Source organism: Novosphingobium bradum (assembly GCF_042646485.1).
Taxonomy (GTDB): domain Bacteria; phylum Pseudomonadota; class Alphaproteobacteria; order Sphingomonadales; family Sphingomonadaceae; genus Novosphingobium; species Novosphingobium bradum.
The window spans coordinates 225,600-279,978 of sequence record NZ_JBHRTQ010000004.1 but is presented as its reverse complement, the minus strand read 5'-3'; the positions used below and the strand labels follow the sequence as shown (position 1 = coordinate 279,978).

Below are 54,379 nucleotides of genomic sequence, written 5' to 3'. Positions count from 1 at the left end.
GCGGGTCGCCTGCACACCGCGCGCAGCCGCAACGACCAGGTGGCGACCGATTTTCGCCTGTGGGTGCGGGAGGCCTGCGAACAGGCCGATGCGGGCCTCAAGGCCTTGCAGGAGGCGCTGGTGATCCGCGCGGGCGAGCACGCCCGCTCGATCATGCCCGGCTTCACCCACCTGCAGACCGCGCAACCGGTTACCCTGGGCCATCACCTGCTGGCCTATTACGAGATGGCCGCGCGCGACCGGTCGCGCTTTGCCGATGCGCGCGAGCGGATGAACCGCTGCCCGCTGGGCTCGGCGGCGCTGGCCGGCACCGGCTTTCCGATCGATCGCACGGCCACGGCCGCCGCGCTCGGCTTCGACGGGCCGACCGCCAACAGCCTCGATGCCGTGTCGGACCGCGATTTCGCGCTCGACTACTTGATGAGCGCGGCGCAAACCGCGCTGCACCTCTCGCGGCTGGCCGAGGAATTCATCATCTGGGCGAGCCAGCCCTTCGGCTTCGTGCGCCTGCCCGACAGCCTGTCGACCGGCAGCTCGATCATGCCGCAGAAGAAGAACCCCGATGCCGCCGAACTGGTGCGCGGCCATTCCGGACGGATCGTCGGCAGCCTGACCGCGCTGATGATCACGATGAAGGGCCTGCCGCTGGCCTATTCCAAGGATATGCAGGACGACAAGCCGCCGGTGTTCGAGGCCGCCTCGCTGCTCACCCTGTGCCTGGCCGCGATGACCGGGATGGTCGCGGCCACCGAGTTCCGCACCGACCGGATGCGGGCGGCGGCGGAACTGGGCTATGCCACGGCGACTGATCTGGCCGACTGGCTGGTGCGCCAGGCGAACATTCCCTTCCGCGAGGCCCATCACATCACTGGCGCCGCGGTGAAGCTGGCGGAAAGCCGGGGCGTGGCGCTGGATCAGCTCCCGCTGGCCGACCTGCAAGCCATCGACGCGCGGATCGACGAGCGGGTCTATGCCGCGCTCTCGGTCGAGGCTTCTGTGGCGGCGCGTTGCAGCCATGGCGGAACCGCGCCCGAACAGGTAGAACAGCGCGTGGCCGAGGCGCGCGCGGCGCTGGGCCTTGGCTGAACGTTTCGCAAAGAGGCCCGACCCGATGCGCCTGCTCGCCCCGCTTGCTCTCCTGCCCGCCCTTTTGGCGCTGGTGTCCTGCGGGCAGACCGCGGAGCTGAAACCGCGCGCGGGCCGCGACCTGCCGGTGGCGCCGCTGGGCCGGGGCGATCGGCCCAAGCCCAGCGAGCTGATGGTGCCCACCCCCCAGGCCTCGCCCGAACGCAGTGTGGAATTGCGTAGCCGTTCCGAACCGCGCGAGGATGACCCTTTCGATCTGCCTCCGCAGGGTTGATCATTCCCGGTCGCGCAGGCCGGCTTACAGGACCGACGATGGATCATTTCGCATACAAGGCCGGCGTGCTTCATGCCGAGGACGTTCCGCTTCCGGCGATTGCCGCCGAGGTCGGCACCCCGGTCTACGTCTATTCGCGCGCCACGCTGACCCGCCATGCGCGGGTGTTCCTCGATGGGCTTGCGGCCCTGCCGAGCAAGCACGTGGCCTTCGCGGTCAAGTCGAACCCCAATGTCGCCGTGCTGCGCGTGCTGGCGCGCGAAGGGCTGGGGGCCGACGTGGTCTCGGCCGGCGAGATGGACCGGGCGCTGGCCGCCGGAATGCCGGCCCGGGGCATCGTCTTTTCGGGCGTGGGCAAGACCCTGGCCGAAATGCGCCGGGCGCTGGAGGCCGGGATCGGCCAGTTCAACCTCGAGAGCGAGGAAGAGGGCGTGGAGCTGGCCCGGCTCGCCGCGTCGATGGGGCTGGTCGCCAGCGCTGCCCTGCGCGTCAATCCCGATGTCGATGCCGGCACCCACGGCAAGATTTCCACCGGCAAGGCCGAGAACAAGTTCGGCGTGCCCTATGATCGCGCGGCCGGGATCTATGGCCGGCTCGCCGTCCTGCCGGGCCTGGAGATGCGCGGACTGGCGGTCCACATCGGCAGCCAGCTCGCCAGCCTCGCCCCGCTTGAAGCCGCCTTCGTCAAGATGGGCGAGCTGATGCGCGCCATCCGGGCGGGCGGCGATGCGATCACCCACATGGACCTGGGTGGCGGGGTCGGCGTGCCCTACAAGGCCGGCGAGGTCTTCCCGACGCCGGCCGAATACGGCGCTATGGTCGCGAGGGTCACGGCCGATTGGGGGGTAACCTTGATGTTCGAGCCGGGCCGGGTGATCTCGGGCAATTCCGGCGTGCTGGTGACCGAGGTCGTCCGGGTGAAGGAGGGGGTTTCCGCCCCCTTCGTGGTGGTGGACGCGGCGATGAACGATCTGGCCCGTCCTGCGCTCTACGATGCCTGGCACGATTTCCTGGCCGTGGTGCCCAATGGGGCCAGGATGGTGGCCAACATTGTCGGCCCCATCTGCGAAACCTCCGACACTTTCGCCATGGGCCGCGAGATCGATGCGGTGGGGCCGGGCGATCTTGCCGTGTTCCGCACCGCCGGAGCCTATGGCGCCACCATGGCCAACACCTACAATTCCCGCTCGCTGGTGCCCGAGGTGATGGTCGATGGCGATCGCTGGGCGGTGGTTGCCGAGCGGATCGATCCGGCCACGATCCTCGCCGCCGAACACGTTCCCGACTGGCTCGGCTGAGCGGCCGGGCGGGGGGCTTCGACAAGCCCGGCCCGAGCGGGTAAGGGGATTATTCACAAACCCCGCTCACCCCGAGCCTGTCGAAGGGTGTCGCGCAACGCCGGTTCACCCCATGACCCTTGCCACCCTGCCGCTCTACCACCGCATCGCCGGCCAGCCGGTGATCGTGCTGGGCGAGGGGGAGGCGGCCGAGGCCAAGCGCCGGCTGGTCGAGCGCGCGGGCGGCGACGTGATCACCCACCTGCAGGAAGGCATCGATCGCGGCGCGCTGCTGGCCTTCGTGGCCCATGCCGATGCCGGCGCCGCCGAGGCCGATGCGATCCGCCTGCGCGGCGCGGGCTTGCTGGTCAACGTGGTCGATCGTCCGGCGCTGTGCGACTTCACCGTGCCGAGCCTGCTCGAACGCGGGCCGGTGCTGGTCGCGGTCGGCACGGGCGGGGTTTCCGCCGGGCTGGCCAAGGCGCTGCGGCTGCGGCTGGAGGCCTTGCTGCCGCCGGGGCTGGGCACACTGGCCGAGGGGCTGGGCCGGGCGCGCGCGGCCCTGCGCGCGCGCTTTCCCGATGCCGGCGCGCGCCGCCGCGCGCTCGATGCGGCGCTGGCGGCAGGTGGCCCGCTCGATCCGCTCGATCCGGCCAGCGCCGACCGGGTATCCGGCTGGCTGGACGGCGCGGAAGCCGGCGGGGAAACCGGGATCGGCGCGGTGGCCGAGATCGTCCTGCGGAGCCTCGATCCCGATGACCTGACCCTGCGCGAGGCGCGGCTGCTCGGGTCGGCCGACCTTGTGGCGCACGAACCCGGCGTGCCCGAGGCGGTGCTGCTGCGCGCCAGGGCCGATGCGGCGCGGCGGATGATCCCTCCGGATGGCGCGGTGCCCGCGTGGGACGGCTTAATTATCCGAGTAAAATCACCTAGATAAAATCGATTACAGGCTTTTAATTTCTGTCCCCCCGCCGCTGCCGCCACCCTTGGCCGGCGCGGGGCGAGGTGTCCTGCGCGCAACCAGGGGACCCCTCATGAACCTTCCCAAGATCGACGTTTCGAGCCTGCCCGACCTTTCCGCCGCCACCGGCGTGTTCGGCAGCCTCGTCCACAAGGGCCTGATGTTCGCCGATGATTCGTGGATCATCGTGATGACCTTCCTCTACGACGCGACTCACCGCTGAGGCCTTGGCCGCGGAGGCTTGTTCCATGCACATCGCACCTGAAATCCGGGCCTTGATCACCGATCCGGCCCTGCTCGAACGCGCGCAGGCGCGGCATGGCGCCGCTCTCGCCGCCTGGCAGGCCAGGCCTGGGGGCGCGGCGGTGCTGGACGCCTTCGCGGCTTTCGCCGGCGGGGCCGATCTGGCCCGCTGCCCGCCGCTGGCCGCCCTGCTGGGTGGCCAAGGCGGCGCGGCTAAGGCCTTCGTCGATCGGCTGGTCGCGGCCCTGCTGCCGGCCATCGCCGCCGAACCCTTCGGTCACGTTCCGCTGCGCCACCAGTCCACGCCCGCCTCGGCCACGCTGCTGCTGGCCCAGGAGCGCGGCGCCACGCTGACCCTGGTCGTCGTCGCCGGACCGGCCCTGGCGAAGATGCCCCCGGCCCGCTCGGTCGCCTTTGCCCCCAGCGAGGAATGGGACGTGGTCCTGGCCGGCAGCGGCGAGGGCCGGCTGGTCGAGCGCCGCGCCGATGACAGCCTCGTCCAGCACCGCCTCGCCCTGGCGCCCGGCGTGGCGCTGGGCCGCGATGTGGAGCGCGAGGCGCTGCTGGTCGATCGGGTGCCCGGCAGCCTGGTCCTGCTGCGCCTGGCCCGGCGCCGGGCGGGTGCGGTTCCGGTGCGCGAATACGAATTGGCCGGCGGCGCGCTGATCCACCAGGCCGCCTCCGATCCGCGCGAGAGCCGGATGGAGCTGGCGATTACCCTGCTGGGCCGGATGGGCCGGGCCGATGCCGCGCCCGAACTGGCGGCGATCGCGCTGGAGGCCGGGCGCGGCGACAGCCTGCGCTGGCAGGCTTTGCGCGAATGCCTGGGGCTTGATACCGCCGTCGGCTTCCGCGCGCTCACCGTGCTTGCCCGCAGCGCCGAGGACGCGCTGGCCGTGCCCGCCGGCGCCCTGCGCGCGCAATTGCTCGAAAACTATCCCGTCCTCGCGGAGCTTGAACCATGCCCTGCCTGATCGACGTGGCCGACGAGGCCGCCTGCTCGCTTGGCGATTGCGCCGCCGCGCTGGATGCCGTGCCGTTTGATCCGGTCGATCCGGAAAGCCTGTCCCATGCCGCGCTGTGGCTGCGGCGGCTGGGCAACAACCGCGATTTCCTGGGCGATGTGCTGGTCGAATCGCTGAGCGCCCGCCACCGCGACGAACCGGCCCAGGCCTATGGCCCGCAGGTGATCATGCTCACCGCGCCGGGTTCCTCCTCGTTCCTGCGCTGCGCGATCTGGCCGGGCGCGGGCGAGGGCGTGCTGGGGGCGAGCGGCCAGGAAAGCTTCGTCTACGGCCTGCCCCACGATCACAACTTCTCCTTCCTCACCCACGGCTATTTCGGCCCGGGCTACTGGAGCGAGTTCTACGAATACGACTACGACGGCGTGACCGGCTGGGCCGGCGAGGCGGCGCATCTGCGCCCCATGGGCCGGCACCGCCTGGAGTCTGACCGGATCATGCTCTACCGTGCCCATCGGGATGTGCACCTGCAATTGCCGGCCGATGCGCTGTCGGTCTCGGTCAACGTGATGCACGCGGTCCCGGCGATCCGCTGGCTCGATCAGTACACCTTCGACGTGGAGCGCGGGACCATCGCCGCCAATGTCGATTGCGGCCCGTCCGAGAGCTTCCTGCGCCTGGCCGTCGCGCTGGGCGGGGACGAGGCGCTGGACCTGGCCGAACACTTCGCCCGCCGCCACCCGAGCGATCGCCTGCGCGTCACCGCCTGGGACTCGCTCGCCGCGCGCGAGACCGACCTTGCGCGACGCGACGCGATCTGGGCCGTGGCCGAAGGCTCGGGCAGCCGGATGGTGGAAATGGAAGCCCGCGCGCGCCGTGGGGTCATCGCGGTTCCGGCGTGATCGGGCCTAGGGGCTGACGGGCCGCATGGCCCGCAGCAGGTCCACCGCCGCGCGCGCGATCGGGTCCAGCCCTTCCGTCCCACCGCCCAGGAGCGCGGCCTTCATTCGCGGGTCCCAGTAGTCGGCGAGGTGGCGGGCGGTGGCCTCTGCCGCCGCGTCCGGGCCTTGCGCGGCCAGGTTGCGGGCGATCTGGTTGGCCATGTAGTGGAGCCGGGCCTTGTCCATGGTCACTGATCCGCCGTGGTGATGCGCCGGCTCTTTTCCGACCAGCTGGCATAGCTTTCCTGCCACTCGGTCGGGCCGTTGCTGGCGGTCACCTGCACCGCGGTCACCTTGTATTCCGGGCAATTGGTGGCCCAGTCGGAATATTCGGTGGTGACCACGTTGGCTTGCGTGGCGGGGTGGTGGAAGGTGGTATAGACCACGCCCGGCGCCACCCGGTCGGTTACCGCGAGGCGCAGCGTGGTCTCGCCGGTGCGGCTGGCGAGGCGCACCCAAGCGCCGTCCTTCAACCCCCGGTTCCCGGCGTCAAGCGGGTGCATCTCCAGCAGGTCTTCCGGGTGCCACACGGTATTGGCCGTGCGCCGGGTCTGCGCGCCGACATTGTATTGCGAGAGGATGCGGCCCGTGGTCAGCAGCAGCGGATAGCGCGGCCCGGTCTTCTCGTCGGTGGGGACATAGTCGGTCACCATGAACCGGCCCTTGCCCCGCACGAAGGCATCGACGTGCATGATCGGGCTGCCATCGGGGTGCGCGGCGTCGACCGGCCATTGCAGCGAACCTTCCGCCTCGAGCCGGGCATGGCTGACCCCGGCAAAGGTGGGGGTCAGCCGGGCGACCTCGTCCATGATCTCGCTCGGGTGGGCGTAATTCCAGTCCAGCCCCATGGCCCTGGCCAGTTCCTGGGTCACCTCCCAGTCTTCCAGGCCATTGGCCGGCTCCATCACCTTGCGGACCAGCTGGATGCGGCGTTCGGCATTGGTGAAGGTGCCGTTCTTTTCGAGGAAGGTGGAGCCGGGCAGGAACACGTGGGCGTAGTTCGCGGTCTCGTTGAGGAACAGGTCGTGGACGATGACCAGGTCCATCGCGGCCAGGCCCGCGGCAACGTGGTGGGTGTTGGGATCGCTTTGCAGGATATCCTCGCCCTGCACGTAAAGCGCCCGGAACGAGCCATCGAGCGCGGCATCCAGCATATTGGGAATCCGCAGGCCCGGCTCGGGATCAAGGCGCACGCCCCAGTCCGCCTCGAAGCTGGCGCGCACTTCGGCGCCCGCGATGTGGCGGTAGCCGGGCAGTTCGTGGGGGAAGGAGCCCATGTCGCAGCTGCCCTGCACGTTGTTCTGGCCCCTCAGCGGGTTCACCCCCACGCCGGGGCGGCCCACGTTGCCGGTGGCCATGGCCAGGTTGGCGATGGCCATGACCGTGGACGAGCCCTGGCTGTGCTCGGTCACGCCCAGGCCATAGTAGATCGCGGCGTTCGGCCTGCTTCGCTCGGCTGAAGCCCAACCTGGCCCGCCCGTGGCATAGAGCCGGGCCGCCGCGCGCAGGTCGGCGGCGGGCACGCGGGTGACCGGTTCGAGCGCTTCGGGCGAATGGCGCTCCTGCCCCACGAAGGCGGCCCAGTGCTGGTATTCGTCCCAGTCGCAGCGCTCGCGCACGAACGCTTCGTCAGCCAGACCTTCGGTCACGATCACATGGGCCATGGCGGTCAGCACGGCGACATTGGTGCCCGGCTGCAAGGCCAGGTGATGGGCGGCCTCGATGTGGGGGCTGCGAACCAGGTCGATCCGGCGCGGGTCGATCACGATCAGCTTCGCGCCTTTTCGCAGCCGCCGCTTCAGGCGCGACGCGAAAACCGGGTGCCCGTCGGTCGGATTGGCGCCGATCACCATGACCACGTCGGCCGCTTCCACGCTGTCGAAGTCCTGCGTGCCCGCGCTGGTCCCGAAGGTTTTCGACAGGCCGTAGCCGGTGGGCGAATGGCACACCCGCGCGCAGGTATCGACATTGTTGCTGCCAAAGCCGGCGCGCACCAGCTTCTGGACCAACCAGACCTCCTCGTTGGTGCAGCGGCTGGAGGTGATCCCGCCCAGCGCGCGGGCGCCGTGTTGCGCCTTGATCGCGTTCAGCTTGGCGGCGGTGAAGGCCATGGCCTCGTCCCAGCCCACCTCGCGCCAGGGTTCCTCGATCGAATCGCGGATCAGCGGCTTGAGCACCCGGTCGCGGTGATTGGCATAGCCCCAGGCGAAGCGGCCTTTCACGCAGGCGTGGCCGCGATTGGCCTTGCCGTCCTTCCACGGCACCATGCGGACCAGCTGCTCGCCCTTCATTTCGGCGCGGAAGGTGCAGCCCACCCCGCAATAGGCGCAGGTGGTGACCACCGCGCGCTCGGGCTTGCCGATCGCGGTCACGGCCTTTTCCTGCAAGCTGGCGGTCGGGCAGGCCTGGACGCAGGCGCCGCAGCTCACGCATTCGCTGGAGAGGAAATCGTCGGCCGCCTGGCCCGCCGAAACCGCCGAGGCAAAGCCGCGCCCGTCGATGGTCAGCGCGAAAGTGCCCTGCACCTCGTCGCAGGCGCGCACGCAGCGCGAACAGACGATGCACTTGGCGGGATCGAAGTCGAAATAGGGGTTGGAGCCATCCACGCCCGCGCCAAGGTGATTGGCCCCGGCATAGCCGTGGCGCACGTCGCGCAGGCCCACCTGGGCCGCCGTGTCCTGCAACTCGCAATCATTGTTGGCGCTGCAGGTCAGGCAGTCGAGCGGGTGGTCGGAGATGGTGAGTTCCATGATCGAGCGGCGCAGCCGGGCCAGCCGCTCGGTCTGGGTGTGGACCACCATGCCGGGTTCCGCCGGGGTGGTGCAACTGGCCGGGGCGCCGCGCCGGCCCTCGATCTCCACCAGGCACATCCGGCACGAACCGAAGGCCGCCATGGAATCGGTGGCGCACAGGCTGGGAATGGACCCGCCGCACAGCGCGGCGGCGCGCATCACGCTGGTTCCGGCCGGCACGCTCACCGCGCGCCCGTCGATGGTCAGCCGCACCGAAGGCTCGCCGGCGACCGGCGGCGTGCCCAGGTCGGCCTGCGGTTCATAGGACATCCGATCTCTCCACCAGCGCCGTTTGGCCGCGCTGTCCGGTCTGGCGCGCAACATAGCCGATCGCGGGCCGCGCCGCAGCGACAATTCCACTCTAGCCGATCCGCGCGCGCCAACCTATGCCATGCGCGGTCGCGCCCCAGACTGGAGTTTTGCCGATGAAGACCCGCGCCGCCGTTGCCTTTGCCGCCAGGCAGCCGCTCGAAATCGTCGAGCTGGATCTCGATGGCCCCAGGGCGGGTGAAGTGCTGGTCGAGATCATGGCCACCGGCGTGTGCCACACCGATGCCTATACGCTCGACGGGTTCGATTCGGAGGGCATCTTCCCCTCGATCCTTGGCCATGAAGGCGCCGGGATCGTGCGCGAGGTCGGCCCCGGGGTGACCAGCGTGAAGCCGGGCGATCACGTGATCCCGCTCTACACCCCCGAATGCCGCCAGTGTAAAAGCTGCCTGTCGGGCAAGACCAACCTGTGCACCGCGATCCGCGCCACGCAGGGGCAGGGCTTGATGCCCGATGGCACCAGCCGGTTCAGCTACAAGGGCCAGACCGTTTTCCACTACATGGGCTGCTCCACCTTCTCCAACTTCACCGTCCTGCCCGAGATCGCCGTGGCGAAGATCCGCGAGGACGCGCCGTTCAAGACCTCGTGCTACATCGGCTGCGGGGTGACCACGGGGGTGGGCGCGGTGATCAACACCGCCAAGGTCCAGGTGGGCGACAACGTGGTGGTCTTTGGCCTCGGCGGGATCGGTCTAAACGTGATCCAGGGCGCGCGGCTGGCGGGCGCCGGCAAGATCATCGGCGTCGACATCAACGAGACCCGCGAGGAATGGGGCCGCAAGTTCGGGATGACCGAATTCCTCAACTCGAAGGGCATGAGCCGCGAGGATGTGGTCGCCCGGATCGTGGCCATGACCGATGGCGGCGCGGACTATACCTTCGATGCCACCGGCAACACCGAGGTCATGCGGACCGCGCTGGAAGCCTGCCATCGCGGCTGGGGCACCTCGATCATCATCGGCGTGGCCGAGGCCGGCAAGGAAATCTCCACCCGCCCGTTCCAGCTCGTCACCGGGCGCAACTGGCGCGGCACGGCCTTCGGCGGAGCCAAGGGGCGGACCGACGTGCCCGGGATCGTCGATATGTACATGGCCGGCAAGATCGCAATCGACCCGATGATCACCCACGTCATGGGGCTGGAGGAGATCAACACCGCCTTTGACCTGATGCACGCCGGCCAGTCGATCCGCTCGGTCGTCGTCTACTGAGAAGGGGTTAATCCACCGCCAGCGCGCGGGCGCCGGCATCGCCCAGCCAGCGCGCGCCGATGCCCCAGATCCGGCTGACCAGCGCGGGGTCGAGCGCAAGGTGCGGCGGGCCATCGGCGGCGACCTGGCCGCGGTCGAGCACGATCACCCGGTCGGCCCGGTTCATCGCCGTGGCGAGATCGTGCAGCACCAGCACCACCCCGCGCCCGGCCTCGGCCTGGGCGCGCAGGAGGCGGACCAGCGCGGCGGCGTGGGACAGGTCGAGATTGGCCAGCGGCTCGTCGGCGAGCAGCCAGGCCGGTTCGCCCGCCAGCACCCGCGCGGCCAGCGCCCGCGCGCGTTCCCCGCCCGAAAGGCGCGAGACGGGGCGGGCGGCCAGCGGGTCCAGGTCCATCGCCGCCAGCGCCCGGGCGATCGCGGCCTCGTCCTCGGCCGCGCTCGCATGGGCGCGGTGGAGGGGGGAGCCTTGCCAGGGGAGGCGCCCAAGCGAGACCAGCGTGCGAACGGAAACGTCCCAGGCCACTTCCGGGCTTTGCGGCAGGTAGCCGATGCGCCGCGCCCGTTCGCGCGGGGGCAGGTGGTCCAGCGGCGTGCCGTCGCCGGTCACCATGCCACTGGCGGGGGCGAGCAGGCCCGACAGGCAGGACAGCAGGCTTGATTTGCCCGCGCCGTTGGGGCCGACGATCGCGGTCACCTCGCCCGGACGCAGGGCCAGGCTCACGCCGGCGAGGCGGCCGGGCAGGACGAGGCTTGCGGCGCGCAGGTCCATCAGCCCAGCCCCCCGTCGCGGGCCGGGGCGCGGCGCAGGCGCAGCAGCAGGGCCAGGAAGAACGGCGCGCCGACCAGGCTGAGCGCGATGCCGAGGCGCAGTTCGGTCACCGTGGGCAGGACCCGGCACAGGCAATCGGCCACCAGCAGCAGCAAGGCTCCGGCCAGTGCCGAGGGCACGATCAGGTGCGACGGCCGGCGGTCGGTGAAGGGGCGGACGAGGTGGGGGACCACCAGGCCGACAAAGCCGATGATCCCGGCCACGGCCACGCCCGCGCCGATGGTGAGGCCGATCCCGCCGATCAGCAGCGCCTGCAAGCGGCGGGGGTCGAGCCCGAGCGAACGCGCCGCCATGTCGCCCAGCACCAGCGCGTCCAGCCCCGGTCCGGCGAGGCGCAGCAGGGCTAGGCCCACCAGGGTAAGCGGGGCGGTAAGCCAGACTTCGGGCCAGCCCCGGTCAGTCAGCGCGCCCATCAGCCAGGTGACGATTTCCGAGAGCGCGAAGGGCGTGGGGGCAAGGCTTATGGCCAGGCTCATCAGCGCGCCGGCCAGGCTGGCGATCATCATGCCGGCCAGCGTGAACAGGGCGACGCCTCCGCCGTGGCCATCGGCGTGCCCGGCGATCAGGCTGAGCAGGGCCATGGCCCCGCCCGCGCCGATCAGCGCGAACAGCGGCAGGGCGAAGGGGCTGGCGGCCAGGCCGGTCCACAGGGCCAGCACGGCGCCGAGCGCGGCGGCGGGCGCGATGCCGAACAGGCCGGGATCGGCCAGCGGATTGCGAAGATAGCCCTGCATCGCCGCCCCCGCGCCGCCCAGGCCCGCGCCGAGGATCACGGCCAGCAGGGCGCGGGGCAGGCGCAGGTCGAGCAGGATCAGGCCGGCATTGGCGAAGGGCGGGTGGAGCGGATCGATCCAGACCTTGCCCGCCAGCAGCGAGAGCGGGAGGGCCAGGGCGAGCGCGGCCAGCAGGGCAAGGTTGAGCCGGTTCATGCCGCGTTTCCAGCCACTTGGCGGATTTCGCGCAGGCGCGCGGCGGCGCGGATGATGGTCGGGCCGCCGCACCACAGCAGCGAGGAATCGAGGTGGGCGCGGGTCGTGCCGGTGATCCGTTTCAGCACCGGATGGGTGAGCAGGCGATCCTCGCCCGAGTGGTCGCCGGCGGCGAGGATGACTGCCGGCGGCTGGGCGACGACCCGTTCGAGCGGGAGAAAATCGGCCTGGCGCAAGCCCTTGGCGGCGGCGGCATGGGCAAAGCCGGTGCGCGCCAGGAGATCGGCGATGAGGGTCTGCTGGCCCGGGACGATCCCGCCCGATTGCCAGACCAGCGCCGGAATCCGGCGGCTGTCGGCCGGGCGGGCGGCTGCCAGCGCGGCTTCGATCCGGACGACCAAGGCTTCGCCGCGGGCGGGCTGGCCGGCGAGCGCGGCGATTTGGCGCACCTGGGCTTCGCTCTGGACGACCGACTGCGCGATCGGCACTTCCACCAGCGGAATTCCGAGGCGCGCCAAGGCGTTGCGGGTGGCAGGCGGGGTGAAGGTGCCGGCGATGACCAGCGCCGGGCGCAGGGCGGCGATCTCCTCGACCGTGCCGGACACCGCCGGAAAGCGCCGCGCGGTGGCCAGGTCCATCGAGCTGGAACCGGGATCGCTGCTATAGGCGGAAAGCGCCCTGATCTGCGCTGGATCGGCCACATCGGCCAGGATCGCGTCGGTGCAGGGGTTGAGGCTGACCACACCCGAAGGCGCGCGCTGCAAGGGCGATGCAACCGGGCTGCAAGCGCCCAGCAGCAGCACGCCAAGCAGCGCGCGGCCCATCAGAACCGCGCCTTCACGCCGGCATAGGCCGAACGGCCGGGCGTGCCATAGGTGCGGACGACCTCGTAGGTCGAATCGAGCGCGTTCTCGACCCGGCCGAACAGCTCCACCCTGGCGGTCAGCGGGTAGGAGGCGCGCAGGGCGAGGGTCATGTAGTCGGGCACCAGCTGGGTGTTGGCGGTGTTGTCATACCGCTCGCCGGCATGATTGAGATCGATGCCGGTGACGAGGCCGAAGGCCCAGTGGTAATCGAGGCTGGCGGCGAAGGTGTGGTCGGGCCGGCGGGCGAGCTGCTTGCCGGTGATCTGGTTGCGGGCCTCGCTCCAGGTGTAGGACAGGTTCACGTCGAAGCCCTGCCAGTCGGTGACCTGCATCGCCAGTTCCACCCCCTTCGCGCGCACCTTGCCGACATTGTAGTAGGTGAAGGTGGCGAAGTCATAGTCGATCAGGTTCTGGGTGCGCCGATCGAACCAGCCCAGCGAAATCCGGCCATGGCCGGCGGCGAAGGGTTGTTCCACGCTGGCATCCCAGCCATGCGCGGTTTCGGGACGCAGGGCGGTGAAGCCGGTGTTGGTGTAGAGCTGGTAGAGCGACGGCGCCTTGAAGCCTTCACCGTAGCTGGCGCGCAGGACCGGGCCGGTTTCGCCCGCCACTTCCCAGGCACCGTTGGCCGAGACGGTGTCGCGGTTGCCGAAATCGCGGTGGTGATCGTGGCGCACCCCGCCGTTAAGGGTGAGGCCTGGAAGGGGGCGCAGGGTGGCGCTGGCGAAGGCGCTGCCGATCCGGGTGCTGGCGGCCGAGCCGAAGTTGTCCTTGAAGCGGCTGTATTCGGTTTCCCCACCCAGCAGCACGGTCAGCGCCTTGACCGGGGTGAAGGCCACCTGGCCCTCGACCCGCTCGTTGCGGCCATCGGTGATGTAGGGGCCATAGACGGCATCGTCGGAGACGCGGTGGCTATCGGTCAGGCCATAGCCGAGGCGGGCGGTGAGCCGGTCATCGAGGGCGGTCCAGCGCAGGTTCGCAAAGCCGGTGACATCGCGCTTGGCACCGAAGTTGAGCGCGTCCTTCGCAAAGCCATCGTAGCCGTAGGTCGCGCGGCTGTAGAAGGTGCCGGCATCGGCGGAGAGGCCGCCGCCCAGATCGACCACGGCCTTGAGATTGCCCGAGACGCTCTCGAACCCGTCGCGCTCGGTGGCGCCGCGCGCCTCGCTGAAGGCGGAGAAGCCATCACCCTTGAGCCAGGTGCCGCCGGCGGTGAGGCCGACCGGGCCGACCATGCCCGAGACCGAGGCGCCCAGCTGCTTGCGGTTGCGCCAGCCATATTCGGCCTGGGCGCGGCCCTGCCAGTCGGCGGTGGGCTGGCGGGTGATGAGGTTGATCACGCCGCCGATCGCCCGGCTGCCCCACAGCACCGACTGCGAGCCGCGCACGACCTCGATCCGGTCGAACTGGCCCACCGCGAGGCTGCCGAAGTCGAAGCCGCCGCCGACATCGGCCGGATCGTTGATCCGCACGCCGTCGATGAGGACCAGGCTCTGCGCGTTGTCGGCCCCGCGCACGAAGACGCTGGTCGGCTGGCCGAAGCCGCCCGATGCGGCGACCGCGATGCCGGGCAGGCGCGCGAGCACGTCGACCGCCTGGGTGGCCTGCCATTGTTCGATCTCGGCGCGGGTGACGACGCTGACCGACTGACCCACTTCGCTGAGCGGCGCGGCGATGCGGGTGGCGGTGACGACGATATCGCCCGATGCCGCATCGGCGGCGAAAGCGGGGGAAGCCAGGCCAAGCGTGGCGGCGGAAAGGAACAGCAGGGTCTTCATGGATACAATACTCCCGTCATGAACGAATGCCGTTCATGGCGAGAGGCGCCCGCGCGAAATCGCGGGAGCCACGCTGCAATCCGGTACACCCCGCCCGGCGCGGAACGACCATCACGGGCAGGTCTCCTGGCTCCCGGATCATCGCCTTCCGCCTGCCTTCCCAGCCTGCCCTTGCGGAACCCTGGCCAGTGGCTTGAGCGACGGAACGCTCCCCGGTCACAGTTGCGGGGGCAGCGCGGGAGTTCAGCCCGCTTCCCTCTTAGGTCCGGACCCGATCACTCGGGCCACGGACAACCCATGACGTGGGCGGGCGCTTAGGCCCATTCATGTTGCAGTGCAAGGTGCTGATTCAGAAGGCCGCGCCGGCCAGCGCGTCGATCGCGGCCTGGAGGATCACCGCGGCGGCGGCCGAATCGATGCGTTCGGCGCGTTTGGCCCGGCTCATGTCCTGGTCGATCAGGCCGCGTTCGGCGCCCATGGTCGACCAGCGTTCGTCCCACAGGAGGACCGGCAGGCCGAGCACGGCGAGGTTGCGGGCATAGGCCCGGCTCGACTGGCTGCGCGGGCCTTCGCTGCCGTCCATGTTGAGCGGCAGGCCGATGACGATGCCGCGCACCGAGCGTTCGGCGATCAGTTGCGCCAGCAGCGCCTTGTCGGCCCCGAACTTGCCGCGTTTCAGGGTCTTGCCCGGCGAGGCGAAGCGCCAGCCGGCATCGGCGAAGGCCGTGCCGATGGTCTGGGTGCCAAGGTCGAGGCCGACAAGGGCGCCGCCTTCGGGCAGGGCGGCGCGGAAATCGGCGCTGCTGGTGGTGACCAGCGCGGGGCCGGGGGCGGGTTCGGTCATGCTGCGGGCTTCCATGCGGCGACCCGGGCGGCGGCATCGGCGCGCAGGTTGGCCCAGAACAGCAGCATATCGTAGACGTGGTAATTGTTCCCCGGCAGCACGTACTGGCCCATGTCGGGCGGGGGGCCGATCAGGAGGAAGCCATCGGGCGCGCAGCGCGCGGGGACCATGCCGGGGACCAGCTTGCCGCCCTCCATCGCGGCATCGGGCACCAGGGTGCCGCGATTGCGGCTGGCCGGGGCCATGCCGCTCGTTCCGCCGGTCAGCGGATTGGAGCAGAGGAACGGCGAACCGCCGGGCAGCTTGCCATCGAGCGCGGGGAACCGGCCATAGGCGGCGAGCGTCAGCTTCGGATCGGCCGGTTCGGCATAGGACAGCCATGACATGACGCAGCGCGATTGCGCGGGTGCGGTGCAGGCGGGCAGGCCCATGGCCGGCAGATCATGGGCCAGCGAGACCGGCCAGCCGACCACATAGGCCGCCGCGATCCGGCGGGCGAGCGGCTTGCCGGCCACCTCGTCGCGCAGCAGGCGCTTGAGGTGGAGCGCGCCCTGGCTGTCGCCGACGAGAACGATCGGCTGGCCCGGCGCAATGGCGGCGAGGAAGGCGTGGAAGGCCTGGCGCACATCGCCATAGGCGAGATCGAGCGCGGCCGTGCGTTCGGGCCGATCCGCCAGGAAGGCGCCGAAGGTGGCCTGGCGGTAGCGCGGCGCCCACAGGTCCGGGCTGGCGTTGAAGGCGCTGGCCATGGCGCGCACCAGCATCCGGGCGAGGCGATCGGATTCCTGGCTATCGGCCTGGTTCGCGCCGGCCGGAGCGTTCCAGTGGGCGGCCGACATATAGCTGGTGGGGTGGATGAAGAACACGGCGGCGGGCAGGGGCGCTTCGCTGGTTGCCAGCCCTGCGGGGCGCAGCCGGGCCGGATCTTGCGCCAGGCCGGGGCGCGACAGCCACAGCGCCGGATCGGCATAGGCCGTGGGGGCGAGCGGCGGCCGGGCCTCGAAGCCGTGGCGCGGAACCAGGGCAAGGCCCATCAGGTTGGCGCCATAAAAGGTCAGGGCCAGGCGGCCGGCGAAGACCAGCGCGATGAGCACGGCCATGGCATAGAGGAACTTGCGGGCCATGCGATCAACCCGGGGCCGCCTGGGCAGCGATGCGGGCGATGCGATCGGAGCGGCGTTCGAGCCAGATCTTGATCATCGCCACCAATGGATCGGCGAGCGCGAGGCCGAGGATGCCGAACAGCGCCCCCATCACCAGCTGCGCCCCCAGCACCAGGGCCGGGGCGAGATCGACCGTCTTCTTGGCGACCATCGGCACGATCACGTTGCCATCGATGGTTTGCACCGCGACATAGACGCCGATGCAATAGAGCCCCATTTCGGTCCCGCCGGAAAAGCCGACGAGGACCATGATCGCGCCCGAGAGTGGCGCGCCGATATTGGGGAGGAAGGCGAGCAGGCCGGTGAGCAGGCCGAGCAGGCCCGACATCGGCACGCCCCAGGCCCACAGCAGCAGCCAGGTGCCGACGCCTTCCACGCTCATCCCGATCAGCCGGCCGAACATCAGCATCCTGAGCGACCGGCCCATCAGCCGGGCGGTGCCCTGGAAGTGTTCGCGCGTGTCCATCGGCAGCATCCAGGCCAGTCCGCGCTGGTAGAGCCGGGGTTCGGCGGCGATGTAGATGCCCAGCACCAGGACGAGGAACAGCGTGGTGGCCCCGCCGAGGATGCCGCCCATGATCCGCGTGACATGGCCCACCCCGCCCAGCGCCTGCTGGACGAAGCCATTGAGATCGGCATCCGCGACCTTGATGTGGTGGGCCTGGAGCCAGGCGAGCAGGCGCAAGGTCTGGGCTTCGACGGTGGCGGGCAGTTGCGCGGCCTGGGCGGTGAGCTGGCTGCCGGCGAACCACAGGGTCCACACCAGGAAGCCGGCGCCGCCGAGCAGGACCAGCAGCACCCGCCAGCCGCGCCCGATCGGCAGGACCCGGCCGAGCAGCCGCGCCCCGCCATCGATCATCGCCGCGAAGACCAGCCCCGCGAAGATCACCAGCAGCGGCTGGGCCATGAACACCACGGCGACAACCAGGGTGGCCATGCCGATCCAGATCGCCGCGCGGCGGGCCTCGGCGCGCACTTCGTCGGGGGCGAAGTCGGTCGGCCCGGCCCGGTGGGGCATGGCGGCCTGCGCCCGGGCCGATGGGGCGTGCTTGCCGCGGGGGGCGGCCGGCTGATCGCGTTCATCGGTCATCGGCGGTCTCCCTTGTTGGCCAGGTTCAATGGGCGGGCCGCAGGATCGGCGGGCGCAGGCTGCGCCAGGCGCGATCGCCGCGCAGGGCGCCCCACCAGGTCAGCGGGTTGAGGCGTTCGGTGCCGTTCAACGAGAAGGTGAGAAATTCGGCGCGGCCGCCCACGTCGGACAGCGGGACCGGGCCGCCGAGGCCGTTTTCCCACAAGGGGGCGCGGCTGTCGGCCGAATGGTCGCGGTTGTCGCCCATGACGAAGACGTGCCCCGGCGGGACGGTGATCTCGCGGAAATGGTCGAGCGTCTGGTCGAGGTGATCGATGATCTGGTAGGTCGCGCCGTTGGGCAGGGTTTCGCGGAAGGTGGGCAGCTCATAGACCTCGCGGCCATTGGGCAGGCGCACCCGGTATTGGGCAAACTCGTCATAGCAGGGCTGGGGGCCGATGCCGTTCTCGCAGGTGAGCGCATCGTCGGCGGGGATCCGGACCGGCGGCTCGACGGTCTGCGGGACGCGCTTGCCGTTGAGCACGATCTGGCCATCGACCACGGCGATCCGGTCGCCGGGCAGGGCCACCACGCGCTTGATCAGGTCATCCGTGCGGTTGGGGGGGACGACGATGACGATGTCGCCATATTCGGGCGTGCTGCCCAGCACCCGCCAGGTGCCGCGCGGCGCCACGTGGAACGAGGCGGACGACCAGTTCCAGCCATAGGGCCACTTGGAAACCACCAGCCGATCGCCCACCAGCAGGTTGGGCATCATCGAGATCGACGGGATGTAGAAGGGCTTGGCCACGAACGAGTGGAAGGCCAGCACCGCCAGCAGCATCAGCGCCAGGCCGCGCAGTTCGGCGATCCAGTCGATCCCGGGCTTGGGGGCAGGCTTGTCCTCGGGGGTGGTCACGGTGGGTGGGGCTTCCTGTTCGCGGGCAGTCACAGCGGGCGGGCCTCGATCACCACGAAGGCCTGCGCCCAGGGGTGGTCGTCGGTGAGGGTGAGGTGGACCACCGCTTCATGGCCGGCGGGGGTGAGCACGGCAAGGCGCGCCGCCGCGCCGCCGGTGAGCGCGAGGGTGGGGGCGCCGCTTTTCAGGTTGATGACGCCGATGTCCTTCATGAACACGCCGGCCTTGAAGCCGGTGCCGACCGCCTTGGAGAAGGCCTCCTTGGCGGCGAAGCGCTTGGCCAGGGTGCCGGCGCGGGTGAAGGGGCGGCGCTCGGCCTTGGCCTGCTCGACTTCGGTGAAGACGCGGGCGAGGAAGCGCGCGCCGAAGCGATCCAGCGAGGACTGGATGCGCTCGATGTTGCAGAGGTCCGAGCCGATGGCGATGATCATGGGAGCCTCCGTTGGGTGCGCCCCTGACATCCGTCAGGGGCTTGCGGCACCGGCCCACTCCCCCACCCGACCACCCATAGGGTACTATCGTTGGGTGGTCGGGTGGGGGAGGTGGCCGGTGCCGCTCCCGCCGTGAGGCGGGCAATCATCGAGCCGCGTCCATCAGGTCGCGCATCTTCCGCACGGCGCCGTCCAGCCCGGTGAAGATGGCCTCGCCGATCAGGTAATGGCCGATGTTGAGTTCGGCCAGTTGCGGAATGGCGGCCACGGCCTGGACGTTGTCGTAGGTGAGGCCGTGGCCGGCGTGGGGTTCGATGCCGTTGCGCGCGGCCAATGCGGCCATGTCGGCGAGGCGCTTGAGTTCGGCCGCCACGGCTTCGCCCCCCATTGGATCCTGGCAGGCATGGGCATATTCGCCGGTGTGCAGTTCGACCACCGGGGCGCCCAGCTTCATCGCCGCCTCGATCTGGCGCGGCTCGGGGGCGATGAACAGGCTGACGCGGATGCCGGCATCGGCCAGTCGCGCGACGATGGGGGCAAGCCGGTTGTGCTGGCCGGCGGCGTCCAGCCCGCCCTCGGTCGTGCGCTCCTCGCGCCGTTCGGGCACAATGCAGGCGGCGTGGGGGCGGTGCCTGAGGGCGATTTCCACCATCTCGTCGGTTGCCGCCATCTCGAAGTTGAGCGGCAGGTCGGTGGCGGCCTGGATGCGGGCGATATCCTCGTCGCGGATGTGGCGGCGATCCTCGCGCAGGTGCGCGGTGATCCCGTCGCCGCCGACCGCCGCCACGATCTGCGCGGCGCGCACGGGATCGGGATGATCGCCGCCGCGCGCGTTGCGGATGGTGGCGACGTGGTCGATGTTGACGCCCAGGCGCAGGTGGGCCGGATTCAGCATGACTGGCTCACGGCTTCGCGCGGCTCCCGGGCTTGACCGCCTCGGTGGCGGCCAGTTCGGGGGGCAGTTCATCCGGCGCATAGGTGGGGAAGTTCAATGCGATCAGCGCGGTGAAGGGCACGCCGAGATCGGCCGTGCCGCCCGAGCGATCGACCAGGGCGGCGGCGGCGATCACTTCCGCGCCGGTTTCCTCGATGGCCTTGATCGCCTCGCGGCTCGACAGGCCGGTGGTGACTACGTCTTCCACCATCAGCACCTTGTCGCCCGGCTCGAGGGCAAAGCCCCGGCGCAGTTCGAAGGTGCCGGTGGGCCGTTCGACGAACATGGCCTCGACGCCGAGCGCGCGGCCCATCTCGTGGCCGATGATCACGCCCCCCATGGCCGGGGAGACGACCCTGGTGATCTGGCGCCGCAGTTCGCGCGGGAGGGCCGAGGCGAGGGCGACGGCCAGCCGGCCCGCCCGCTCGGGATTCATCAGCACGCGCGCGCACTGCAGGTAATGGGCGCTGTGGCGCCCGGACGAGAGCAGGAAATGGCCTTCGAGAAGGGCTTTCGAGGCCCGGAACTCAGCCAGTACGTCATCTTCCTGCATTGTCGTCGAATCTCCGTCTGATCGGGTCCAGAGCCCTGCCGCGCTTGCCGCAAACCGCGAAAATGCCGCCATCGGGCCTCATGTGGACATGGTGGAAAATAATCCCCTAGAGGCGCTTGAGGTGCCCCGCAAGCGCGCGTATAGGCCCAGCCAAACCTGCGTCCCGGGGGCACTGGGGGCGCAAGCATGACTTGTGGACCGGGGGCTCTTCGCCCGCATAGGAAAAGCGAAAGCGCAACAAAGATGACAATCGGGGAACACGCCCGCCGCGCGGGATCGGCCATCGCGGCCACTGCTTTGGGGATCCTTGGGGGAATTGCGGCCCTGCCGCAGGCCGCCCTGGCCCAGGTTGCCGAAAAGGCCACCGAAGCGGCCGCCACGGCGACCGCCGCCGCCGGCTCCTACGTGCCGATGAAGCCCGTCCCGGGTATCGGCCAGCCGGTCGACGGCGCCTTCGGCTTCCAGCAGCAGTTCTCGCCCAACGGGCACTATGCGCTGTGGATGCACGATGCGATCCTGATGCCGATCATCACGATCATCACCCTGTTCGTGCTGCTGCTGCTGGTCATCGTTGCCGCCCGTTTCAACAAGCGTGCCAATCCGGTCGCCTCGCGCACCAGCCACAACACCCTGATCGAGGTGGTGTGGACCCTGGTTCCCGTGCTGATCCTGGTGGGCATCGCGATCCCCTCGATCACCCTGCTGGCCCGCCAGTACAAGCCGGCGCCGGAAAACGCGCTGACCGTCAAGGCCACCGGCAACCAGTGGTTCTGGACCTATTCCTACCCCGACAACGGCGGGCTGGAAGTGATCTCCAATATGCTGCCCGACGATGAGGCCGTGAAGCGTGGCGAGCCGGCCAAGCTGGGTGTGGACAACCGCCTGGTCCTGCCGGTGGGCGAACCGATCCGTCTGCAGACCGTCGGCGCCGACGTGATTCACTCGTTCGCCGTACCCTCGCTGTGGTTCAAGCTCGACGCCGTTCCCGGCCGCGTGAACGAGAAGGTGCTCACCATCGAGAAGCCGGGCGTCTACTACGGCCAGTGCTCGGAACTGTGCGGCGCCCGCCACGGCTATATGCCGATCGCGATCGAGGCGCTCCCGCGTGACAAGTTCAACGCCTGGGTGCTCTCGCAGGGCGGTCAGCTCGATCACCAGAAGAAGCCGGCTGCCGCCGCTGCCGCGGCGCCTGCTGCCGCTGCCGCCGCTCCGGCAGCCGCCGCACCGGCCGCCAGCGAAGCCGCTGCGCCCGCCGCCACCGAATCCGCGGCTCCCGCCGCCTGATCTCGCCCAGAAAGACGAGGCATCACCATGGCTACCACCGCAGAGACCTTCCAGGCTCACGGCGACGCGCACGACCACGCGCACGACCATGATCACAAGCCGGGCTTCTTCGCCCGCTGGTTCATGTCGACCAACCACAAGGACATCGGCACGCTCTACCTGATCTTCGCGATCTTCGCGGGGGTCATCGGTGGCGCGATTTCCGGCCTGATGCGGCTCGAGCTCGAGCAGCCCGGTATCCAGTACCTGACCCTCTGGGCCAGCCTGGCCGACGGCAAGCCGGCGGCGATGGATAGCGCGCTCCACCTGTGGAACGTGCTGATCACCGCCCACGGCCTGATCATGGTGTTCTTCATGGTCATGCCGGCCATCATCGGCGGCTTCGGAAACTGGTTCGTGCCGTTGATGATCGGCGCGCCGGACATGGCCTTCCCGCGGATGAACAACATCTCGTTCTGGCTGACGGTTGCCGGCTTCTGCTCGCTGATGCTCTCGGCCTTTGTTCCGGGTGATTCCACGGGCAATGGCGCCGGCATCGGCTGGACCGCCTATGCCCCGCTGTCGACCTACGGCTCCTCCGGCCCGGCGACCGACTTCGCGATCTTCTCGCTGCACCTTGCCGGTGCCGGCTCGATCCTGGGCGCGATCAACTTCATCACCACCATCTTCAATATGCGCGCGCCGGGCATGACCCTGCACAAGATGCCGCTGTTCGTGTGGTCGGTGCTGGTCACCGCCTTCCTGCTGCTGCTCTCGCTGCCGGTTCTGGCTGCCGCGATCACCATGCTGCTGACCGATCGCAACTTCGGCACGACCTTCTTCGATGCGTCGGGCGGTGGCGATCCGATCCTCTACCAGCACCTGTTCTGGTTCTTCGGCCACCCCGAAGTGTACATCATGATCCTGCCGGGCTTCGGCATCATCAGCCAGATCATCTCGACCTTCTCGAAGAAGCCTGTGTTCGGCTACCTCGGCATGGCCTACGCCATGGTCGCGATCGGCGTCGTGGGCTTCATCGTCTGGGCGCACCATATGTACACCACCGGCCTGTCGGTGAACACGAAGATGTACTTCACCGCGGCGACCATGGTCATCGCGGTCCCCACCGGCATCAAGATCTTCTCGTGGATCGCGACGATGTGGGGCGGCAGCATCTCGTTCAAGCCGCCGATGGTCTGGGCGATCGGCTTCATCTTCCTGTTCACGCTGGGCGGCGTCACCGGCGTCGTTCTCTCGAACGGCGGCATCGACGACAACCTCCAGGACACCTACTACGTGGTGGCGCACTTCCACTACGTGCTCTCGCTGGGCGCGGTGACCGCGCTGTTCGCGGGCTTCTACTACTGGTTCCCGAAGATGAGCGGGAAGATGTATTCGGAGTTCCTCGCCCACCTGCACTTCTGGGTGTTCTTCGTTGGCGTGAACCTGATCTTCTTCCCGATGCACTTCCTCGGCTTCCAGGGGATGCCGCGCCGCTATCCGGACTATCCGGCGGCCTTCGAGCACTGGAACTACGTGGCGACGCTCGGCTACAAGATCATGGCCGTTTCGACCCTGATCTTCTTCCTCAACATCCTCTACACGTTCGTCGCCGGCAAGAAGGCTTCGGGCAACTACTGGGGTGAAGGCGCGACCACGCTGGAATGGACCCTGTCGAGCCCGCCGCCGTTCCACCAGTTCGAGACGCTCCCCGTGATCGAGGACGCGCACCACTGAGAACGGCCGCAAGGCTGAACGATCGAGAGGCCCCGGGGGAAACTCCGGGGCTTTTTCGTTTCAACGCGCCGGTTTCGCGTTCGGGGCGCTTGCGTTCTTCCCACCGGCCCCGCGCTTGCCTATAGGCCGCAGCGTGACTCAGACCGCCCCCACTGCTTCGGCCCAGACCCTGCCGCTTCCGGCCGACTGGCGCGATTTCTTCGCGCTGACCAAGCCGCGCGTGATGAGCCTGGTGATCTTCACCGGCCTGTGCGGCCTGCTGGCGGCGCCCGAGCGGATCGATCCGGTCCTGGGCTTCACCGCCATCCTGTGCATCGCCATCGGCGCGGGCGGGGCGGCGGCGCTCAACCAGTGGTGGGAAGCCGACATCGACGCCGGCATGAAGCGCACGCAGGGCCGGCCGCTGCCCTCGGGCCGGATGGAGCGCACCTCGGCGCGCGATTTCGGCGTGGGCCTCTCGGCGGCCTCGGTCCTGATCATGGGGCTGGCGGTGGGCTGGCTGGCGGCGGCGATCCTGCTCGTCTCGATCATCTACTATGCCGTGGTCTACACCATCTGGCTGAAACCCCGCACGCCGCAGAACATCGTGATCGGCGGCGGGGCCGGAGCCTTTCCGCCGCTGATCGGCTGGGTGGCGGCGACGGGCCACGTCACCCTGATGCCGGTGGTGCTGTTCGCCATAATCTTCATGTGGACCCCGCCGCACTTCTGGGCGCTCGCCCTGTTCGTGCAGTCGGACTATGCCAAGGTCGGCATTCCGATGATGCCGGTGGTGGCCGGCGAACCTTCGACCCGCCGCCAGATCCTGGTCTATGCCGCCTTGCTCCTGCCGCTCAGCCTCGTGCCGTGGTGGATTGGCGGGACCGGCGCGGTCTATGGCATCTCGGCCGCCGTGCTGGGCGGCGTGTTCCTGGCGCTCTCGGCCCGGGTGGGCTTGCGCCGGCGGACCGGGCCGGACGATGCCATGCGCCCGGAAAAGCAGCTTTTCGCCTGGTCGATCCTCTACCTGTTCGCCCTGTTCGGCGCGCTGGTGGCCGATCGCTTCCTCGCTCTCTAGGGACTTCACCCATGCCCGACTTGCCCGATCCCGATTCGACCAACTATCTCGACCAGCGCAAGAAGGTGATCCGCCAGCGTAACGTGGCGCTGGGTCTGGTGCTGGCCTTCTTCGCGGTACTGTTCTTCGCGATCACCATCGCCAAGATGCAGCACTGAGCAGGACCTCCACCATGGCCAGCGCCCCCGCCGATCTCAAGCGCCGCAACCGCCGGGTGAGTGCCTATGCGATTGCCGGCGCGCTGTTCATGCTGGCGCTGGGTTTCGCCGCGGTCCCACTCTACCGGATGTTCTGCCAGGTGACCGGGTTCCAGGGCACCACCCAGCGCGCCACGGCCGAGCAGGCGGCGGGGATCAAGGTCAGCCCGGTGACCATCTCGGTGCGCTTCGATGGCAATGTCGACCGCGACCTGCCCTGGGCCTTCGCCCCCGTCCAGGTCACCCAGACCGTGCACCTGGGCGCGCGCACCCTGGCGGTCTATACCGCAAAGAACCTCTCGGAACGGGCGATCGTGGGCCGCGCGAGCTTCAACGTCTCGCCCGATGATGCCGGCAAGTACTTCAGCAAGATCCAGTGCTTCTGCTTCACCGAGCAGACCCTCCAGCCGGGCGAGGAAGTGCGGATGCCGGTGACCTACTATGTCGATCCGGCGATCCTCGACGATCCCGAGGCCCGCGACATCAAGCAGATCACGCTGAGCTACGTGTTCCACGAGGACAAGTCGGCGGTACCGGCCAAGGCGGGGAAGCCCGCGAGCTGATTGGCGATAACCTGCGCGAACCCACTGGACCGGCCCGCCATCGCGCGATAAGGGCCATCGCAAACAATCCGCGCCGGGCTTCCGGCGAACGCGCCAACAGGGACCAGATCATGGCCGGAACGAAGAACCACGATTTCCACATCCTGCCGCCGGACATCGTTCCGCTGGCGACCGCGCTTGGCGCGCTGGTCTTCACCTCGGGCATGGTCCTGTTCATGCACAAGCTGCCGGGCGGCCATGTCGTGCCGTGGCTGGGCATGGCGGTCCTGCTGGCCGGGATGTTCCAGTGGTTCTCCAAGATCGTGCGCGAAGCCCACGCCGGCGACCACACTCCGGTCGTCCAGCTGCACCAGCGCTACGGCATGATCCTGTTCATCGCTTCGGAAGTGATGTTCTTCGTCGGCTGGTTCTGGGCCTTCTTCGATTTCTCGCTGTTCCCCAGCAAGATCGCGGAAGAGGTGATCGGCGGCCAGTGGCCCCCGAAGGCGATCGAGGCGGTGATCAACGCCTGGGACCTGCCGCTGCTCAACACGCTGATCCTGCTGTGCTCGGGCACCACGGTCACCTGGGCGCACCACGCGCTGATCCATGGTGACCGCGACGGCCTGAAGAAGGGGCTGTGGGCAACCATCCTGCTCGGCCTGCTGTTCACCTCGATCCAGGCCTACGAATATATCCACGCGCCCTTCGCCTTCGGCAAGAACACCTATGGTTCGGCCTTCTACATGGCGACCGGGTTCCATGGCTTCCACGTGATCGTCGGCACGATCATGCTGATCGTCTGCCTCAAGCGCGCCTACAACGGTGATTTCACGCCGCGCCAGCACTTCGGCTTCGAAGCCGCCGCCTGGTACTGGCACTTCGTCGACGTGGTGTGGCTGTTCCTGTTCATGTGCATCTACGTGTGGGGCAACTGGGGCGCGGTGATCGAATAGTGGAACCGCCCGTCCAACCGGACGCAACGAAAGGGCAGCCCGGCACCGCCGCGGCTGCCCTTTTCGGTTGCTGCCCGCGCTGCCATGCGCGCACCCTGTTTGCCGGCTGGGCGAAGTTCGCCGACCGCTGTCGGGTCTGCGGGCTGGACTTCGCCCGGTTCAACGTGGGCGACGGGCCAGCGGCCTTCCTCACGCTGGTTATCGGCGCGGTGATCACCGGCCTTGCCATCTGGCTGGAGCTGGCCGTGGAGCCGCCGTTCTGGGTCCATGTCATCCTGTGGGTGCCGCTGACCGCCGCCGCCGTCGTCGGCGGGCTGCGGGGCAGCAAGGCCTGGCTGCTCCAGGCCGAATATCGCCGCTCGGCGGGCGAGGCGGTGAACGACGAGTGGACGATGGGCGGGGACGACTGACGTCACCCTCCCAGGCCCGCTCGTCCTGAGCCTGTCGAAGGACTATGTCCCGAGCGTTGGTTCCAGCACCCTTCGACAAGCTCAGGGTGAGCGGGTAGGGGAGGGCGATGAAACGCGCAATTCCCATCCTGCCGACGCTGGTGGTCCTGATCGCCGTGGGCATCATGATCCGGCTCGGCTTCTGGCAGATTGACCGGTTGCACCAGAAGGAGGCGATGCTGGCGCGGTTCGCGGCGGCGGAAACGATGGCGGGCGAAGTGGCCTGGACGGCGCCGGCCCCGGGCCAGGACCAGGCCGATGCCGGCCTGTCCGCCGCCAACCTCTACCGGCGCAGCACGGTGGATTGCCGCTCGGTCGGCGGCCTGAAGTCGGTTTCGGGGGAGGACGACAAGGGCCATGCCGGCTATGCCCACGTGGCCGATTGCGTCCTGGCCGATGGCAGCCATGCGCCGGTGGTCATGGGTTGGTCGCAGGCGCCGCAGGCTCCGCAATGGGGCGGCGGCGTGGCAACCGGCATGATTGCGCCCGGTCCGCGCCTGGTGGCCGATCCCCCGCTGGCCGGTCTTGCGCCCAACGCGCGGCCCGATCCGGGCAATATCCCCAACAACCACCTGTCCTATGCGGTGCAGTGGTTCGCTTTCGCGGGCGTGGCGCTGGTGATCTATGTCCTGGCGCTGAGGAAGCGGCTGCGGCCGTGATTCCTTCCCCCTTGATGAGGGAGGGATGCGGAAGGCTTGGTCGCTTGCTGCCAGGCCTTGGCTGAATGCGTGTGATCGGTCCCGCCGGCGCGGTGCCATCACCCCCACCCAACCTTCGCTAGTCGGCTGCGCCGCCAAGCTGCGGTATCCCTCCCCCATCACGGGGGAGGGTTCCAATTCCGTGCCGGTGCCGCTAACGGCCCCTGATGGACTACGTCAGCACCCGTGGCAGCGCGCCTGCGCTCGATTTTGCCGGAGCAACGCTTGCCGGCCTGGCTTCCGACGGCGGGCTTTACGTGCCCCGCGAATGGCCGCGCTTCAGCGAGGCCGAGATCGCAGGGCTGGCCGGGCTGCCCTATGCGGAACTGGCGCAGCGGATCATGCAGCCCTTCGTGGGCGATTGCCTGACGCCGGAGCGCCTGCTCGAGCTGACCCGCAAGGCCTATGGCCGCTTCGCCCACAAGGCGGTGACCCCGCTGGTCCAGCTTGATGAGCAGCAGTGGCTGCTGGAGCTGTTCCACGGGCCGACCCTGGCGTTCAAGGACGTGGCGCTGCAATTGCTGGGCCTGCTGTTCGAGGAATTTCTCGGGCGGGGCGATGGCAACCTGACCATCGTGGGCGCCACTTCGGGCGATACCGGCTCGGCCGCGATCGATGCCGTGGCCGGCCGCGCCAAGATCGACATCTTCATGCTGCACCCCCGGGGCCGGGTGTCCGACGTGCAGCGCCGGCAGATGACCACGGTGCTGGCGCCCAACGTCCACAACATCGCCATCGAAGGCTCGTTCGACGATGCCCAGGCGATGGTGAAGCGGATGTTCAACGATGCGGCGATGACCGACCGGTTTGCCATCGGCGCGGTCAATTCGATCAACTGGGCGCGGCTGATGGCCCAGGTGGTCTATTATTTCGCCGCCGCCCTCCAGTTGGGCGCCCCGGCGCGCAAGGTGGCCTTCGCGGTGCCGACCGGCAATTTCGGCGATGTCTTCGCCGGCTATGTCGCGGCGAAGATGGGACTGCCGATCGAGCGGCTGATCGTGGCCACCAATGTCAACGACATCCTCCACCGCGCGCTGTCCACCGGCGACTATTCGCAAGGCACCGTGACGCCGACCGCCGCGCCGTCGATGGACATCCAGGTGTCCTCCAACTTTGAACGCCTGCTGTTCGACGTGGGCGGGCGCGACGGCAAGGCGCTGGCCGCGCAGATGGCCGGGTTCGAGGCGACGAAGGCGATGCAGTTGACCAACGCCCAGCGCGAGGGCGCTGCCGCGCTGTTCAGCTCGGCCCGGGCCGATGCCGACGAGATGTCCGCGGCGATCCGCTGGGCCTTCACCGAATGCGGCGAAACCATCGACCCGCACACCGCCATCGGCCTTCACGCCGCGCACACCGCCGGGATCGATCCGGCGGTTCCGGTCGTCACCCTGGCGACGGCCCACCCGGCCAAGTTCACCGAGGCGGTGACCGCCGCCACCGGTCAGCACCCGGCCCTGCCGGCCCGCGTGGGCGACCTGTTCGACCGCGAGGAGCGGCTGGTCGATCTGCCGGGCGACTATGGCGCCGTGGCCGACTATGTGGCGGCCCGTGCGAGTCCGAAGGCCTGAAGGCGGCATGGCACGCACATCCGCTCAGGCTGAGCCCCTCGGCTTCGCTCGGGGCAGGCTGGGCGAAGCCCCTGGCGCGAGCGTGGCGTGTGGCCCTTCTACAGGCTCAGGGCGAGCGAACGGAGGCGAGGCGTGGCTGAGCTGATCCAGCAACCGCGCCTGCTCGTTGGCGAGGGCTGGGCCGACTATGGCCTGGTCGATTCGGGCCATGGCCGGAAGCTGGAGCGCTATGGCGATTACCGCTTCGTGCGCCCCGAGCCGCAGGCGCTGTGGACCCCGCGCGCGGAAGGCTGGCAGGCCCACGGCGAATTCGTCCCCGGTTCCGACGAGGATGGCGGCGGGCGCTGGCAGTTTACCCGGCCCGTTCCCCGCGATGGCTGGGACCTGTCACGCGGCGAGGTGAAATTCACCGCGAGCTGCACGCCGTTTCGCCACCTCGGCTTCTTTCCCGACATGGCTCCGGTGTGGGACTGGATGGGTGGGATGCTGGAGGGCAAGGCGGATGCCAGCACGCTCAACCTGTTCGGCTATACCGGCGTGGGCACGCTTTCGCTTTCGGCCCACGGGCCAGTGACCCATGTTGATGCCTCCAAGAAGAGCGTGGCCCAGGCCCGCGCCAATGCCGCGCTTTCGGGCATGGCCGAGCGGCCGATCCGCTGGATCATCGACGATGCCGCCAAGTTCGCCGCGCGCGAGGTGCGCCGGGGCAAGCGCTATGACGGGATCATCCTGGATCCGCCCAAGTTCGGGCGCGGGCCGGAGGGCGAGGTCTGGCGGCTGGAGGAGCACCTGCCCGGCCTGGTGGCCGATTGCCGCCGCCTGCTGGATGCCGACAGCCGGTTCCTGTTCCTGACCGTCTATGCCGTGCGGATGAGCTCGCTGAGCCTTGCCGGCCTGCTCGACGAAGTCTTTGCCGACCTGCCCGGCGTGATCGAGCACGGCGACCTTGCGGTGCAGGAAGATGGCCCGGCGCCGGACGGTGATTCCGGCCGGCTGCTGCCCACGGCAATCTTCGCGCGCTGGGCGAATTGCGGCTAAGGCGCGCGCACATGAAGGTGGCCATGACCGATTCGCTTGTTCTTGAAGTCAACGATCTCGAAGTGGATGTCCTCACCGGCATCTATTCGGAAGAGACCGGAAAGCCCCAGCCGCTGCGGATCTCGATCGCGGCGCGGCTGGAGCCTTCCGCCCATTTCGCGCCCGATACCCACCTGGCGGCGAGCAAGAACTACATGGACCTCAAGTTCGCGGCGACCGAGGGGCTGCCGCCCGGCGTGCACTTCAAGCTGATCGAGGCCGTGGCCGATCACATCTGCGAGACGGTGATGATCGGCGATCCCCGGGTGGGCGCGGTGACGGTGAAGATCGTCAAGCTGGCCATTGCCGAGGCCGGCGAGCAGATCGGCATGACCCTCCACCGCGAGCGGCGCTGACGGTCCGCGTGCTGCTGCCGGTCGGCCCCCTGCCGGACGATCCCATCGCGGCTGCCGCGGCGTTTCATGCCACCTGGCTGCCACAGGTCCTGGCCGAGCTGGATGCCGGCCGGGACGTGGTCACCCTGCTGTTCGCGCCCGCGCCGCATGGGCACGCCGACTGGCGCCTGGCCGCGGTGCAGATGCTCGCCCGCGAGCGGACCCCGGCGCGGATCAATGCCATCGCCGCCGACGATCCCGCCGGCATTGCCGCCACCGTGGGTTATTTCGATCGTGCCCCCGGAGTTACCGGCCAGTATTTCGTGATCGATGGCCATGGCGCCGGGCAAGTGGTATCCTGCCCAGCATGACCGCCACCCCTCTTGTCGATCAGTTTGCCCGCCGGATCAGTTACCTGCGCCTGTCGGTGATCGACCGATGCGATCTGCGCTGCGCCTATTGTATGCCCGAACGGATGACCTTCCTGCCCAAGGCGGAAGTGCTGACGCTTGAGGAACTGCAAAGCCTGGCCCTGGGCTTCATCGCCCGGGGGATCACCAAGCTGCGGCTGACCGGGGGCGAGCCGCTGGTGCGCCGCGACATGATCGAGCTGGTGCGCGCGCTGGGTCGCAAGATCGGAGACGGGCTGGAGGAGCTTACCCTCACCACCAACGGCACGCGGCTGGCGGAATTCGCCGACGATCTCGCCGCTGCCGGGGTGCGCCGGATCAACGTCTCGCTCGACACGCGCGACCGCGCGGCTTTCGCGAAACTCACCCGGCGCGATGCCCTGCCGCAGGTGCTGGAAGGGATCGCGGCGGCGCGCGAGGCGGGCCTCAAGGTCAAGCTCAACACGGTGGCGCTCAAGGGCGTGAACGAGGACGAGATCCCCGACCTGATCGGCTGGGCGCACGGGCTGGGCCTGGAGCTGACCCTGATCGAGGTCATGCCGCTGGGCGAGGTGGAGGAGGACCGGTTCGACCATTACCTCCCGCTGTCCGCCGTGCGCGAAGGGCTGGAGCGGCGCTGGATTCTGGCGCCTTCCGCCCACCGCAGCGGCGGCCCGGCGCGCTATTTCGACGTGGCCGAAACCGGCGGCCGGCTGGGCCTGATCACCCCGCTCACCAACAATTTCTGCGACGGCTGCAACCGGGTGCGGGTGACGGCCACCGGCCAGTTGTTCGCCTGCCTTGGCGGGACCGAGCAGGTGGACCTGCGCGGCGCGCTGCGTTCGGCCGATCCCGACCGGGCGCTGGAGGAGGCGCTCGATCTGGCCATGCGGATCAAGCCCGCGCGCCACGCCTTCGCGATCGATCGCCCCGGCGCCGCCCCGGCCCTGGCGCGCCATATGTCGATGACCGGCGGCTGAGGGCGGGCATGGCCAAGCTCGTGTTCCTGGGCCGGCTGGAGGATCTGGCCGGCGCTCCCGCGCGGGATTGCCCGCTGGCCGGGCCGACCGTGCTGGCCGACCTGCTGGCCAAGCTGGCGCCCGCGCTGGCCGAGGCGCTTGGCGGCGGCAAGGTGCGCCTGGCGCTGAACGGCACGATTGTCGAGCGGGCGGGGCTGGTCGTGGCCGATGGCGACGAGCTGGCTTTCCTGCCTCCGGTCAGTGGCGGCTGAGCGCGTGGGCCGCGAGGTTCGCCTGGCGCTGGCGCCGTTCGATCCGGCCGCCGAACTGGGCGCTTTTTCCGCGCGCCATCCCGAGGCGGGCGGGATCGTTTCGTTCCTCGGCCAGGTTCGCGCGGACGAGCGGGTGGAGGCGCTGGAGCTGAAGCACTATGCGCCGCTGACCCTGCCGGGCATGGAGGCGCTGGCCGAAACGGTGGCCGCGCGCTGGGCGCTGGACGGGCTGCTGATCGTCCACCGTTCGGGCGTGATGGTTCCCGGCGATCCCATCGTGCTGGTGGCCGCGGCCAGCCGTCATCGCCGCGATGCCTTTGCCGCCGCCGATTTCGCCATGGATCACCTCAAGAGCGATTCGTGGTTCTGGAAGCGCGAGAAGGTGGGCGGCGAATGGCGCTGGATCGAACCGCGTGAGCAGGATCACGCCGATCTGGCGCGCTGGGGGTGATTCCCCGGCCGCGCCGGGCGGCCTTCCCCAAGGTCCGCTCGTCCTGAGCCTGTCGAAGGACAATTGCGCGGGAGGCAGCACCCTTCGACAAGCTCAGGGTGAGCGGGGTGGGTGTTTTGCCCGCGGTCCCTCAGAAATCCACGGCGATCCCGTTTTTCTCCCAATCGCCGTAGCGGGTGGGGGAAAGACCGCGCGGATCGGGTTCGCCCTTGGGCGGGGCGGGCTGGGGCGCGGGTTCGTTGGTCCAGTGGGCCGGCTTGACGAAGCCGTCCGGGCGCTTGGTGGATCGCTCTGTCATCATGCCGACATGGGCGCGCTGGCGCCGCAATGCAATCGGCTCTAGGGGCGGGGCATGGATATTCCCGGCCTTCCCGCCCGCCGCGCCGCGCTCAAGCTGCTCGATGCCGTCCTGCGTCGGGGCGAAACGCTCGACCAGGCCGCGCACAATGCCGTTCAGGGCATTGCCGCCGATGCCGACCGGCAGCTCGCCCGCGCCATCGCCGCCGAGGCGCTGCGCTGGCTGCCCGATCTCGACGCCCTGATCGACAGCGCCACCCGCGAGCCTTTGCCGGACGATGCCAAGCCGCGCGCCGTGCTGCGGCTGATGCTGGCCCAGTGGCTGCGGCTGGGCACGCCGCCCCATGCCGTGGTGGCCACTGCCCTGCCGCTGCTGATGGGCGGGCCGAAGCGGCTGGCGCACGGGGTTTTCGCCACGCTCACCCGGCGAGAGGCGAGCCTGCCCGCCCATCCGAGCCTGCCGGCCGCGGTGGCCGCGCGCTGGGGGGATCGCGCCGGGGCGATTGCCGCCGCCCTGGCCCTGCCGCCCGCGCTTGATCTCACCCTCAAGGATGCGGGCGAGACCGCGCAATGGGTCGAGCGGCTGGGCGGCCTGTCGCTGGCGCCGGGCCATGTGCGCCTGCCGCGCGGCGAGGCGGTGGAGCGGCTGCCCGGCTTTGGCGAGGGCGCGTGGTGGGTCCAGGACCTGGCGGCGAGCCTGCCGGCGCGGCTGCTGGGGCCGGGCGCCGGCACGGCGCTGGACCTGTGCGCCGCGCCGGGCGGCAAGGCGCTGCAACTGGCCGCCGCCGGCTGGCAGGTGACCGCGCTCGATGCCAGCGCCAAGCGGCTGGAGCGGCTGCGCGACAATTTCGCGCGGATGGCCCTGCCGGTTGAAGTGGTGGTGGCCGATGTGCAGGATTGGGAGCCGCAGGAGCGGTTCGATGCCATCCTGCTCGATGCGCCGTGCACCGCCACCGGCACCTGCCGCCGCCATCCCGACGTGCTGCATCGCATCACCCCGACCCATATTCGCGGCATGGCCGAATTGCAGCAGCGCCTGCTGGCGCGCACCGCCGGCTGGCTGAACCCGGGCGGGCGGCTGGTCTATGCGGTCTGTTCGCAGGAGCGCGAGGAGGGCGAGGATATCGCCGCCGGGGTGGCACTGACCCCGCTGCCGATCAGGGCGGAGGAACTGCCCGCAGGCCTTTCCCCCACGCCGGAAGGCTGGCTGCGGACCGATCCCGGGATGCTGCCCGAGGCGGGCGGGCTGGACGGGTTCTTCATCGCCCGCTGGCAGGCGTAGGCATCGTTGCGCTGACGGGGAAGCGGCACCAGCCCGCCCCTGTTTCCGCAAACGGAAACAGAAGCTAGCGCCCGCCGAAGCCGCAGACCGGGCACGGCGGGGGCGAGGGAACCCGTCCGTCCGTGCCCGCTGTCCGGCGCGGGGTCCAGCTCTGGCCACACCGTTCGCACAGGGCTGGCGAAAGCAGGGCGCGCAGGGCTTCGACAATCCTCATGCCAGCGCGCTCCCGGCCGGTTCGTGCGACCGGACGACTTGGCCGCCCTGCTGGCGGGCGCCGATCGCGGCCCCGATCAGGATCAGCGCCGGCCCGGCGCCAAGGCTGGCCATGGCGGCAAGCGGCAGGAGGTCGAGCCTTGTGGTGATCACCTGCTCGCCCGGGCAGGAGGCGTTCTCGATCAGGGCGACGGGGGTTTCGGGCGGCATTCCGGCCCCGATCAGGCCTTGCGATACCGCGCCGGCCGCCGCCTTGCCCATGTAGACCGCCAGCGTTGCCGCCGGATCGGCGAGCGACTGCCAATCGAGCGCGAGGGCTTCGTCGCCCCTGGCGTGAGCGGTGACGAAGGTCAGCTTGCGGGCCAGTCCGCGCAGGGTCAGCGACTGGCCGAGGGTGGCCGCCGCCGCGCTGGCGGCGGTGATCCCGGGGCAGATCGCCACCGGCACGCCCGCGGCCTGGCAGGCGGTGAGTTCCTCCTCGGCGCGGGCGAAGATCGCCGGATCGCCGCCCTTGAGGCGCACCACCCGTTCGCCGGCCAGCGCGGCCTCGACGATCAGGCTGTCGATCGTGGCCTGGTCCTTCGAATGGCGGCCCGAGCGCTTGCCGACATGGACCAGCCTTGCCTGCGGCCCGGCGAGGTCGAGCACGCCGGGGCCGACCAGCGCATCGTGGAACACCGCCGTGGCCGCCTTGATCAGCCGTTCGGCCTTGCGGGTGAGCAGCTCGGGATCGCCCGGGCCGGCGCCGACCAGCCAGACCATGCCATTGGGGAAGTCGGCCGAATCGCCCTGGGTTTGCCGAATGGTCATTCCGCGGCCTCCTTTTCCGGGGTGAGCGCCGCCTCGAGCAGGCGGGCGATGGCCGGGCGGCACGAGCCGCAATTGGTTCCGGCGCAGGTTTCCGTGCCAATGGCCTCCACCGTGGCCGCGCCGCACAGGGCGGCCTCGCGGATCTGGTTGGCGCCCACGCCATGGCAGACGCAGACGATCGGCCCGCGATCGGCCTGGGGCTTGGCGGGACGGGCGGCGAGCAGTTCGCGGGTATCGGCCGCGGTGCTGGCCAGCTGGCCCGCCACCCAGTCACGCGCGGGCAGTTCGCCGGTGCGGGTGAGGTAGCAGGCGGCCAGCAGCGCGCCATCGGCGCCGCGCACCACGATGCGGCGCATCCCCCGCGCCATGTCCACCGCTTCGAGCCAGTCGCCTTCGGGCAGGACCAGGGCCAGATCGAGCGCCTCTTCGCCGGCCAGTTCATGGAGCCAGCCGCCGGCCACCCGCGCGCGCGACCACCACAGCAACGGCGGCAGCGCCACTTCGGTGCGGCTGACGAGGAAGGCGCGCCATTGCGGGGCGACCGCTTCCACCCGGGCGGGCGTATCCTTGAAGCCGGGCTGGCCCGAGAGCGGATCGGTTTCCTGCAGCGGCAGGCGATTGGCCCGGCCGCCGCTGGCCATCTCGTCGGTCCAGTGCATCGGCACGAACAGGTCGCCCGGCCGCTGGCCGTCGCTGATCGCCACCCGGAACAGGCTTTCGCCCGCCGCCGTGGTGACCCGCGCCAGCCCGCCATCGGCGAGGCCTTCGCGCGCGGCATCGGCGGGGTGCACTTCGAGCAGGGGTTCGCGCCGGTGCTGCGACAGGGTGGGCGAAAGGCCGGTACGGGTCATCGTGTGCCACTGGTCGCGGTAGCGGCCGGTGTTGAGGCGCAAGGGATAGGCCGGATCGTGGGCGATGGGGGCCGGGTGGACGGCGATGAGCCGGGCCTTGCCGCCGGCGTGGCTGGCGCCTTTTGCCAGGGGGTGGGCGCCGCCCCAGATGAACGGTTCGAGCGCATCGAACTCGGCATCGCTCAGGCTCGCCTGGTCGGTGAGATCGAGCTTGCGGCCATGGCGCACGGCAAGCGCGGTCATCGCCGCATATTCGCGGAAGACGGCGGCGTTTCCGGCGAAATCGAAGGCGCGGCCCCAGCCCATGCGGCGGGCGAAATCGCACAGGATCGCCCAGTCGGCGCGGGCCTCGCCGGGCGCTGGGAACAGGGCGCGCTGGCGGCTGACCCGGCGTTCCGAATTGGTCACCGTGCCGTCCTTCTCGCCCCAGGCCAGCGCCGGCAGGCGGATGTGGGCAAGGCGCGCGGTATCGGTATCGGCCATGACATCGGAGACGACCAGGGTTTCGCACCGGGCCAAGGCTTCGCGCACGAAGCCGGCATCGGGCATCGAGACGGCCGGGTTGGTGGCCATGACCCAGAGGAATTTCACCCGGCCATCATGGACCGCGCGGAACAGGTCGACCGCCTTGAGGCCGGGGCCGGCGCAGATGTTGGGGGCGTTCCAGAACATCGCCGCATCGGCGCGTTCCTCGCCCGAGAAGCCGAGGTGGCAGGCCAGGGTGTTGGCCAGACCGCCCACTTCGCGCCCGCCCATGGCATTGGGCTGGCCGGTGATCGAGAAGGGGCCGGCGCCGGCTCGGTTGATCCGGCCGGTGGCGAGGTGAAGGTTGATGATCGCATTGCCCTTGTCGGTCCCGGAGCGCGACTGGTTGGCGCCCTGGCTGAACAGGGTGACCATGCGCGGGTGGGCGGCGACGAGATCGGCAAGGGCGGCGAAGGTGGCGTGGGGGACGCCGGGATCGCGGGCGGCGAGGCCATCAACAAAGCCTTCCGGCACCTCGCAGCGGTTCGCCAGGAAGGCGGTATCGAGGAGCCCCCGATCGCGCATCTCGGCCAAGAGGGCATTGAACAGGGCCACGTCGCCATCGGGGGCTACGGCCACGTGGAGATCGGCCTGTTCGGCGGTTTCGGTGCGGCGCGGATCGATGACCACCAGTTTCGTGCCGCGCGCGGCGCGGGCCGCCTCGATCCGCTGCCAGACGACCGGGTGGCACCAGGCGGTGTTGGAGCCGACCAGCAGGATCAGGTCGGCCTCGTCGAGATCGTCATAGGTGCAGGGGACCAGGTCCTCGCCGAAGGCGCGGTTGTGGGCGGCGACGGCGCTGGCCATGCACAGGCGGCTGTTGGTATCGATGTTGGCGCTGCCGATGAAGCCCTTCATCAGCTTGTTGGCGACGTAGTAATCCTCGGTGAGGAGCTGGCCCGAGACGTAGAAGGCCACGCTGTCCGGCCCGTGTTCGGCGATGGTGGCGCGCATCCGGGCGGCGGCGAGATCGAGCGCCTCGTCCCAGCCGGCATGGGCCTTGCCGATCATCGGGTGGAGCAGGCGGCCTTCCAGGCCCACCGTTTCGCCCAGGTGCGTGCCCTTGGAGCACAGCTTGCCGAAATTGGCCGGGTGCTCGGGGTCGCCGGCGATCCGCACCGTGCGCTCGCCGGTGACTTCGGCGCGGATGCCGCAGCCGACACCGCAATAGGCACAGGTGGTGCGGATCGCGCGCGCCATCGCCTCAGGCCACCTTGGCCGGGGGCGTGCCGCCGCCGAGCACGGCCTCGCGCAGCAGGTAGATGCGCCCGGCATCGACCCTGAGCGGGATGGTCGGCACGCAGCCGTCATCGTCGCCCAGCGCCTTGCCGGTCTTGAGCGAGATGTTCCACGCGTGCAGCGGGCAGGTGACGACATCGCCGTGGACGATCCCCTGCGAGAGCGGGCCGGCCTTGTGCGGGCAGCGGTTGACCAAGGCGAAGAAGCGGTTGTCGAGCGTGTGGAACACGGCGATCTCCTCGCCTCCGCGCACCGGCAGGGTCCGGGCATTGCCCGGCGAAATCTGGCTCACCGGGCCGATATCGAGCCAATCGCCAATCATTTCGCGAACTCCATCTGCTGCACGTTGGTGGGGAAGGGGCGCACTTCGGCCATGTGCTGGTGCAGTTCCGCATCGCGCCCGGCCGCGCGTTCGGCCCAGGGGTCGGACTGCATGAACTGTTGCGAATGGCGGAAGCGGGCGGCGAGGGTGGCGACCGTTTCGGGCTGGTCGAACAGGGCGCTCTTCACGCTTTCGAGGCCCACCCGCTCGATCCACGGCGCGGTGCGTTCCAGGTAGTGCGCCTGTTCGCGGTAGAGCTGGATGAAGGCCGAGCAGACCTCCATCGCCTCGTCTTCGGTTTCGACCTTGCACAACAGGTCGGTGGCGCGGACCTTGATCCCGCCGTTGCCGCCGACGTGCAGCTCGTAGCCGCTATCGACGCAGACCACGCCGAAGTCCTTGATCGTGGCCTCGGCGCAATTGCGCGGGCAGCCCGAGACGGCGATCTTGAACTTGTGGGGCATCCACGAGCCCCAGGTCATCCGCTCGATCTTGACGCCGAGGCCGGTGGAATCCTGGGTTCCGAAGCGGCACCATTCGGAACCGACGCAGGTCTTCACGGTGCGAAGGCTCTTGCCGTAGGCGTGGCCCGAGACCATCCCGGCGGCATTGAGATCGGCCCAGACGGCGGGCAGGTCTTCCTTCTTGATCCCGAAGATGTCGAGTCGCTGGCCGCCGGTGACCTTGACCATCGGCGCGTTGTACTTCTCCACCACGTCGGCGATGGCGCGCAGTTCGGTCGGGTTGGTGAGGCCGCCCCACATCCGCGGGACCACCGAATAGGTGCCGTCCTTCTGGATGTTGGCGTGCATCCGTTCGTTGACGAAGCGGCTGTGCTGTTCGTCCTCGTATTCGCCCGGCCAGGCGCAGAGCAGGTAGTAGTTGAGCGCCGGGCGGCACGAGGCGCAGCCATGCGGCGTGGTCCAGTGCAGTTCCTGCATGACCTGGGGGATGGCCTTGAGGTCCTTTTCGAGGATCAGGCGGCGCACGTCGTCATGCGTGAAGCTGGTGCACTTGCACAGCGATTTCGGGCCGGACTGGACCTCGTCGCCCAGCGTCAGCGCGAGCAGGCTTTCCACGAGGCCCGTGCACGAGCCGCAGGAGGCCGAGGCCTTGCACTGCGAGCGCACCGCATCGAGGCTGCAAGCACCCTGCTGGATGGTTGCAACGACCTTGCCCTTGGAAACGCCGTTGCAACCGCAGATTTCGGCATCGTCCGAAAGGGCGGCAACGGCGGCATTAGGGTTTGCAAGGGCGCCCCCCCCGGCGCCGCCCGCCGCGAAGGCCTGGCCGAAGATCAGCGCCTCGCGGATGGACGAGACGTCCTCGCCCTTCTTGAGCAGGTCGAAGTACCAGGCGCCATCGGCGGTATCGCCATAGAGCACCGCGCCGACCAGCCGATCGTCCTTGACGATCACGCGCTTGTAGATCCCGCGCGCGGCATCGCGCATGACGATGTCTTCCGCGCCGTCGCCGCCCGAGAAATCGCCGGCCGAGAACAGGTCGATCCCCGAGACCTTGAGCTTGGTGGAGGTGACCGAGCCGGCATAGCCGCTGGGGCTGCCGACCGCGTGATCGGCCAGTGAGCGGCACATATCCCACAGCGGGGCGACCAGGCCATAGCAGGTGCCGCGGTGCTGGACGCATTCGCCCACGGCCATGATGGCCGGGTCCGAGGTGACCATGTGATCATCGACCACGATGCCGCGTTCGACTTCGAGGCCGGCAGCGCGGGCCAGCGTGGTGGCGGGGCGGATGCCGACCGCCATGACCACGATGTCGGCCGGAAATTCGCGCCCGTCCTTGAGCTTGACGCCGGTCACGTGGCCATCGGTGCCCAGGATCTCGGCGGTATCGCCGCCGGTGACGATGGTCTGGCCGCGGCGCTCCAGTTCGCTCTTGAGCAGGTAGCCGGCGGCCTCGTCGAGCTGGCGCTCCATCAGGGTGGGCATCAGGTGGACGACAGTGACCTGCATTCCGCGCAGCGCCAGGCCATGGGCGGCTTCGAGGCCGAGCAGGCCGCCGCCGATGACCACCGCGCTGCCGCCGTTTTCAGCCGCCGCCAGCATCCGGTCGACGTCGTCGAGATCGCGGAAGGTGACCACGCCGGGCAGATCGTGGCCGGGAACCGGGATGATGAACGGATCGGAGCCGGTGGCGATCAGCAGGCGGTCATAGGCCTCGGTGCGACCCGAGCGGGTGACCACGGTCTGGCCAGCGCGGTCGATCGCCACGACCGGATCCCCGGAAACCAGGGTGATGCCGTTGTCCTCGTACCATTCGGGACCGTTGATCACGATGTCCTCGAAGGTCTTTTCGCCGGCGAGGACGGGCGAGAGCATGATCCGGTTGTAGTTGACCCGGGGTTCGGCGCCGAAGATGGTGACCGCGTAGCGCGCGGGATCGCGGGCGAGCACTTCCTCGACCGCGCGGCAGCCGGCCATGCCATTGCCGATGACCACCAGCCGTTCGAGCTGGGCCTGGCCGGAACCGGAGGAGGGAAAGGATACGGGCGCGTTCAACGGTCTTCTCCTGAAACCCGCGCACAACACAAAAAAGCCGCCTCGGACCGCCCCTTGCAGGATCGGTACGGGCGGCTGCATTGCCACGCGTCTGTCGATTGTCGGGCGGGGGTGCTGATCCGCCCGGCCTTGGGCGGCACTTCCTGCCTTCGAGGCCGAGACTATGTGATTCGGCCCCTCCCTGGCAAGTGTTTTTTGCAGTGCAGCATGAATTGGTGGCCGCCCCGGCCCCGGGGGCCGGGACGGCCTTGCCTCAGTAGGCCAGTTCGAGCTGGAGCCAGAACTTGGCGGTATCCACGCTGAACTTGTCGGCGTTGTAGTTCGCATACTTGGCGAGCAGGTTGGCCCGGCCCAGCTTGAAGCCGAGGCTGGCATCCCATTCGTTGCCATAGTGGACCGAGCCGGCATCGCTTTCGAAGCGGTGATAGGTGACCGCGGCATTCAGCCCGGGCAGCGCCTTCACCTGGGCGAACTTCCAGGTCACGCCGCCATACCAGTCTTCAAGGCCGGCCGCAGGCGTGGTCAGGAACAGGTCGGCCCAGCCGTTGAACTTGTGGAGGGTGGCCATCGGGGTCTGGAAGGCGCGGGTGCCATTGCCGCCCAGCTTTTCATAGCCGGCGGTGGCGCCAAAGCCGTTGGCCAGAGCCAGGCCTGCCTCGCCGGCGAGATAGCTTACCGCATAGTTGGCGGGGTTCTGCTTCCAGTCGGACTGGCGGGCATAGCTGGCCGCAAGGTTGACCTTGGTCTTGCCGGCGAGCGGCAGGGCGGCGGTGACCCGCACGCCATAGGTCTGGGTATCGGCGTTGGGCGCGGCCAGCGTGCCGACCTGTTCGGCGGGATTGTAGTCGAGCAGGTAGGCGAAGGCCTTGGCCTGGACCGGCCCCTGCTTCACGCCCGCGCCGAGGAACCAGAACTTGCCGTCATAGGCAAGGCGCGGCCCGGCATCGAAGCCGAGGATGGTGCGCTGGGCCGTGGCGAAGGTGCCGTCGAGCGAAACGGGGCCGAGGCTGGCCTCGACGCGGCCGGCATCGAAGGTCTGTTCGTTCTGGCGCCAGCCGACGCTGCCCACGAAGCGCTGGTCATCGAGGTTGATGCGCTGGCGGCCCACGGTGAGGGTGAGGGGCTTGGACTTGTATTGCAGCTGGATCCGGTTGAGCTCGATGTTCATCGGATCGGCCACCACCGCAAAGCCGGGGCGGCGCTGGGTGTCGGCAATCGGGAAGGCGAAGGCGTTGTAGTGATCGACGATCGCCAGGGTGCCTTCCGCCTCGGCGAGGAAGGCGAGGCCCGAGCTGTGTTTCAGCTCGGCCCCGGCGCGCAGGCGCAGGGTTACCGCATCGGCATCGAGCGTGGGCGTGGTGACGTTTTCCCAGCGCAGCCGGCCATCGACGATCGGATCGAGGGTGAGCCCTTCGCCCACCTTCACCGGATCGCCGGGCGCGGCCAGAGCGGCCGAGGCGCAGGCCATCGTCAGCGGCAGCGCGAGCAGCGCCGCCACGGTCTTGCATTTCCCCATTGTCTTACTCCCTGATTGGAATCCCTTGCCAATCAGGCCTCCTCTCCCGGAGGGTTCTTGTCAGGCCGCTTTGGCGCCCGGCCCGTGATCATATTCGGCAAGGAAGTGCAGGACTTCCTGGCGGTAGGCATAGAACTGCGGATCCTTGAGCAAGGTCTTGCGATCGCGCGGGCGCGGCAGATCGACCTTGAGCACCTTGCCGATCGTGGCGTTCGGCCCATTGGTCATCATCACCACGCGATCGGCCAGCAGGATCGCCTCGTCGACATCGTGGGTCACCATGATCGCGGTGACCTTGGTGCGGTTCCAGACCTCCACCAGCACGTCCTGCAGGTCCCAGCGGGTGAGGCTGTCGAGCATTCCGAAGGGTTCGTCGAGCAGGAGCAGGCGCGGCGAGAGGGCGAAGGCGCGGGCAATGCCCACGCGCTGGCGCATCCCGTTCGACATTTCGGCGGCCAGCTTGTCGCGCGCATCGCCCAGGCCCACGCGATCGAGGTAATAGTCGATGATTTCGCGCCGTTCCGCCCGGCTGGCATGGGGATAGACCCGCTCCACGCCGAGTGCCACGTTCTGCCGCGCGGTCAGCCAGGGCATCAGGCTGGGAGCCTGGAACACCACGGCCTTGTCCGGCCCGGCGGCATCGACTTCGCGGTTGTCGAGCACGATCGCGCCCTTGCTGATCGCGTTGAGCCCCGAGGCCATGGTCAGCACGGTGGACTTGCCGCAGCCCGAGTGGCCGATCAGCGAGATGAATTCGCCCTTGTCCATCAAGAGGTTGAAGTTCTCCACCACGGTCAGCGGCCCCTTGGGGGTGGGGTAGACCTTGTGGAGGTTGTAAAATTCCAGATAGCGCCGGGCGTTGTTGCCCCGGGCGGCATCGACATAGGCCTTGGGCAGGGGCGCGAGGTCGAGCGGGGTGACCTCGGGCAGGCGTTCGGCGCTGTTCGCGTCCGCATGGGCGGCCCCGCTTACCAGCGAACCGAGATAGTCCACGATCTGCGTTCGCAGCGCCTGGAATTCGGCGCTGTCGTTGACCGCCTCGCGGTCGCGCGGGCGGGGCAGGCTCACGTCGAACACGCGCCCGATGGTCGCCGAGGGGGCCGGGGTAAGCACGGCCACCCGGTCGGCCAGCAGCAGTGCCTCGTCGACATCATTGGTGACGAGGAGAATGGTCCGCTTCTCCTCGTCCCTGATCCGCTCGATCTCGTCCTGCAGCTTGGCGCGGGTGAGGGCGTCCAGCGCGCTGAGGGGTTCATCGAGCAGCAGGATTTCCGGTTCCATGGCGAGCGCCCGGGCCACGGCCACGCGCTGGCGCATCCCGCCCGAAAGCTGGGCCGGCTTGCGGTCCATAGCATGGCCAAGCCCGACCAGTTCGACCTTCTGGCGCACCAGCGCCTTGCGCTGCGCCGCGCTGCGATCCTTGTGCACCGCATCGACCGCCAGGGCGACGTTCTGTTCCACGGTCAGCCAGGGAAACAGCGAATAGGACTGGAAGACGAGGCCGCGATCCTTGCCGGGGCCATTGACCGCCTGGCCCTTGAGCAGGATCTCGCCGCCATCGGGTTCGACCAGCCCGGCAATGGCCGAGATCAGCGTGGTCTTGCCCGCGCCCGAGAAGCCGAGGATGGCGATGAATTCGCCTTCCCGGACATCGAGGTCGATTCCGCCGAGCACCTCGGTGATCCCGCCGGTCTTGCCCTCGTAGCGCTTGGAAACGTTCTTCAGCGAAAGGATGTCGGCCATGTGCGGCGCTCCTGGCATGAGATGGGGCCTGGCATGAGATGTGGCCTTGGGGGGACAGGCTGGGGCGGATCAGATCGTGCGGTTGCGCGAGACGAAGGCCTGGAGGGCCATCATGATCCGGTCGAGCGCGAAGCCGATCACGCCGATGGTCACCACCGCGACCATGATCCGGGCGAGCGACTGCTGGTTGCCGTTCTGGAACTCGTCCCAGACGAACTTGCCCAGGCCCGGGTTCTGCGACAGCATTTCCGCCGCGATCAGCACCATCCAGCCCACGCCCAGCGACAGGCGCATACCGGTGAAGATGAAGGGGAGCGAGGAGGGCAGGACCAGCTTGGTCAGGCGCTGCACCCACGACAGCTTGAGCACGCGGCCCACGTTGATCAGGTCCTTGTCGATCGAGGCCGTGCCGATCGCGGTGTTGATCAGGGTTGGCCAGAGCGAGCAGAGCATGACCACCACGGCCGAGATCACGAAGCTCTTGGGCATGGCCGGATCATCGCCGGTCATCGAGGCGGAGATCACCATGGTGACGATCGGCAGCCAGGCCAGCGGGCTGATCGGGCGCATGATCTGGACCAGCGGGTTGATTGCGGCGTTGAACCGCTTCGACATCCCGGCGATCAGGCCGAGCGGCACGGCGACGAGGCTGGCAAGGACGAAGCCCATGCCGACCGTCTTGAGCGAGGTGAAGATCTGGTCGACGAAGGTGGGGGCGCCCGACCAGGTGCCGCCGGCCGCCTCGGCCGCTGCCGCCTCGGCGCGGGCGGCCGAATATTCGCCGAGCAGGCCGGTGAAGGCGGTCCACACGTCGCCGGGGCCGGGCAGGGTGCCCAGCGAGGTGGTCACCCGCGGGGCCAGCAGCGCCCACAGGCCGAGGAACGCGGCGACGCCGATGAAGGGCGGCCAGGCGTCGTCGTAGATCTTGCGGGCGGAGGGCAGCTTGATCCCGTTGGGGAGTAACCGGCCCAACGCCGTCCGCCCCGGCCGGGGGGCGGGCTCTGGCACGACGGTCACCGCGGGATCGATCGCCAGATCGCCCGGGGGCGCAATTTCCTGGTCCATCTCGAACTGTTCCTTGCGGATCGGGGTGACAGTCATGCCGGATTCCTTCTGATACGCTAGTTTACTTGACGCCCGCGGGCGTGACCTTCTGGCCGTCCTTCAGCCCGATCGCGAAGGCGGCGGCATAGGCGGCCGGGTGACGGGCGTCGTAGGTCACGCCGTCGATCGCCTTGCGGGCATAGGTGCGGTAGCCATCGGTCTGGGGGAAGTCCTCGGCCCGGGCCTTGCCGGCCGCGACGAGCGCCTTGGCCGCCTGGTCATAGAGATCCGGGCGATAGACCGACTTGATCGTGTCGAAATACCACTGGTCGGGCTTGGCCTCGGCGATCTGGCCCCAGCGGCGCATCTGGGTGAGGTACCAGATGCCGTCCGAATAGTAGGGGTAGCTCGCGCCATCCTTGAAGAACAGGTTGAACTCGGGCGTATCGCGGGTGTCGCCCGCGCCGAAGGTGAACTTGCCGGTCATCGAGGCCATCAGCACGTCCGTGTCGGCGCCGACGTAGTTCGATTTCGCCAGAAGCTTGACCGTTTCCGCGCGGTTCTTGCCGCCCTCGGCATCGATCCATTGCGAGGCGCGGATGAGGGCGCGCAGCAGGGCCTGGACGGTCTTGGGGTTCTTCTGGGCGAAGGCTTCGGTCATGCCGAAAACCTTGTCGGCGGTGGTGCCGGCGATATCGGGATCGACGATGATCGGCACGCCGATCTTCTTCTTTACCGCGGCCTGGTTCCACGGCTCGCCCACCGAATAGCCGCTGATCGTGCCGGCTTCCAGGGTCGAGGGCATCTGCGGCGGCGGTGTGACCGAGAGCTGAACCTCGGCCCCGGTCGTGCCGGCCGTGTCGCCGGGCAGGTAGTAGCCGGGGTTGAGGCCGCCAGCCGCCAGCCAGTAGCGCAGCACGTAGTTGTGGGTGGAGACCGGGAAGACCATGCCCATCTTGAAAGGCTTGCCTTCGGCCTTGTACCTGGCGACGACCGGCTTCAGCGCCGCGGCGGACACCGGCATGATCACCTTGCCGTCCGGCCCCTTGGGCAGGGTGGGGGCGATCTCGCCGTAGACCGCGTTGGAGATGGTCACGGCCTTGCCGTTTATGTCGAGGCTGAAGGGGGTGATCAGCCTGGTCTTGGCGCCGATCCCGGCGCCCGAGGCGAGGATCTGGCCCGCCAGCATATGCGAGGCATCGAGCTGGCCGGAGACCACGCCATCGAGCAGGACCTTCCAGTTGGCCTGCGGCTCGAGGGTGACGTTCAGGCCTTCTTCCGCGAAGAAGCCCTTTTCCTTGGCCACGACCAACGGGGCGATGTCGGTCAGCTTGATGAAGCCCAGCTTGAGGTTCGGCTTCTCGATCCCGTTGGCCGCCGCGATCTTCGCGATTTCACTGTTGTCGGCAGGCGCCTGGGCGCCCTTGCCGCAGCCTGCCAGCGCCACGCTGGCCAGCATGACGGCGATCATCCCCCGTCGCGCGATCCTGAAAGCCGACCTGTTTTCCGTCATGCTCATCTGCCGTCCCCGTCAAGAGCGCGCGAACAACGCAGGAAACCGCCACGATCCGACCCCGTGAAGGGCTGGTTCGGGCGGCGACGTTGCCACGCTATGTTGCTGTGCGAAAACGGTTCGCTGGATCGCCCGACCTTGGGCGGCGCCACCGCTTCCTGTCCCTAGGGGTAAGCGATTCGCTGCTGCAAGTGCAAGAGGTTTTTGCGGTGCAGCAATAATTTCCGCTACGGCAGCCGCGCCAGGTAGCCGGCAAGGTCGTGCGGATCGAAGCTCATGCGATCGAAGAAGCTGTTGTTCTCCATGGTCATGCGGCCCTGCTGGGTGCCGACCGCGGTGAGCCCGGTGAGGCTGCCTTCGACCTTGGAACTGGCCCCCGGCAGCGGTTCGCCGGTGCCGAGCAGGGCGCTGCGATAGACATCCGGGCGGAACACCCGGGCGGCGCGCGCGGCCTCCTCGGCCACGAAGGGTGTGCCTTCCCAGCGGATCATCTGGGTGTAAAGCCATTCGGCCTGGCTGACCCAGGGGAAGTTCGCCGCCTCGCGGTACTGGAACATGAAATCGGGATAGTGGACCGGCTTTCCGCCGGCGACCAGCAGGATGCGATCGGAAATGGCGCGGCGGATCAGTTCGGCCGACCCGTCGAGATATTCCGGCCGGGCTAGGATCGCGGCATTGACCTCCCAGTTGGCCGGATCGACGAAATGGCGGCCGGTGGCGACCAGCGCGCGGACCAGCGCCTCGACATCGTCGCGCCGGTCCTCCAGCACCGGCTCGCGCAGGGCCAGCACCTTTTCGACCCCGCGCCGCCAGATCTGCGCGGTGACCAGCACAATCTGGCCGACCCCGCGTTCCACCGCGACCGAGTTCCACGGCTCGCCCACGCAGATCGCATCGACCTCGCCCGCCTCCAGCGCATCGGCGCAGAACGGCGGGGGCACGGTGGAGATTTCTACTTCGCTGTCGGGTCGGATACCACAGGCCGCCAGCCAGTAGCGCAGCATATAGTTGTGGCTGGAATAGCGGTGGACCACGCCGAAGCGCAGCGGGCGGCCGGCGGCCAGCCGTTCCTGCGCCACCACGCGCAGGGCCGCGCCGACCCTCGCCGGATCGCCCAGCCTGCCCGGCTGGCCCACCCGCGCGGCCAGGTCGGGGCGCATGGTGATCGCATTGCCGTTCAGCCCCAGAACGAAGGGCACCGACAGGGGCTGCGCCGGCCGGCCGCGGCCCAGGGTGGCGGCAATCGGCAGCGGGGCGACCAGGTGGGCCACGTCGGAATGGCCATAGAGCAGCCGGTCGAGCACGGTGGCCCAGCTCATGTCCTTCATGAGGCGCAGGGAAAGCCCCTCGGCCTCGGCAAAGCCATGTTCGCGGGCCAGGATCGGCAAGCAGGCATCGACCAGGGGAAGGAAACCGATGGTCAGTTCAGCAGGCATCAGGTCCCTCCCAGCAGGCGGTGCGCGGTCAGCACGGCCTCGGCGATCTCGGCGATCCGCTTGCCCTGGTTCATTGCGGTCTTGCGGAGTTCGGCATAGGCTTGCGGCTCGGTGAAGCCGCGGCTGTCCATCAGGATGCGCTTGGCCTGATCGATCGACTCGCGCTCGGCCAGCTTGCCCTTGGCTTCGGCAAGATCCTTTTCCAGCCGCGAGAAGGCGCTGAACCGGCGCACGGCGAGATCGAGCAGGGGGCGGATGCGGTGGGCGGCCAGCCCGTCGACCACATAGGCCGAGACCCCGGCATCGACCGAGGCGGCGATGGCCTCCTCGTCGGACTGGTCGACGAACATGGCGATCGGGCGGGCGAGCACGCGGCTGACCGCGAAATATTCCTCGAGCACGTCGCGCGAGGGGTTGCCCAGGTCCATCAGCACGATGTCGGGCGCGATCTCCCCGATCCGGGCGACCAGCCCGCGCCGCTCGGTCAGCACGAACAGCTCGCAATCGTCGAACGCGATGAGCCCCTCGCGAATGATCGCGGCGCGAGAGGCACTTTCATCGACGATGGCGATCCGCATCCCGCACTTGTGCAGCGCAACACGCTGAAACGCAACGGGGGATGCCGGGGAGATCTGCCGCGGATCGGTGCGGATGCGGTGGTGAGCCCTGCTGGGTTCGAACCAGCGACCTACTGATTAAAAGTCAGTTGCTCTACCGACTGAGCTAAGGGCCCCCAATGCCAAGCCGGGGCGAGGTGTGCCGCGGCCTGTCGGGTCAGGGGCGCGGCTTAGGCAGGGGGCGGGGCCGGGTCAAGCGGGCATGAAGGTGCGCGGGGGTCAGGCCGGTCAGCGGATCGCGGGTGATGGCGCCGTGCCGATGCCCCAGGCGGCGCATGGGGGCGAGGACGAAGGCGCGCAGGCGGTAGGCGGGATGGGGGATGACCAGCCGGGGCGAGGCCCAGGCACCGCCGTTCCACAGCACGATATCGAGATCGAGCACCCGCGCGCTCCAGCGCTGGCCGCCCCGGCGCCGGCCGAAGCGCGCCTCGATGGCCTTGAGGCGCGCCAGCATGGCCTCCGGTTCCAGCGCGCTGCCTATGAGGGCTGCGGAATTGGCATAGGTCCTGAGCGAGGGGCCGAGCGGGCGGCTGTCAACCGGGCGTGAGGCGCCGAGCAGGTGCAGGCCTTCGTGGCCGAGCGCGGCGAGGGCCGCCACCAGCACCGCGCGCGGGGGGCCGTGGGCCGGGTGCCGGCGGTTGGAGCCGAGCGCGATCACATAGGTGTGGACGCAGGGGGTGTGCGGGCCGGGGCTGTGGGCGCCGTGGTCCATGGCGCGCGGCTCAGATGTCCTGGCAGATGCGGGTGTAGAGCGGCGGGCGGCGATCGCGGAAGAAGCCCATGCCGGCGCGGTGCCGGGCGGCGCGCGCCAGATCGAGCCGGGCCAGCAGCACGCCGGTTTCCTGTGCGCCGTAGTCGGCAACGAAATCGCCCCATTCGTCGGCGATGAAGCTGTGGCCGTAGAAGCGCTGGCCATCTTCCGTGCCCACGCGGTTGGCGGCGATCACCGGCATACAGTTGGACACGGCATGGCCCAGCATGGCCCGGCGCCACATCCGGCTGGTGTCCAGCTCGGCGTCATAGGGTTCGGTGCCGATGGCGGTGGGGTAGAGCAGGAGTTCGGCGCCCATCAGGGCCATCACCCGCGCGCATTCGGGATACCACTGGTCCCAGCAGATGCCGACCCCGATCCGCGCCGTGCCGCCGGTGCAGGGCACGTCCCAGACCTTGAAGCCATCATTGCCGGGGCGGAAATAGTATTTTTCCTCGTAGCCCGGGCCATCGGGGATGTGGCTCTTGCGGTAGGTTCCCAGGATCGCGCCGTCGGGGCCGATCATGGCGAGGGTGTTGTAGTAGTGGTGGCCGTCGCGCTCGAAGAAGGAAGTGGGGATCGCGATCTTCAGCCGCGCGGCCAGGGCCTGCATGGCCGTGACCGAGGGATGTTCGGCCAGGGGGCGGGCGAGGGCGAACAGGGCTTCGTCCTCCACCTTGCAGAAATAGGGGCCGGAAAACAGCTCGGGCGGCAGGACGATCTGCGCCCCCTGCGCGGCGGCCTGTTCGACCAGCGCGGTGACGGCGGCGATGTTCTCGGCCTCGTCAGCCGAGCCAAGCGGCAATTGCAGGGCGGCGACGGCGATCTGGCGGGCGGCCTGGTGCGCGGTCTGGTTGGCAGTCTCTGGCATGGCTCCCCAGTTAGGGGCCGCGCGGCCCCAAGTCCACCGGACACGATGACATCCGCGCGCCCGCGCCCTATCTAGCGGGCTTGCCGGTGGAGGAGCAGAACATGGCGCAGGGAATTTTCGCGGGCGGGTGCTTCTGGTGCACCGAGGCGGTGTTCCGCGACGTGATCGGGGTGAGCGCGGTCGAAAGCGGCTATATCGGCGGGCAGGTCGCCAACCCGACCTACAAGGCGGTCTGCTCCGGCCAGACCGGCCATGCCGAGGCCATCCGGGTGACCTTCGATCCCGACGTGGTGTCCTATGGCGAACTGCTCGATATGTTCATGGCCACCCACGATCCCACCCAGCTCAACCGCCAGGGCAACGATGTGGGCACCCAGTACCGTTCGGCGATCTTCCCGCTCGATGCCGGACAGCGCGCCGAGGCCGAGGCTGCAATCGCGCGCGCGCAGGAAGAGCGGGCGATCCGGGTGGTCACCACCATCGAGGGGCCGGCCACCTGGTATCCGGCCGAGGACTACCATCAGGAATACTGGGCCGGCGAAGGCCAGCGCAATCCCTATTGCCTGGCGGTGATTCCGCCCAAGCTGGCCAAGCTGCGAAAGGGCTTCGCCGCGCGGGTGAAGGATTGACGGCCCGGTGAGCGCGCGGTTGCGGGCAGGGCCGCGACCGTTTTTCCGGTTTCAGGCGTGTCCGGTTTCGCTGGCCAGCAGGGCCGGGTCGATGCCTTCGGCCCGCCAGGCCGCGCTCCACCGTTCGGCCACCGGGGTGTCGAACAGGATTTCGGGGTGGGCACCGGCCGCGGCCCAGCCGTGTTCGCGCATTTCCTCTTCGAGCTGGCCTTCGCCCCAGCCGGCATAGCCCAGCGCGAACAGCCAGCGCGCCGGCCCGCGCCCCTCGGCGATCGCGCGCAGCACGTCGAGCGAGAACGACAGCGCGCACAGCGGCGTCACGTCCACCGTGCCATGGCCGCCCCAGTCGGTCGAATGAAGGACGAAGCCGCGCTGGGGTTCAACCGGGCCGCCAACCAGAACCTGGGCATCGGGTGCTTCGCCCGGATCGATCCCGGCCTGTTCCAGCACGGCGCGGAACCGCAGCCCCTGGTGAACCCGGCCGATGCCGATGCCCAGGGCGCCATTCTCGTCATGGATGCACATGGCGATGACCGCGCGGGCAAAGCGCGGATCGAACATCCCCGGCATGGCCAGGAGCAGCCGTCCGGCAAGAAAGCGGGCCGTGGTCATCTTCCCAGCCTACGCCACCTTCGCGCGGGAAGGAACCGCGTTCGGCGCAAGGGCTTCGCGGCCCGGCGCGATCACCAGCGCCGCGCGCCAGCCTCGACCAGGGCCGCCAGCCCGCGGATCGCCGGTCGCTCGGCCCGGCCGACCCGCGCCCAGCCTGGTTCGCGCGCGGCGATGACCAGCGGCCCGCGCGCGAAGCGGTCGGGGTTGCCGTTGAGCGAATGGTAATCCGCGCCCTGGCGCAGGCTCTGGCCGTCAAGCCATTGCGGCGGCGCCAGCCCGGCGAGGCCGAGCGCGACCTGGAGCCGCGCGACCTGCCCGCGCGGATCGGCGCAGAGCGCCCGGTAGTCCACCCCCGTCACCTCGCGCTGGCGGGCGAGCCGGGCGGCCAGCCGGTCCACCTTCCACCAGTCCAGCGCGGCGGCGCCCAGGGCCATGCGCTTCATCGCCCGGCCCAGGCCCGGATCGAACTTTTCCGAGCGCCACGACAGGATCACGTCGCGCGGATCGCGGTGCAGGTGGACCAGGCCCACCCGCTCGTCGCAGGCGAGCAGCCAGGCGCGGGGGCCGGCCTTGGAGCTGTCGACCAGGACGGCGGCCCCGGTCATGTCGGAGATCGCCTCGAACAGGCGGAACTGGAGGTGGAGGAAGCGCTTCACCGCCGGATCGGCGCGCAGGGCATCGAGCGAGAAACGCCGCCGGGCCAGATAGCCGGTGCGGCACACGGTTGCTTCAAGAAAGCGCAGTTCGGCGAGGGTCTTGGGGCCGAAGCCCGCGGCATCCACGATCCGTTGCCAGTGCTTGTCAGACGCGAAGGGGCTGCCGCACGAACAGGTGATGGCGCAGGGATCGAGCCGCCACAGGCCGTGCAATTCGCCAAGGGCCGCCACTCCCGGCGCGGAGTGGAAGATCCGTTCCAGCATGGTCGAGCCGCTGCGGCCCGAACCGGAGATGTAAACCACTTTGGCCAGTGCCGCCATTTCCCCCAATCCCTCTGGCGCGGCCCCCCCCTGTGCGCGGTCCCTGCGCGCCGCACCGGTTCGCCGCCCTGGTTCGCCTATGCCCTGTGCGCGGGTCGGGCGGGGCGCAGAATGGTCCGAAGCGGAGCCAATGGGGCACCGGGGCCGAGCGGAACTGCTAGACCGGCGCCATGGGGGAACTTGGCGCCAACCGGCTGGGATTCGTGGAAAGCCTGCGGCTGCTGGCCGCGGCGCTGGTCGTGCTCCAGCACCTGTCCGAACACTATCCCGGCATGGCCGTTCTGGCCGCGGTGCGCGGCGCCGGTCCGGGGCTGCTGGGCGTCTACCTGTTCTTCCTGATCAGTGGCTATGTGGTGCCGATGTCGGTCAAGGGCGGGCTGGTGGCGGGGCCGTTCCTGGTCCGGCGATTGTTCCGCGTCTATCCGGCGCTGCTGGCTGCCTTTGCCCTGGCTTTTCTCCTCGGCGCCGGCGGGGTCCTGCCGGGCTGGGCCTGGCTGGACTCGGCCTCGCTCCGCACCTGGGCGGCCAACCTGGCGCTGGTGCAGGACTATGCCGGCGCCCGCCCGATCCTCGGCGTCACCTGGACCCTGGGGATCGAATTCGCCTGGTATGGCCTGTTCGCCCTTGCCGTCGCGCAGTGGGGGGAAGCGGCTGCGCGGCGGCTGGGCTTGATCCTGCCGGCCCTGCTGCTGGCGCTCTGCGCGGTTTCGCTGGGCCTGGCCATGCGCCTGCCGCTGGGCCGGATCACCTTTCTCTATGCCTGCGTGCTTGGCTTCCTTGCCTTCCGGCATGATCGCGGGCAGCTTTCGCGGGCAGGGCTGCTGGCCCATGGCGGGGGCTTCGTCGTGGTGCTGCTGGTGGTCGATGGGGTCCAGTTCGGGCTGTTTCGCCACGGCGCCATTTCCCTGGCCCAGGTCATCTGGCCCAGCGTGGTGGCCCCGGCGCTGTTCCTGGGCGTGGTCCTCGCCCCGTGCCTGCGCGCCGCGCCGCTGCTGGCGCGCGGCGTGGTTCCGGCATTGGGCGCGGCCAGCTACTCGGTCTATCTCCTCCATCCGCTTGGCATCGCCCTGGGGGACCGGGTGGGCGCCACGCTTGGCCCCATTGCCGGGATCGCGGTGTCGCTTGCCGCCACCGCTCTGCTCGCCCTGCTGGGCTACCGGCTGGTTGAGCGCCCGGGTATTGCCCTTGGCCGCCGCCTGCTCGCCGGCCGCGCGCCGGCCCAACAGCCCGTCCCGGCGCAGGCCAGGCCATGAGCGGCCCCGTGCCAAACGAAGGCGCCCGGGGTGCGGGCGTTCCGGGCGCGGATGCCCCTGGCCGCGCCCGTCTTGCCGCGGCCGGATTTGCCATTCGTCCGCAGCCGGCCGTTCCATCGCCCGGCCCAATGCCTGGCCCAGCGGCTGGCCCGGTGCCTGACCCAATGCCGGAACCAGCGCCCGGCGCAACGTCCAGCGCAACGCTCGGCACACCGCCCGCATCGGCGCGGCCAGCCGATGCGGCGGCGCGGATCGCCTGGCTCGATGGCGCGCGTGGACTGGGCATCGTCTTCGTCGTGATCGGCCATGCACTGGGCGGCCTGATCGACAGTCCGCTGGGGCCGGGCCTGCTCGGTTTCCGCCAGGCCTATTTCGCCATCTACACCTTCCATATGCCGCTGTTCTTCGTGCTGGCCGGGCTGATGGTGGAGGGCCGGCTGGCGCGCGGGCAGGAGCGGTTCCTCCGGGGGCTCCTGCCCACGCTGGTCTGGCCCTATTTCCTGTGGTCGGTGGTCCAGTTCTCCGCGATCTGGGCGGCCGGATCGCTGGTCAACCGGCCGGCGGGTGATTGGTGGGCCACGGTGCTGGCCCTGCCGTGGCGCCCGGTCTCGCAGTTCTGGTTCCTTCAGGCTCTGGCGTGCCTGCACCTCGTGGCCGCCTTCGCCCTGCCGCGGATCGGGCGCGAAGGTTTGCTGCTGCTGGGCCTGGCCGCTCGTTCGCTCGCTTTCGCCGTACCGCTCGATCCGGTCTTGCGGCTGATCCTGGTCAACCTGGCGTGGTATGCCCTGGGTGTCTGGCTTGGCGTGGGCGGGTTGCAGCGGCTGGTGGTGAATCGCCCGGCCTGGCTCACGGTCGGCGCCATGCCGCTTGTCGCTGGCGGGGTGATCCTGGCCACGCTCGCGGGCGCGGGCCACTATGCGGCCGACCTGCCGCTGGCCACCGCCTCCTCGCCGCAGGCGGCGAGCCTGGCCTGGCGGCTGCCGGCCGGCGCCGCGGCAATCGCGGGGACCCTGGCCG

General features: G+C 69.4%; 56 protein-coding genes, 1 tRNA gene, 1 pseudogene and 1 riboswitch (2 of these 59 only partly in view). Of the genes and pseudogenes, 28 read left to right on the top strand and 30 right to left on the bottom strand.

What is annotated here, in order from left to right; genetic code table 11:
* The 7 genes from argH to ACFOD9_RS04755 all read left to right on the top strand — a co-directional run.
* Nucleotides 1-1,086 carry the 3' portion of an argininosuccinate lyase gene (gene argH / locus ACFOD9_RS04785; RefSeq protein WP_379509010.1) on the top strand. Its footprint begins 288 nt before the window's first position, so 1,086 of the gene's 1,374 nt are visible here — the last part of the coding sequence; its start codon lies off the left edge, out of view; its stop codon occupies nucleotides 1,084-1,086.
* A 25-nt stretch (nucleotides 1,087-1,111) separates the two neighbouring features.
* Complete coding sequence (locus ACFOD9_RS04780) at nucleotides 1,112-1,360, top strand: hypothetical protein (RefSeq protein ID WP_379508944.1); 249 nt, start codon at nucleotides 1,112-1,114, stop codon at nucleotides 1,358-1,360.
* Nucleotides 1,361-1,398: 38 nt separating this feature from the next.
* Entirely contained in the window at nucleotides 1,399-2,658 is a 1,260-nt protein-coding gene (lysA, locus tag ACFOD9_RS04775) for a diaminopimelate decarboxylase (protein WP_379508943.1), read from the top strand.
* A 112-nt stretch (nucleotides 2,659-2,770) separates the two neighbouring features.
* The gene (locus ACFOD9_RS04770; RefSeq protein ID WP_379508942.1) at nucleotides 2,771-3,574 is read left to right on the top strand and encodes a precorrin-2 dehydrogenase/sirohydrochlorin ferrochelatase family protein; all 804 of its coding nucleotides are present in this window, start codon (nucleotides 2,771-2,773) and stop codon (nucleotides 3,572-3,574) included.
* A gap of 97 nt (nucleotides 3,575-3,671) precedes the next feature.
* Entirely contained in the window at nucleotides 3,672-3,821 is a 150-nt protein-coding gene (locus tag ACFOD9_RS04765; RefSeq protein ID WP_379508941.1) for a hypothetical protein, read from the top strand.
* Between the two features lie 25 nt (nucleotides 3,822-3,846).
* Entirely contained in the window at nucleotides 3,847-4,815 is a 969-nt protein-coding gene (locus ACFOD9_RS04760) for a hypothetical protein (RefSeq protein ID WP_379508940.1), read from the top strand.
* Nucleotides 4,803-5,705, top strand: coding sequence for a transposase (locus ACFOD9_RS04755; protein ID WP_379508939.1), 903 nt, complete (start codon nucleotides 4,803-4,805; stop codon nucleotides 5,703-5,705). The genes ACFOD9_RS04760 and ACFOD9_RS04755 overlap by 13 nt, the downstream gene beginning before the upstream one ends.
* Nucleotides 5,706-5,711: 6 nt before the next feature.
* Here ACFOD9_RS04755 and ACFOD9_RS04750 read toward each other — a convergent pair whose 3' ends face one another.
* Both ACFOD9_RS04750 and fdhF read right to left on the bottom strand, forming a co-directional pair.
* Entirely contained in the window at nucleotides 5,712-5,930 is a 219-nt protein-coding gene (locus ACFOD9_RS04750) for a formate dehydrogenase subunit delta (RefSeq protein ID WP_379508938.1), read from the bottom strand.
* A 2-nt stretch (nucleotides 5,931-5,932) separates the two neighbouring features.
* Nucleotides 5,933-8,806 (bottom strand): formate dehydrogenase subunit alpha, encoded by a 2,874-nt coding sequence (gene fdhF / locus ACFOD9_RS04745; protein WP_379508937.1) that lies wholly within the window; start codon nucleotides 8,804-8,806, stop codon nucleotides 5,933-5,935.
* Nucleotides 8,807-8,961: 155 nt separating this feature from the next.
* On the opposite strand from fdhF, the gene ACFOD9_RS04740 reads away from it, so the two are divergent.
* Nucleotides 8,962-10,074, top strand: a complete 1,113-nt coding sequence (locus ACFOD9_RS04740; protein ID WP_379508936.1) for an S-(hydroxymethyl)glutathione dehydrogenase/class III alcohol dehydrogenase — start codon at nucleotides 8,962-8,964, stop codon at nucleotides 10,072-10,074.
* A 7-nt stretch (nucleotides 10,075-10,081) separates the two neighbouring features.
* Here ACFOD9_RS04740 and ACFOD9_RS04735 read toward each other — a convergent pair.
* The 11 genes and pseudogenes from ACFOD9_RS04735 to pyrE all read right to left on the bottom strand — a co-directional run.
* A pseudogene (locus tag ACFOD9_RS04735) lies at nucleotides 10,082-10,852 on the bottom strand (ABC transporter ATP-binding protein); the annotation flags it as partial.
* Nucleotides 10,843-11,832, bottom strand: a complete 990-nt coding sequence (locus ACFOD9_RS04730) for a FecCD family ABC transporter permease (protein WP_379508934.1) — start codon at nucleotides 11,830-11,832, stop codon at nucleotides 10,843-10,845. The pseudogene ACFOD9_RS04735 and the gene ACFOD9_RS04730, both read right to left, overlap by 10 nt.
* A complete protein-coding gene (locus ACFOD9_RS04725) occupies nucleotides 11,829-12,656 on the bottom strand; it encodes an ABC transporter substrate-binding protein (protein WP_379508933.1) in 828 nt (275 codons plus the stop codon). Before ACFOD9_RS04725 ends, ACFOD9_RS04730 begins: the two co-directional genes overlap by 4 nt.
* On the bottom strand, nucleotides 12,656-14,476 hold the full coding sequence (locus ACFOD9_RS04720) for a TonB-dependent receptor plug domain-containing protein (RefSeq protein ID WP_379508932.1): 1,821 nt from the start codon (nucleotides 14,474-14,476) through the stop codon (nucleotides 12,656-12,658). The genes ACFOD9_RS04725 and ACFOD9_RS04720 overlap by 1 nt, the downstream gene beginning before the upstream one ends.
* 99 nt (nucleotides 14,477-14,575) lie before the next feature.
* Nucleotides 14,576-14,790: riboswitch (cobalamin riboswitch) on the bottom strand.
* Nucleotides 14,791-14,825: 35 nt separating this feature from the next.
* The gene (ruvX, locus tag ACFOD9_RS04715; RefSeq protein WP_379508931.1) at nucleotides 14,826-15,320 is read right to left on the bottom strand and encodes a Holliday junction resolvase RuvX; all 495 of its coding nucleotides are present in this window, start codon (nucleotides 15,318-15,320) and stop codon (nucleotides 14,826-14,828) included.
* Nucleotides 15,317-16,444 carry a DUF3089 domain-containing protein gene (locus ACFOD9_RS04710; protein ID WP_379508930.1) on the bottom strand — a complete coding sequence of 376 codons (1,128 nt, stop codon included), beginning with the start codon at nucleotides 16,442-16,444 and terminating at the stop codon, nucleotides 15,317-15,319. Before ACFOD9_RS04710 ends, ruvX begins: the two co-directional genes overlap by 4 nt.
* Before the next feature lie 4 nt (nucleotides 16,445-16,448).
* Nucleotides 16,449-17,573: an AI-2E family transporter gene (locus ACFOD9_RS04705; protein WP_379508929.1), complete on the bottom strand. Its 1,125-nt coding sequence runs from the start codon at nucleotides 17,571-17,573 to the stop codon at nucleotides 16,449-16,451.
* A gap of 25 nt (nucleotides 17,574-17,598) precedes the next feature.
* Complete coding sequence (gene lepB, locus ACFOD9_RS04700) at nucleotides 17,599-18,471, bottom strand: signal peptidase I (RefSeq protein ID WP_379508928.1); 873 nt, start codon at nucleotides 18,469-18,471, stop codon at nucleotides 17,599-17,601.
* A 29-nt stretch (nucleotides 18,472-18,500) separates the two neighbouring features.
* Entirely contained in the window at nucleotides 18,501-18,902 is a 402-nt protein-coding gene (gene acpS / locus ACFOD9_RS04695) for a holo-ACP synthase (RefSeq protein WP_379508927.1), read from the bottom strand.
* Between the two features lie 145 nt (nucleotides 18,903-19,047).
* Nucleotides 19,048-19,797, bottom strand: a complete 750-nt coding sequence (locus tag ACFOD9_RS04690; protein WP_379508926.1) for a pyridoxine 5'-phosphate synthase — start codon at nucleotides 19,795-19,797, stop codon at nucleotides 19,048-19,050.
* 7 nt (nucleotides 19,798-19,804) lie between these two features.
* The gene (pyrE, locus tag ACFOD9_RS04685) at nucleotides 19,805-20,389 is read right to left on the bottom strand and encodes an orotate phosphoribosyltransferase (RefSeq protein ID WP_379508925.1); all 585 of its coding nucleotides are present in this window, start codon (nucleotides 20,387-20,389) and stop codon (nucleotides 19,805-19,807) included.
* A 243-nt stretch (nucleotides 20,390-20,632) separates the two neighbouring features.
* Between pyrE and coxB the strand changes: the two genes are divergently transcribed.
* The 15 genes from coxB (at nucleotide 20,633) to ACFOD9_RS04610 (ending at nucleotide 32,339) form a co-directional block, all read left to right on the top strand.
* Nucleotides 20,633-21,673 carry a cytochrome c oxidase subunit II gene (gene coxB, locus ACFOD9_RS04680; protein ID WP_379508924.1) on the top strand — a complete coding sequence of 347 codons (1,041 nt, stop codon included), beginning with the start codon at nucleotides 20,633-20,635 and terminating at the stop codon, nucleotides 21,671-21,673.
* A gap of 27 nt (nucleotides 21,674-21,700) precedes the next feature.
* Nucleotides 21,701-23,389: a cytochrome c oxidase subunit I gene (gene ctaD / locus ACFOD9_RS04675; protein ID WP_379508923.1), complete on the top strand. Its 1,689-nt coding sequence runs from the start codon at nucleotides 21,701-21,703 to the stop codon at nucleotides 23,387-23,389.
* Nucleotides 23,390-23,522: 133 nt separating this feature from the next.
* Nucleotides 23,523-24,446: a heme o synthase gene (locus ACFOD9_RS04670; RefSeq protein ID WP_379508922.1), complete on the top strand. Its 924-nt coding sequence runs from the start codon at nucleotides 23,523-23,525 to the stop codon at nucleotides 24,444-24,446.
* A gap of 11 nt (nucleotides 24,447-24,457) precedes the next feature.
* Nucleotides 24,458-24,604, top strand: coding sequence for a hypothetical protein (locus tag ACFOD9_RS04665; protein WP_379508921.1), 147 nt, complete (start codon nucleotides 24,458-24,460; stop codon nucleotides 24,602-24,604).
* A gap of 14 nt (nucleotides 24,605-24,618) precedes the next feature.
* Entirely contained in the window at nucleotides 24,619-25,206 is a 588-nt protein-coding gene (locus tag ACFOD9_RS04660; protein ID WP_379508920.1) for a cytochrome c oxidase assembly protein, read from the top strand.
* 110 nt (nucleotides 25,207-25,316) lie between these two features.
* On the top strand, nucleotides 25,317-26,141 hold the full coding sequence (locus tag ACFOD9_RS04655) for a cytochrome c oxidase subunit 3 (protein WP_379508919.1): 825 nt from the start codon (nucleotides 25,317-25,319) through the stop codon (nucleotides 26,139-26,141).
* A complete protein-coding gene (locus ACFOD9_RS04650; RefSeq protein WP_379508918.1) occupies nucleotides 26,141-26,551 on the top strand; it encodes a DUF983 domain-containing protein in 411 nt (136 codons plus the stop codon). Before ACFOD9_RS04655 ends, ACFOD9_RS04650 begins: the two co-directional genes overlap by 1 nt.
* A gap of 107 nt (nucleotides 26,552-26,658) precedes the next feature.
* On the top strand, nucleotides 26,659-27,249 hold the full coding sequence (locus tag ACFOD9_RS04645) for an SURF1 family protein (protein WP_379508917.1): 591 nt from the start codon (nucleotides 26,659-26,661) through the stop codon (nucleotides 27,247-27,249).
* A 206-nt stretch (nucleotides 27,250-27,455) separates the two neighbouring features.
* The gene (gene thrC, locus ACFOD9_RS04640) at nucleotides 27,456-28,856 is read left to right on the top strand and encodes a threonine synthase (RefSeq protein WP_379508916.1); all 1,401 of its coding nucleotides are present in this window, start codon (nucleotides 27,456-27,458) and stop codon (nucleotides 28,854-28,856) included.
* A 132-nt stretch (nucleotides 28,857-28,988) separates the two neighbouring features.
* On the top strand, nucleotides 28,989-29,894 hold the full coding sequence (locus ACFOD9_RS04635) for a class I SAM-dependent methyltransferase (RefSeq protein WP_379508915.1): 906 nt from the start codon (nucleotides 28,989-28,991) through the stop codon (nucleotides 29,892-29,894).
* A 23-nt stretch (nucleotides 29,895-29,917) separates the two neighbouring features.
* Nucleotides 29,918-30,289 (top strand): dihydroneopterin aldolase, encoded by a 372-nt coding sequence (locus ACFOD9_RS04630; protein WP_379508914.1) that lies wholly within the window; start codon nucleotides 29,918-29,920, stop codon nucleotides 30,287-30,289.
* A gap of 8 nt (nucleotides 30,290-30,297) precedes the next feature.
* The gene (locus ACFOD9_RS04625; RefSeq protein ID WP_379508913.1) at nucleotides 30,298-30,639 is read left to right on the top strand and encodes a Rossmann fold domain-containing protein; all 342 of its coding nucleotides are present in this window, start codon (nucleotides 30,298-30,300) and stop codon (nucleotides 30,637-30,639) included.
* Complete coding sequence (moaA, locus tag ACFOD9_RS04620; protein WP_379508912.1) at nucleotides 30,636-31,637, top strand: GTP 3',8-cyclase MoaA; 1,002 nt, start codon at nucleotides 30,636-30,638, stop codon at nucleotides 31,635-31,637. The genes ACFOD9_RS04625 and moaA overlap by 4 nt, the downstream gene beginning before the upstream one ends.
* An 8-nt stretch (nucleotides 31,638-31,645) precedes the next feature.
* A complete protein-coding gene (locus tag ACFOD9_RS04615) occupies nucleotides 31,646-31,888 on the top strand; it encodes a MoaD/ThiS family protein (RefSeq protein WP_379508911.1) in 243 nt (80 codons plus the stop codon).
* Nucleotides 31,845-32,339, top strand: coding sequence for a molybdenum cofactor biosynthesis protein MoaE (locus ACFOD9_RS04610; protein WP_379508910.1), 495 nt, complete (start codon nucleotides 31,845-31,847; stop codon nucleotides 32,337-32,339). Before ACFOD9_RS04615 ends, ACFOD9_RS04610 begins: the two co-directional genes overlap by 44 nt.
* 130 nt (nucleotides 32,340-32,469) lie before the next feature.
* On the opposite strand, the gene ACFOD9_RS04605 is transcribed toward ACFOD9_RS04610, so the two are convergent.
* Nucleotides 32,470-32,637: a DUF1674 domain-containing protein gene (locus ACFOD9_RS04605; RefSeq protein WP_379508909.1), complete on the bottom strand. Its 168-nt coding sequence runs from the start codon at nucleotides 32,635-32,637 to the stop codon at nucleotides 32,470-32,472.
* Nucleotides 32,638-32,691: 54 nt separating this feature from the next.
* Here ACFOD9_RS04605 and ACFOD9_RS04600 point away from each other — a divergent pair, with 54 nt between their 5' ends.
* Entirely contained in the window at nucleotides 32,692-33,918 is a 1,227-nt protein-coding gene (locus tag ACFOD9_RS04600) for an RsmB/NOP family class I SAM-dependent RNA methyltransferase (protein ID WP_379508908.1), read from the top strand.
* A gap of 64 nt (nucleotides 33,919-33,982) precedes the next feature.
* Here ACFOD9_RS04600 and ACFOD9_RS04595 read toward each other — a convergent pair whose 3' ends face one another.
* The 9 genes from ACFOD9_RS04595 to ACFOD9_RS04555 form a co-directional block, all read right to left on the bottom strand.
* Entirely contained in the window at nucleotides 33,983-34,132 is a 150-nt protein-coding gene (locus ACFOD9_RS04595) for a hypothetical protein (RefSeq protein ID WP_379508907.1), read from the bottom strand.
* Entirely contained in the window at nucleotides 34,129-34,941 is an 813-nt protein-coding gene (gene cobA / locus ACFOD9_RS04590; protein ID WP_379508906.1) for a uroporphyrinogen-III C-methyltransferase, read from the bottom strand. Before cobA ends, ACFOD9_RS04595 begins: the two co-directional genes overlap by 4 nt.
* Nucleotides 34,938-37,517, bottom strand: a complete 2,580-nt coding sequence (locus tag ACFOD9_RS04585) for a nitrate reductase (RefSeq protein WP_379508905.1) — start codon at nucleotides 37,515-37,517, stop codon at nucleotides 34,938-34,940. The genes cobA and ACFOD9_RS04585 overlap by 4 nt, the downstream gene beginning before the upstream one ends.
* Nucleotides 37,518-37,521: 4 nt before the next feature.
* The gene (gene nirD, locus ACFOD9_RS04580) at nucleotides 37,522-37,878 is read right to left on the bottom strand and encodes a nitrite reductase small subunit NirD (protein WP_379508904.1); all 357 of its coding nucleotides are present in this window, start codon (nucleotides 37,876-37,878) and stop codon (nucleotides 37,522-37,524) included.
* The gene (nirB, locus tag ACFOD9_RS04575; RefSeq protein WP_379508903.1) at nucleotides 37,875-40,400 is read right to left on the bottom strand and encodes a nitrite reductase large subunit NirB; all 2,526 of its coding nucleotides are present in this window, start codon (nucleotides 40,398-40,400) and stop codon (nucleotides 37,875-37,877) included. Before nirB ends, nirD begins: the two co-directional genes overlap by 4 nt.
* A gap of 253 nt (nucleotides 40,401-40,653) precedes the next feature.
* On the bottom strand, nucleotides 40,654-41,916 hold the full coding sequence (locus ACFOD9_RS04570; RefSeq protein ID WP_379508902.1) for an alginate export family protein: 1,263 nt from the start codon (nucleotides 41,914-41,916) through the stop codon (nucleotides 40,654-40,656).
* 60 nt (nucleotides 41,917-41,976) lie between these two features.
* The gene (locus ACFOD9_RS04565) at nucleotides 41,977-43,659 is read right to left on the bottom strand and encodes an ABC transporter ATP-binding protein (RefSeq protein WP_379508901.1); all 1,683 of its coding nucleotides are present in this window, start codon (nucleotides 43,657-43,659) and stop codon (nucleotides 41,977-41,979) included.
* Nucleotides 43,660-43,728: 69 nt separating this feature from the next.
* Nucleotides 43,729-44,760, bottom strand: a complete 1,032-nt coding sequence (locus ACFOD9_RS04560; protein WP_379508900.1) for an ABC transporter permease — start codon at nucleotides 44,758-44,760, stop codon at nucleotides 43,729-43,731.
* A gap of 25 nt (nucleotides 44,761-44,785) precedes the next feature.
* A complete protein-coding gene (locus ACFOD9_RS04555) occupies nucleotides 44,786-46,174 on the bottom strand; it encodes a CmpA/NrtA family ABC transporter substrate-binding protein (RefSeq protein WP_379508899.1) in 1,389 nt (462 codons plus the stop codon).
* Here ACFOD9_RS04555 and ACFOD9_RS04550 point away from each other — a divergent pair.
* The gene (locus ACFOD9_RS04550; RefSeq protein WP_379508898.1) at nucleotides 46,161-46,283 is read left to right on the top strand and encodes a hypothetical protein; all 123 of its coding nucleotides are present in this window, start codon (nucleotides 46,161-46,163) and stop codon (nucleotides 46,281-46,283) included. The genes ACFOD9_RS04555 and ACFOD9_RS04550 overlap by 14 nt on opposite strands.
* A gap of 160 nt (nucleotides 46,284-46,443) precedes the next feature.
* Here ACFOD9_RS04550 and ACFOD9_RS04545 read toward each other — a convergent pair whose 3' ends face one another.
* From ACFOD9_RS04545 to aguB, 5 genes are all read right to left on the bottom strand, one after another.
* Nucleotides 46,444-47,652 (bottom strand): ABC transporter substrate-binding protein, encoded by a 1,209-nt coding sequence (locus tag ACFOD9_RS04545; RefSeq protein WP_379508897.1) that lies wholly within the window; start codon nucleotides 47,650-47,652, stop codon nucleotides 46,444-46,446.
* Nucleotides 47,652-48,230 (bottom strand): ANTAR domain-containing response regulator, encoded by a 579-nt coding sequence (locus ACFOD9_RS04540; RefSeq protein WP_379508896.1) that lies wholly within the window; start codon nucleotides 48,228-48,230, stop codon nucleotides 47,652-47,654. The genes ACFOD9_RS04545 and ACFOD9_RS04540 overlap by 1 nt, the downstream gene beginning before the upstream one ends.
* 79 nt (nucleotides 48,231-48,309) lie before the next feature.
* Nucleotides 48,310-48,385, bottom strand: a tRNA-Lys gene (locus ACFOD9_RS04535).
* A gap of 41 nt (nucleotides 48,386-48,426) precedes the next feature.
* The gene (gene folK, locus ACFOD9_RS04530; RefSeq protein WP_379508895.1) at nucleotides 48,427-48,981 is read right to left on the bottom strand and encodes a 2-amino-4-hydroxy-6-hydroxymethyldihydropteridine diphosphokinase; all 555 of its coding nucleotides are present in this window, start codon (nucleotides 48,979-48,981) and stop codon (nucleotides 48,427-48,429) included.
* Between the two features lie 10 nt (nucleotides 48,982-48,991).
* Entirely contained in the window at nucleotides 48,992-49,891 is a 900-nt protein-coding gene (aguB, locus tag ACFOD9_RS04525) for an N-carbamoylputrescine amidase (protein ID WP_379508894.1), read from the bottom strand.
* Nucleotides 49,892-49,992: 101 nt separating this feature from the next.
* Between aguB and msrA the strand changes: the two genes are divergently transcribed.
* The gene (msrA, locus tag ACFOD9_RS04520; RefSeq protein WP_379508893.1) at nucleotides 49,993-50,520 is read left to right on the top strand and encodes a peptide-methionine (S)-S-oxide reductase MsrA; all 528 of its coding nucleotides are present in this window, start codon (nucleotides 49,993-49,995) and stop codon (nucleotides 50,518-50,520) included.
* Nucleotides 50,521-50,571: 51 nt separating this feature from the next.
* Here the strand turns inward: msrA and ACFOD9_RS04515 are convergent, their stop codons facing one another.
* The gene (locus tag ACFOD9_RS04515; RefSeq protein WP_379508892.1) at nucleotides 50,572-51,132 is read right to left on the bottom strand and encodes a YqgE/AlgH family protein; all 561 of its coding nucleotides are present in this window, start codon (nucleotides 51,130-51,132) and stop codon (nucleotides 50,572-50,574) included.
* A gap of 71 nt (nucleotides 51,133-51,203) precedes the next feature.
* On the bottom strand, nucleotides 51,204-52,109 hold the full coding sequence (locus ACFOD9_RS04510; RefSeq protein WP_379508891.1) for a sulfotransferase: 906 nt from the start codon (nucleotides 52,107-52,109) through the stop codon (nucleotides 51,204-51,206).
* 170 nt (nucleotides 52,110-52,279) lie between these two features.
* Here ACFOD9_RS04510 and ACFOD9_RS04505 point away from each other — a divergent pair, with 170 nt between their 5' ends.
* Both ACFOD9_RS04505 and ACFOD9_RS04500 read left to right on the top strand, forming a co-directional pair.
* Nucleotides 52,280-53,362, top strand: coding sequence for an acyltransferase family protein (locus tag ACFOD9_RS04505; protein ID WP_379508890.1), 1,083 nt, complete (start codon nucleotides 52,280-52,282; stop codon nucleotides 53,360-53,362).
* Between the two features lie 164 nt (nucleotides 53,363-53,526).
* A protein-coding gene (locus ACFOD9_RS04500; protein ID WP_379508889.1) for an acyltransferase family protein crosses the window boundary here: on the top strand, nucleotides 53,527-54,379 show its 5' portion. Its footprint extends 251 nt past the window's final position; only the first 853 of its 1,104 coding nucleotides appear in the window; the start codon lies at nucleotides 53,527-53,529; its stop codon lies beyond the right edge, outside the window.

Bases quoted from the DNA above. Each gene is read 5' to 3' on its own strand.
- ACFOD9_RS04780 (WP_379508944.1), top strand. From the start codon at position 1,112: ATGCGCCTGCTCGCCCCGCTTGCTCTCCTGCCCGCCCTTTTGGCGCTG.
- lysA (WP_379508943.1), top strand. From the start codon at position 1,399: ATGGATCATTTCGCATACAAGGCCGGCGTGCTTCATGCCGAGGACGTT.
- ACFOD9_RS04770 (WP_379508942.1), top strand. From the start codon at position 2,771: ATGACCCTTGCCACCCTGCCGCTCTACCACCGCATCGCCGGCCAGCCG.
- ACFOD9_RS04765 (WP_379508941.1), top strand. From the start codon at position 3,672: ATGAACCTTCCCAAGATCGACGTTTCGAGCCTGCCCGACCTTTCCGCC.
- ACFOD9_RS04760 (WP_379508940.1), top strand. From the start codon at position 3,847: ATGCACATCGCACCTGAAATCCGGGCCTTGATCACCGATCCGGCCCTG.
- ACFOD9_RS04755 (WP_379508939.1), top strand. From the start codon at position 4,803: ATGCCCTGCCTGATCGACGTGGCCGACGAGGCCGCCTGCTCGCTTGGC.
- ACFOD9_RS04750 (WP_379508938.1), bottom strand. From the start codon at position 5,930: ATGGACAAGGCCCGGCTCCACTACATGGCCAACCAGATCGCCCGCAAC.
- fdhF (WP_379508937.1), bottom strand. From the start codon at position 8,806: ATGTCCTATGAACCGCAGGCCGACCTGGGCACGCCGCCGGTCGCCGGC.
- ACFOD9_RS04740 (WP_379508936.1), top strand. From the start codon at position 8,962: ATGAAGACCCGCGCCGCCGTTGCCTTTGCCGCCAGGCAGCCGCTCGAA.
- ACFOD9_RS04730 (WP_379508934.1), bottom strand. From the start codon at position 11,832: ATGAACCGGCTCAACCTTGCCCTGCTGGCCGCGCTCGCCCTGGCCCTC.
- ACFOD9_RS04725 (WP_379508933.1), bottom strand. From the start codon at position 12,656: ATGGGCCGCGCGCTGCTTGGCGTGCTGCTGCTGGGCGCTTGCAGCCCG.
- ACFOD9_RS04720 (WP_379508932.1), bottom strand. From the start codon at position 14,476: ATGAAGACCCTGCTGTTCCTTTCCGCCGCCACGCTTGGCCTGGCTTCC.
- ruvX (WP_379508931.1), bottom strand. From the start codon at position 15,320: ATGACCGAACCCGCCCCCGGCCCCGCGCTGGTCACCACCAGCAGCGCC.
- ACFOD9_RS04710 (WP_379508930.1), bottom strand. From the start codon at position 16,444: ATGGCCCGCAAGTTCCTCTATGCCATGGCCGTGCTCATCGCGCTGGTC.
- ACFOD9_RS04705 (WP_379508929.1), bottom strand. From the start codon at position 17,573: ATGACCGATGAACGCGATCAGCCGGCCGCCCCCCGCGGCAAGCACGCC.
- acpS (WP_379508927.1), bottom strand. From the start codon at position 18,902: ATGATCATCGCCATCGGCTCGGACCTCTGCAACATCGAGCGCATCCAG.
- ACFOD9_RS04690 (WP_379508926.1), bottom strand. From the start codon at position 19,797: ATGCTGAATCCGGCCCACCTGCGCCTGGGCGTCAACATCGACCACGTC.
- pyrE (WP_379508925.1), bottom strand. From the start codon at position 20,389: ATGCAGGAAGATGACGTACTGGCTGAGTTCCGGGCCTCGAAAGCCCTT.
- coxB (WP_379508924.1), top strand. From the start codon at position 20,633: ATGACAATCGGGGAACACGCCCGCCGCGCGGGATCGGCCATCGCGGCC.
- ctaD (WP_379508923.1), top strand. From the start codon at position 21,701: ATGGCTACCACCGCAGAGACCTTCCAGGCTCACGGCGACGCGCACGAC.
- ACFOD9_RS04665 (WP_379508921.1), top strand. From the start codon at position 24,458: ATGCCCGACTTGCCCGATCCCGATTCGACCAACTATCTCGACCAGCGC.
- ACFOD9_RS04660 (WP_379508920.1), top strand. From the start codon at position 24,619: ATGGCCAGCGCCCCCGCCGATCTCAAGCGCCGCAACCGCCGGGTGAGT.
- ACFOD9_RS04655 (WP_379508919.1), top strand. From the start codon at position 25,317: ATGGCCGGAACGAAGAACCACGATTTCCACATCCTGCCGCCGGACATC.
- ACFOD9_RS04645 (WP_379508917.1), top strand. From the start codon at position 26,659: ATGAAACGCGCAATTCCCATCCTGCCGACGCTGGTGGTCCTGATCGCC.
- thrC (WP_379508916.1), top strand. From the start codon at position 27,456: ATGGACTACGTCAGCACCCGTGGCAGCGCGCCTGCGCTCGATTTTGCC.
- ACFOD9_RS04630 (WP_379508914.1), top strand. From the start codon at position 29,918: ATGACCGATTCGCTTGTTCTTGAAGTCAACGATCTCGAAGTGGATGTC.
- moaA (WP_379508912.1), top strand. From the start codon at position 30,636: ATGACCGCCACCCCTCTTGTCGATCAGTTTGCCCGCCGGATCAGTTAC.
- ACFOD9_RS04615 (WP_379508911.1), top strand. From the start codon at position 31,646: ATGGCCAAGCTCGTGTTCCTGGGCCGGCTGGAGGATCTGGCCGGCGCT.
- ACFOD9_RS04610 (WP_379508910.1), top strand. From the start codon at position 31,845: ATGGCGACGAGCTGGCTTTCCTGCCTCCGGTCAGTGGCGGCTGAGCGC.
- ACFOD9_RS04605 (WP_379508909.1), bottom strand. From the start codon at position 32,637: ATGACAGAGCGATCCACCAAGCGCCCGGACGGCTTCGTCAAGCCGGCC.
- ACFOD9_RS04600 (WP_379508908.1), top strand. From the start codon at position 32,692: ATGGATATTCCCGGCCTTCCCGCCCGCCGCGCCGCGCTCAAGCTGCTC.
- ACFOD9_RS04595 (WP_379508907.1), bottom strand. From the start codon at position 34,132: ATGAGGATTGTCGAAGCCCTGCGCGCCCTGCTTTCGCCAGCCCTGTGC.
- cobA (WP_379508906.1), bottom strand. From the start codon at position 34,941: ATGACCATTCGGCAAACCCAGGGCGATTCGGCCGACTTCCCCAATGGC.
- ACFOD9_RS04585 (WP_379508905.1), bottom strand. From the start codon at position 37,517: ATGGCGCGCGCGATCCGCACCACCTGTGCCTATTGCGGTGTCGGCTGC.
- nirD (WP_379508904.1), bottom strand. From the start codon at position 37,878: ATGATTGGCGATTGGCTCGATATCGGCCCGGTGAGCCAGATTTCGCCG.
- ACFOD9_RS04570 (WP_379508902.1), bottom strand. From the start codon at position 41,916: ATGGGGAAATGCAAGACCGTGGCGGCGCTGCTCGCGCTGCCGCTGACG.
- ACFOD9_RS04565 (WP_379508901.1), bottom strand. From the start codon at position 43,659: ATGGCCGACATCCTTTCGCTGAAGAACGTTTCCAAGCGCTACGAGGGC.
- ACFOD9_RS04560 (WP_379508900.1), bottom strand. From the start codon at position 44,760: ATGACTGTCACCCCGATCCGCAAGGAACAGTTCGAGATGGACCAGGAA.
- ACFOD9_RS04550 (WP_379508898.1), top strand. From the start codon at position 46,161: ATGACGGCGATCATCCCCCGTCGCGCGATCCTGAAAGCCGACCTGTTT.
- ACFOD9_RS04555 (WP_379508899.1), bottom strand. From the start codon at position 46,174: ATGATCGCCGTCATGCTGGCCAGCGTGGCGCTGGCAGGCTGCGGCAAG.
- ACFOD9_RS04545 (WP_379508897.1), bottom strand. From the start codon at position 47,652: ATGCCTGCTGAACTGACCATCGGTTTCCTTCCCCTGGTCGATGCCTGC.
- ACFOD9_RS04540 (WP_379508896.1), bottom strand. From the start codon at position 48,230: ATGCGGATCGCCATCGTCGATGAAAGTGCCTCTCGCGCCGCGATCATT.
- folK (WP_379508895.1), bottom strand. From the start codon at position 48,981: ATGGACCACGGCGCCCACAGCCCCGGCCCGCACACCCCCTGCGTCCAC.
- aguB (WP_379508894.1), bottom strand. From the start codon at position 49,891: ATGCCAGAGACTGCCAACCAGACCGCGCACCAGGCCGCCCGCCAGATC.
- msrA (WP_379508893.1), top strand. From the start codon at position 49,993: ATGGCGCAGGGAATTTTCGCGGGCGGGTGCTTCTGGTGCACCGAGGCG.
- ACFOD9_RS04515 (WP_379508892.1), bottom strand. From the start codon at position 51,132: ATGACCACGGCCCGCTTTCTTGCCGGACGGCTGCTCCTGGCCATGCCG.
- ACFOD9_RS04510 (WP_379508891.1), bottom strand. From the start codon at position 52,109: ATGGCGGCACTGGCCAAAGTGGTTTACATCTCCGGTTCGGGCCGCAGC.
- ACFOD9_RS04505 (WP_379508890.1), top strand. From the start codon at position 52,280: ATGGGGGAACTTGGCGCCAACCGGCTGGGATTCGTGGAAAGCCTGCGG.